The following is a 57,671-nucleotide window of genomic DNA, read 5'->3' on the forward strand; positions in this document are numbered from 1 at the left end:
GGGGCGCACCCGCGCGAACGAGGAGACCCGCGACCCCGATTAGGAGACGGGCCGGGTTTCGTCCTAGACTTCACGAGCGCCCCACGGGGCGCGGTGGCCTGCGGGTCCACCCAGCCGCAGGGTTGGGGTGGCACCCACGGATCCACGGGGCTGTGGCGCAGCTGGTAGCGCACCTGCATGGCATGCAGGGGGTCAGGGGTTCGAGTCCCCTCAGCTCCACCCCGCACGAAGGGCGCCGACCGGTGGTCGGCGCCCTTCGTCGTGCACGGGGCGGGAGCGGGACCCGGCCGGCCCAGCTCCCGCCGGGCCGGCCGGCCTCGTCGGTGGGCCTAGAGGAACCCGACGAGGTGCCCGACGCCGAACAGCGCGACGAGTAGCGCCACTGCGCCGATGGCCACGTACACGGCCCAGTTGGAGGCGGTGCGGGGGACCGGCGGCTGCCGGTCGGAGACGCCTGTCGTGCTGGACTCGCCCGGCGGGGTCTCGCCCGGGGGCACCCCGCCGCCCGGCTCGAGACCGGTGGTGGTGTCGGGGTTCGGGTCGGGCGCCACGGCGTCACGGGCGCGCTGGGGACCGGGGTCGAAGGACTCGCGTCCGTACCCGGGGTCGGAGGTGGTCATGGTGCTCCCGTCGTCGGCGTCCCGACCACCCTCACCGCGCGTGCGGACGGCGGCAACCGGGGGAGGCGCCCCGGCGACGGAGGACGCTCAGTCGCACCAGCTCGTGCCACCCGAGACCAGCACCACGGGGGCCGTCGGGGCACCGGACTCCGCCCACCACCGGGCGCCGCCGTCGCCGATCGTCCACACGTCGTACTCCTCCCACAGCGCGGCCGAGGCGCCGAGGCGGTCCTCCACGACGCCGAGCGGCGTGCCGACCGGCAGCCCGAGCGGCAGCGCGACGGGCACGGGCGTCGTCGCGCCGCGCACGGACCAGCCGATGAGCGTCCCGTCCCCGAGGAAGGCGGTGAGGTCGTCCCAGCCGTAGGTCGCGTCGATGCCCGAGCCGCAGGCGTCGCCGCCCTCGTCGCGGTCGTCCGGCTCGCCGAGCAGCGCGACGAGGGCGTCCAGCGCCTGGGGTGCGCCGACCGCCACGCCGCCGAGCGAGGACCCGGTGAGGACGAGCGTGCCCGGCCCGTCGGGGTCTGCCGGGTCCGGCGGGGCGGGGGTGGACGGGGGGTCGGTGGGCGAGGGGTCGGCAGGGGCGGACGGGGCGGGTCCCGACGGGGCCGGGGCCGGCGTGGCGGTCCCGGGCGCCGGGGTCGGCGGGGTCGTCGGACCGGGCGTCGGGGCCGCAGGGGCGGGAGCCGGTGCAGCGGGTGCGGTCGACGGCGCGGTGCCGGGGCGGGTGGACGGCGTCGTCGTCGGCCTCGGTGCCATGGACGAGGCGGTGGTCGGGGCGGTGCTCGGGCCGGCCGTCGGGGCCGCCGGCGAGGGCGAGGTGGTGGCGGCAGGGTCGCCCGTGGCGCCGGTGGCGCCCGTGGACGGCGTGCCGGGAACGGCAGGGACGGTGGCCGAGGGCTGGTCCAGGGCACCCACCGCACCGCCCGAGGCGCTCGGCGAGGCGGCGGCGCGGTCCTGCCCGTCGGCGGTGCACGCCGTCACCAGCAGCAGGGGCAGCACCAGCGCGGCGACGGGCAGCAGCCGGCGTGCGTCGCGAACCGGGTGGCCACGAGGTGGGCCACCAGACGGGCCGCCGGCGGGGCCACCGGTGCGGGGCGTGGGCAGGTGCACGGCGCACAGCCTATTCTCCGGCGCGTGACCAACCTCGAGGCACGGCCGACGGAGACCGTGAGCCGTGCCGGCGGCCCGTCGGGGGACGTCCAGCTCCTCGAGCCGCGCGACGTGCCGCTCGGCGGGGTGCGCGCCATGACCGTGCGCCGCACCCTGCCCTCACGGGCCCGGTCGCTCGTCGGCGCCTTCTGCTTCCTCGACCACTACGGGCCGGACGACGTCGCCGCGACGGGCGGCATGGACGTCCCGCCGCACCCGCACACGGGCCTGCAGACGGTGACGTGGCTGTTCGAGGGCGAGGTGCTGCACCAGGACGCGACCGGCGCCGTGCAGGCCGTGCGGCCCGGCCAGCTCAACCTCATGACCGCCGGGCACGGGGTCTGCCACTCCGAGGAGTCGCTCCGCGGCGGGGGACTGGAGCCCGACGGTGGAGCCACCGCCGGTGCCCCCTCGGGACGGCTGCACGGTGTGCAGCTCTGGACGGCGCTGCCCGACGGCGCCCGCGCGGGGGCGCCCGCGTTCCAGCACGTCGCCGACCCGCCGCTCGTCGAGCACGACGGGGCGCGCGTCCGGGTGGTCATGGGCAGCCTGCTGGGCGTCACCTCGCCGGCCCACGCCGCGACGCCGCTCGTCGCCGCGCAGCTCGACGTCCCCGCCGGCGCGCGCGTGGTGCTGCCCGTCGACCCCGCCTTCGAGCACGCCGTGCTGGTCGACGACGGGGACGTGCGCCTGCAGGGGACGGACGTGCCGCGCGCCTGGCTGGCCTACGTCGCGCCGGGTCGGGAGAGGCTCGTCCTCGAGGTGGGGGACGCCCCTGCGCGACTCGTCCTGCTCGGCGGGGTGCCCTTCGTCGAGCCGGTGCTCATGTGGTGGAACTTCGTCGGGCGCACGCACGAGGAGGTCGTGCGGGCGCGCGAGCAGTGGCAGGCCGCCCTGGCCGGCGACCCCGAGGGGCTGGCGCGGTTCGGCCGCGTCCCGGGCTACCCGGGTCCCGCGCTGCCGGCGCCCGTGCTCCCCGCCGTCCGGCTGCGGCCCCGCGAGCGGCCGCGCGCCTGAGCCCCGGCCGGAGGGTCGGTACGGCTCAGGCCGGCCGCGCCTCCCCGAGGAGCTGCTCGCGCACGACGCGCCGCAGCACCTTGCCGATGAGCGAGCGCGGCAGCTCGGGCAGCACCACGAGGTCGCGGGGGACGGCGTACCGCGCGAGCCGCTCCCCGCACCAGGCGCGCACCGCGGCGAGGTCCACGGCCGGCGCCCCGGGCTCGAGCACCAGCGCCGCGACCACCTTCTCGCCCAGGTCGCCCGCCGGCAGGCCGACGACGGCCACGTCCCGCACCCCGGGCATGCCCCGCAGGTGGTCCTCCACCTGGGAGGGGTACACCTTGAAGCCGCCGGTGACGATCATCTCCTTCAGGCGGTCGACGAGGACGACGAACCCGTCCTCCTCGACGCGGACGAGGTCGCCGGTCCGCAGCCAGCCACCGGGCAGGAGCTGGTGGGCCGTCTCCTCCGGCCGCCGCCAGTACCCGGCGAACACCTGCGGCCCGCGCACGAGCAGCTCGCCCTGAGTGCCGGGCGGAACGTCGACGTCCGGGTCCTCGGGGTCGACCACGCGGACGTCCGTCGACGGGAACGGCAGCCCGAGCGCCCCGGGCCGGCGGGCGGGGGACAGGGGGTTGCCCAGCGCGACGGGACCGGTCTCCGTCATGCCATACCCCTCGACGACGAGCCCGCCCGTGAGCCGCTCCCAGCGCGCCGCGGTCGCCGCCGGCAGCGCCATGGCGCCCGAGAACGCGTACCGGAAGGACGTGAGGTCGGCGCCGGACTCCTCGGCCGCGGCGGCGACGCGGTCCAGCATCGGCGGGACGGCCGGCAGGAAGGTCCCCGGGCGGCGGCGCTGCGCGGCGAGGAACATCGCGGGGTCGAACCGCGGCAGCAGCACGAGCGTCGCGCCGGTGCGGACCCCGTAGAACAGGCACAGCGTCAGCCCGAAGGCGTGGAAGAACGGCAGGACGGCGTAGAGCGTCTCGGTGCCCTGCGGGTCGCCCGTCCAGGCCGCGCACTGCACGGCGTTGGCGACGAGGTGCCGGTGGTGCAGGACGGCCGCCTTCGGGGTGCCCGTGGTGCCGCCGGTGTACTGCAGGAGCGCCACGTCGTCGGGCGCGGGACCGGGGTGGTCCGCGGGGAGGGGTGCGGCCGCGGCGACGAGCGCGTGCCAGGACGGGATCCCGGCGGGGACGGGGGCCCGCAGCTCGTCGCGCCGGCGACGGGCGGCCGGCACGGGCAGGCGCAGCGCGAGCCGGGCGCGCCGCGGCAGGTCCGTGGTGAGATCCACGGCCACGACGGTCCGCAGCTCCGGCGCGCCCTCGCCGCCGTCGCGGGCCGCCAGCACCGCCGCGAGGGTCCGCTCCCACACGATCGCCACCTGCGCCCCCGAGTCGCGCAGCCCGTGCCGGAGCTCGGCCGCGGTGTGCAAGGGGTTCTGCTCGACGAGCACCGCCCCGAGCCGGAGCACCGCGTAGGCGGCGACGACGTGCGCCGGGCAGCTCGGCAGCGCCACGGCGACGCGGTCCCCGGGCCGCACCCCGAGGGCGTGCAGCGCACCCGCCGCCCGCTCGACCTGCCGTGCCAGCTCCGCGTACGTGGTGGTCGCGCCGAGCAGGTCCAGCGCGACGCGGTCCGGCCACCGGGCGGCGGCCCTCGCCAGCCCGGCGGGCAGCGCCTCGTCGGGCACCTCGACGGTGCGGGGGCCGTGCGTCGGGGAGGCAGGGGCGTCGTCGGCGAGCACGGGCCCACCTTACCTACGCATGCGTAGGTAAGCCGGGAGACCCCAACCCGGACGAGTTGCCCGGGGACCTGTGCGTTGGTTTCATGGCGGAGGCGTCCAGCGTGCGCCGGGCAGGGGGCCCGGTCGCAGCGGCGGCCCCCAGGTCGAAGCAGCGGCCTCGCCGGGCCGGTGGCGTCGGACAGGGGACCGATGCAGGCGCACGACGACGACGGGGTCGACATCGGACCCTCGGGCGTCGTCCCGGCGGGCACCACCGCGCGGGGCGCCCCTGACGCGCCCGGCGCGCCGACGGGCCAGGGCGACCCCGCCTCCGGCCACGACGGCGGCGCCCCGACGGCGCTCCTCGAGAGGCTGGCGGTGGCCGTCCTCGTCGTCGACGACGAGCTCGTCGTCCGCTTCGCCAACCCCGCCGCGGGGCGGCTGCACGGCGTCGACGCGGCGGAGCGGCTCGTCGGGCGCGCGGCCCTCGCCCTCGTGCCGCCCGACGAGCACGACGTCCTGCGCACGGCGGTCGGCGAGGTGCTGGCGCGGGGGGTGCGGCAGGGCCGACGCCGCGTGCTGAGCGCCGCCGGCCGCCCCGACGAGTCGGTGCGCCTCGTCGACGAGCACGCGACCGCTATCGTGTGGGAGGGCCGGCCCGCCGTCCTCAGCACTCTGTCGGACGTGACGGAGGACGACGAGCGGCGGTCCCGCGCGCTGGCGGCCCGGCGTCCCGTGGCGCAGCTCGCGCGGGCCGCCGTCGGGTTCGTGCAGGTCCTGCCCAGCGGGGTCGTCGCGGAGGCGAACCCGGCCGCCGCGGCGCTCGCGGGACGTCCCTCCCTCACGGGCGTCCGCGTGCTGGAGCTCGTCGCACCCGGGGACCGGCCGGCGGTCGACCACCTGCTGCGCACGTTGCTGGCCCCGGGGGACCCGGCCCTCGCGTCCGTCCCGCCGGTGTCGGACGTCCGGCTCCGGGTTCCCGACGGCACCACCCGGCCCTGCCGCCTCAGCGGGTTCCGGCTGGGCGAGCCCGGGACGGCGGGCGGCGGCGCGGGGACCGGTGGTCCCCTGGCCGCCCTCGTGCTCGTCGACGACGCCGACCGGTCGGCCGCGCTGCAGGAGGCGGGCGCCCGTGCGGAGCGGACGGCGGCGCTGCTGCGCGCCGTCCCCGACGCGCTCGTCGTGTGCGGACGCGACGGCACGGTGCTGCAGGTCAACGACCAGGCCGAGCACCTGTTCGGCTGGGCCGCGGACGAGCTCGTCGGGCAGCCGATCGAGGTCCTCGTCCCGGGCGCCCGCCAGCCCGGTCACCGTCGGCTGCGCGACCAGTACGTGGGCACGCCGCACGCCCGGCCCATGTTCACGGGCGCGGGCATCGCCGCGCTGCGCAAGGACGGCACGGAGGTCCCCGTCGAGGTCAACCTCGCCGCAGCGGTGCTCGACGGCGAGAGCGTGGTCGTCGCCTCCGTGCGCGACACGAGCGAGCAGCGCCGCGTGCAGGAGGCGCTGCAGGCCTCGCACGACCTCGTCACCGGGGTGCTCGGCGCGGCGACGGAGCAGGCGATCCTCGCCATGGACCTCGAGGGGCGCCTCGAGCTGTTCAGCCGCGGCGCCGAGCGGCTGCTCGGCTACCGCGCGGAGGAGGTCCTCGGCGGCCCGGCGTCGCGGTTCGACCACCCGGACGCAGACCTGCGGGCGACCTGGGGCCTCGCGCCCGGCGAGCCGCTGCACGAGCGCATCCAGGCCCTCGTCGGCACCGGCGTGTCCTCCACCCGGCCCTGGGCCTACCGGACGAAGGACGGCGGCCGGCGGGAGGTCCTCCTGTCGGTGACCGTGCGGCCGGGGCCGACCGGCCCCAACGGGCTCATCGTCGTCGCCACGGACATCACGGCCCAGCTCGTGCAGGAGGAGGAGCTGGCCGCCAGCCGGCAGCGGTTCGAGGCCGCCTTCACGCACGCGCCGGTCGGCGTCGCGCTCGTGGACGTCCGGTCGGGCAGCGCCGGCCGCTTCCTGCAGGTCAACGAGGCCATGACGCGGATGCTCGGCTACACGGAGGCGGAGCTGCTCGACGCCTCCCTCGCCGCGCTGGCCCACCCCGACGACGCCGGCCTGGCCGAGGCCGGGTTCGCGGGGCTCGCCGCCACGGTGCGGTCCGACGTCGTCGAGCACCGGTTCCTGCACGCGGACGGGCACGACGTCTGGGTGGAGGTGTCCTTCGCCGCCGTCCAGGACGGCCACGGCAGCCCCGACTACGCCGTGTGCATGATGAACGACGTCACCGACCGCAAGCGCGCGGAGGCCGAGCTCGTGCACAACGCGCTGCACGACGCGCTCACGGGCCTGCCCAACCGGGCCCTGCTCACCGAGCACCTGCACCAGGCGCTCGCGCGCTCGCGGAGCGTGGGCGCCGGTGCCGGGGTGCTGTACATCGACCTCGACAACTTCAAGGACGTCAACGACTCCCTGGGCCACGCCGCGGGTGACCAGTTGCTGGCCGCGGTGGCCGAGCGGCTGCTGGGTGCGGTGCGCGAGCGGACGTGGCCGGCCGGCTCGGCGGTGACGAGTTCGTCGTCGTCTGCGAGAACGTCGTGGACGCCGACGGCATCGCCGCCGTCGCCGAGCGGGTGGCGCGCGCGCTGTCGGTCCAGGTCCCCGTGGGAGACCGGACCGTGCAGGTCTCGGCGAGCATCGGGGTGGCCTACGCCTCCGGGCCGGACGCCCGGCCGGAGGAGCTGCTGCGCGAGGCCGACATCGCCATGTACCGGGCCAAGGCCAACGGGCGCGGGCGCTTCGAGTTCTCGGACCCCGGTCTGCAGGCGCGGGCGCTGCGCCAGCTCGAGCTCGAGGCGGACCTGCGGGCGGCGCTCGAGCTCGGCGTCGCGCCGTCCGTGCCGGGCCCCCGCCGGCGGGCCGACGCCGAGCCGGAGGGACAGCTCTTCCTCGACTACCAGCCGTGCTTCGACCCCCAGGACGGCCGCATGGTCGCCTGCGAGGCCCTGCTGCGCTGGCGGCACCCCACGCGTGGGCTGCTGTCGCCCGGGGCGTTCCTCGACGTGGCCGAGGAGCGGGCGCTCATGGTGCCGCTCGGCGCCTGGGTGCTGCGGGCGGCGTGCGCGCAGGCCGCGCGCTGGTGGCACGCCTTCGGCGACGAGGCGCCGGAGGTCTGGGTCAACGTCTCCGCGGGCCAGATGGGCCGCGACCGCTTCCCGCAGCGCGTCCGCGAGGTCCTCGACGAGACGGGCCTGCCGGCGCGGCTGCTGGTCGTGGAGCTCACCGAGCGGCAGGCGCTGACCCTCTCCGACGGCGTGCTGGCGGACCTGCGGGCGCTGGAGGGGATGGGCGTGCGGCTGGCCATCGACGACTTCGGCACGGGGTACGCCGGCCTGGACTACCTGCGCAAGCTGCCCGTGCACGTGCTCAAGCTCGACGGCTCCTACGTGGCGGCCATCGGCCGGGACAGCTCGGGGACGGCGCTCGCGGCGACGGTCGTCGCGCTCGGGCGCGCGCTCGACCTCACGGTGGTGGCCGAGGGCATCGAGACGGCCGAGCAGCGGGCGGCCGTGCAGGACTTCGGCGTGGACCTGCTGCAGGGGTACCTGCTGGCCCGGCCCGGGCCGGTGGAGCAGGTCGAGCGGCTCGTGGCCCGGCAGGCCGCCACGGGCTGAGCCGGGTGGCCCCGGTGGAGGCCGAGGTCGCAGGGCGCGGGGCGCTAGCGTGTGCGCGACCTGTCGAGCACCCCGGGGGACCACCGTGAGGACCGCACGCGCCCTGCACCTCGTCGTCGCGCTGGTCGCGCTGACCGGGGTGGCGATCGAGCTCGTCACCGCCCTCGTCGAGGGCCCGGGCACGGCTCCCACGCACCCGGAGCGCGTGGTCCGCCTCTTCAGCTACTTCACGATCCTGTCCAACGTGCTCACCGGCCTCGTGCACACACGGCTCGCGGTGCGTCCCGACCACGACGGCCGGGTGTTCCGGGTGCTGCACCTGGACGCGCTGCTGTGCATCGCGGTGACCGGGATCGTGTACCACGCGGTCCTGGCGGGGCTGCGCGAGCTCACGCCGTCCGGCGCGCTGGCGGACCTCCTGCTGCACACCGTGGCGCCCGTGGGGGCGGTGCTGACGTGGGCCCTCGTCGGGCCGCGGCCCCGCACCTCCACCCGGACGGTCCCGCTGGCGGTCGTGCCGCCCCTGCTCTGGATCGGCTGGACGTTCCTGCACGGGACCTGGGACGGCTGGTACCCGTACCCGTTCCTCGACGTCGCCGAGCTCGGGCTCGGGCGCGCGCTGCTCAACACCGGGGCCGTGGCCGTCGTGTTCCTGCTGCTCGCGGGTGGCGTGCGCCTGCTCGAGCGCGTGCTGCCGGCCGCCCCGCGCGGCGGTCGCGGCCCGCACGACGCCCCCCGGCCCGTGGGGGCGTCGGCGGGTCCCCCGCGCATGTGACCGTCCTCTCGCGGCCAGGGGGCGGGACGGGCGCGTCCCGGTGGGCCGCGGTGGCTACGGTGACCCCCGTGTCTGCTACCACCCCCGACGAGGACGACCTCCGCGACCTGGCCCGGCACGAGGTGCCGGAGCCGCTGCGCAACGACGTCCGCGTGCTCGGCGAGCACCTGGGCCGCGTCCTGCGCGAGGCGGGCGGCGAGGAGCTGTACCGCGACGTCGAGCGCCTGCGGGAGCTGGCCATCCGCGCGCACGACGGGAGCGACCCCGAGGCCTTCGCCGAGGCCGAGCGGCTCGTCGCGGAGATGGACCTCGACCGTGCCGAGCAGGTGGCCCGCGCGTTCACGTGCTACTTCCACCTGGCCAACGTCGCCGAGGAGAACCACCGCATCCGGATCCTGCACGAGCGGGAGTCGGCGCTGCCGCCCCGCCAGCTGACGGCCGACGACTCCCTGCCGGCGGCGCTGCAGCAGCTCGAGGAGGAGGTCGGCGCCGAGGAGGCGCGCCGGCGGCTGCAGGAGCTGGAGTTCCGGCCCGTCCTCACGGCGCACCCCACGGAGGCCCGGCGTCCGGCGGTCGCGCGCGCCATCCGCCGCATCGCCGAGCTCGTCGCGGAGCGGGACCGCCTGCACATCGGCGGCACGTCGTTGGCGGAGAACGACCGCCGCCTCCTGTTCGAGATCGACATCCTCTGGCGCACCTCGCCGCTGCGCACGGACAAGCCCACCGTGCTCGACGAGGTCCAGACCGTGCTGGGCGTCTTCGAGAGCACCTTCGTCGACGTCTTCACCGCGGTGTACCGCCGGCTCGACGACTGGCTGCTGGGGGAGCGGGCCGGCGTGACGGCACCCGTCGTGCGCCCCTTCGGCCGCCTCGGCACGTGGATCGGCGGGGACCGCGACGGCAACCCCAACGTCACCGCGCGCATCACCCGCGAGGCGGCGACCCTGGCGTCCTCGGCCGTGCTCACCGCGCTCGAGGCGTCGGCGCGGCGCGTCGCCGAGCGCCTCACCCTCGAGGCGACCGGCACCCCGCCGTCGCCGGCGCTGGCCACCCTCTGGCGGCGCCAGCGGATGCTGTCCGAGGCGCTGGCCGACGCCACGGCCGGCGAGGCGCCGGGCGAGGTGCACCGCCGCGTGCTGCTCGTCGTCGCCGGACGCATCGCCGCGACCCGCAGCCGCGACGCGGACCTTGCCTACGCGAACCCGGCCGAGCTCGAGGCCGACCTCGCCGTGGTGCAGGCCTCCCTGCTCGAGGCGGGCGCGCCACGCGTGGCCTACGGCGCCCTGCAGAAGCTCATCTGGCAGGTGCAGACCTTCGGCTTCCACCTGGCCGAGCTCGAGGTCCGCCAGCACTCCCAGGTGCACGCCGCCGCGCTGGCCGACATCGCCGAGCACGGCGTCGACGGCCCGCTGGCCGAGCGGACCGTCGAGGTGCTGGACACCTTCCGGGCGCTGGGGGCGGTGCAGCGGCGCTTCGGCCAGGCCGCCGCGCGGCGCTACATCGTCTCCTTCACGCAGTCGGCCGAGCACCTCGCGGCGGTCCACGAGCTGGCGGCGCACGCCTTCACCGGCTCCGACGAGCTGCCGGTCGTCGACGCGATCCCGCTGTTCGAGACCTTCGCCGACCTAGAGGCGTCCGTGGACATCCTGGAGGCGTCGCTGGAGGTCCCGGCCGTGCGCCGGCGCCTGGCGGAGAACGGCGGCCGCATCGAGGTCATGCTCGGCTACTCCGACTCCTCCAAGGACGTCGGGCCGCTGGCGGCCACGCTGGCCCTCGACGACGCACAGGCGCGGATCGCGGCCTGGGCGCAGGGACACGGCCTCGTCCTGACCCTCTTCCACGGCCGCGGCGGCGCGCTCGGCCGCGGCGGCGGCCCCGCCAACCGCGCGGTGCTCGCGCAGCCCCCGGGCTCGGTCGACGGGCGGTTCAAGCTCACCGAGCAGGGCGAGGTGATCTTCGCCCGCTACGGCGACCCGACGATCGCGGCCCGCCACATCGAGCAGGTCGCGGCGGCGACGCTGCTCGCGGCCGCGCCGTCGGTCGAGCGGCAGAACGCCGAGGCCAAGGAGCGCTACGCGGACCTCGCCGCGCGCCTCGAGGGCACCTCGCGCCGCCGGTTCCACGAGCTCGTGCGCGCCGACGGCTTCCCGCAGTGGTTCGCGGAGGTGACGCCGCTGGAGGAGCTCGGGCTGCTGCCCATCGGGTCGCGCCCGGCCCGCCGCGGGCTGTCGGTGTCCTCCCTGGACGACCTGCGCGCCATCCCCTGGGTGTTCTCCTGGTCCCAGGCGCGCATCAACCTCGCCGGCTGGTACGGCCTGGGCAGCGCGCTGGCCGAGGTGGGCGACGAGGACCTCCTGCGTGAGGCGTACGCCACCTGGCCGCTGCTGGCGACGTTCGTCGACAACGTCGAGATGTCGCTCGCCAAGACCGACGAGCGCATCGCGGAGGCCTACCTGGCCCTCGGCGACCGGGACGACCTCGCCGCGCTCGTCCTCGGCGAGCTGCGGCTCACGCGCGAGTGGGTCAACCGGGTCACGGGCAGCACGAGCCTGCTGTCGCGGCGCCGCATCCTCGGGCGCGCCGTGGCCCTGCGCTCGCCGTACGTCGACGCGCTCTCGCTGCTGCAGCTGCGCGCGCTGCGGGCGCTGCGGACGGGGGACGCGCCCGAGAGCACGGACGACCTGCGCCGGCTGCTGCTGCTCACGGTCAACGGCGTGTCCGCGGGCCTGCAGAACACGGGCTGACCGTCGCCGGCGCCCGCCGCCGGCCTGACGACGACGGCCCCCGTCACCTCCCGAGGGAGGCGACGGGGGCCGTCCGTCGTGCTGGGGGCGTCGACGCCGTGCCGGCGCGCCAGGGTCAGGCCTGGGCGGAGGACCCGCGGCCGCGACCGCCGCGCCGCCGGCGACGACCGGTCCCGTCGGCCGCACCGGCCGTCCCGCCGCCGGCGGCACCCGTGCCGGGGCCGCCCCCGGTGCGCGCGCCGCCGCCGGCGGCCGCCCGGCCGCCGGACGTGGCCGGCACGGGGAAGTGGTTGAGGGCCGTGCGGCGCCGCGCGCCGCCGCCGGCCGCCGCACCCGTGGCGCCGGAGCCGCCGCGGGCGGCCCGGCCGGTGGGGGCACCGGCGGACGCGGTCGTCGTCGTCGTGCCGCCCGCGGCCCGGGCGGCCCGCGGGGCGCGTGCGCGCTGGACCGGCGCCGGGGCGGCCGGCGCGGGCTCGACGTAGGGCGCCGCCTCGCCCGCGAGGGCCTCGACGACCGCGTCGCCCGGGCGCACGCTCTGCGGGCGGGCCGTGATCTTCGCGGCGCGGGTCAGGACCCGCACGTCCGAGCGCTCCTCCGGCAGCACGAGCGTGACGACGTCGCCGCCGGCACCGGCGCGGGCCGTGCGGCCCGAGCGGTGCAGGTAGGCCTTGTGCTCGGCCGGCGGGTCGACGTGCACGACGAGCTCGACCTCGTCGACGTGGATGCCGCGTGCGGCGATGTCGGTGGCGACGAGCACCTTGACCGCGCCGGTGGAGAACGCCTCGAGGTTGCGCTCGCGGGCACCCTGGCCCAGGTTGCCGTGCAGGTCCACCGCGGGGATGCCCGAGGCCGTGAGCTGCTTGGCCAGCTTCTTCGCGCCGTGCTTGGTCCGCGTGAACAGGACCCGTCGGCCGGTGCCGCCGGCGAGGCGGTGGACGACCTGGCGCTTGGCCTCCGGGTCCGCCAGCTCGAGCACGTGGTGGGTCATCGCGACGACGGGCGAGGAGGCCGTGTCGACGCTGTGCTCGACCGGGTTGCGCAGGTAGCGCTTGACGATGATGTCCACGCCGTTGTCGAGCGTGGCCGAGAACAGCAGGCGCTGGGTGCCCGCGGGGGTGCGGTCGAGGATGCGCTTGACGCCTGGCAGGAAGCCGAGGTCGGCCATGTGGTCGGCCTCGTCGAGCACGGTGACCTCGATGCCGTCGAGCGTCAGCAGGCGCTGGCCCAGCAGGTCCTCGAGGCGGCCGGGGCAGGCGACGACGACGTCGACGCCGGCATCCAGCGCGACGACCTGCCGGTGCTGGGACACGCCGCCGTAGATCGTCGTGGTGCGCAGGCCGTACGCCTGCGCCAGCGGCGCGAGCGTGGCCTCGATCTGGTTGGCGAGCTCGCGCGTCGGGCACAGCACGAGGGCACGCGGCCGCCGGGCCCGGCGGGCCGGCTGCGGCGACGCGCCGGCGAGCCGGGCGACGAGGGGGAGCGCGAACGCGATGGTCTTGCCCGAGCCCGTCCGCCCGCGGCCGAGCACGTCCCGGCCCGCGAGGGAGTCCGGGAGCGTGGCGGTCTGGATGGGGAACGGGGTCTCGATGCCGCTGTCCGCGAGCGAGCGGACGAGGGGTGCGGGCACGCCGAGGTCGGCGAAGGAGGTCATGGGAACCTTCCGGGTCGTGGGCCGTGGGTCGCCGCCAGAGCACCGACCTGCGGCGCCCGGGAGGGGCGCGGGCAGGGGCCGGGGGGATCTCCACGACGCGGGGCGCGCGGAGTCGCGCAGCCCATGTCGTCCCATGATCGCACACGAGTCCTGTCCTGCCCAGGGGCGCGGCGCCGACGCCACGCCCGGCGCGTCCCGGGGTGCGCGGCCCGTGCGTCCTACGCTCGGGGCGTGAGCGACGGCGGGAACGGCGACTTCGAGTTCGAGCGCCGGTTCTTCGTCCGCGAGCTGCCCCTCGACCTGCTCGACGGGTCGCCGGCGCTCGTCGTGCAGAGCTACCTGCTGGCGGACGAGGGGTGGGCCGTCCGCGTGCGCGTCCAGGTGCCGGCCGTGGACGTCGGCGCGCTGGGCGGGGGCCCCGGCGGCCCCACGGACGTGGACCCGCGGACGCTGCTGGAGCGGTGGGCCGGGGCCGTCGACTTCGCCGCGGTGACCGTCAAGGGGCCCATGGTGGAGGGCACCCGCTACGAGGCCGAGCGGGAGCTCGACCCGCTCGTGGGCGTCGAGCTCGTCCGGCGCGGTGGCGCGGTGGTGGGCAAGTGGCGGCACGCGGCCTGGCTGGGTGACGACGGCTGGGTCGTCGACGTCTTCGTCGGGGCGGACGCCCCGCTCGTCGTCGCCGAGGTGGAGCGCGGCGGGCCCGTCACGGACCTCACCGTGCCCGCCTTCTGCACGACGGAGGTGACCACGGACGGACGGTTCGCCAACGACGCCCTCGCGCACCAGCCGTACGGCGGCTGGGCGGGCCGCTTCGAGGCGGAGCTCGCCGCGCGCGGACCCGTGTTCCTCGAGGGGCTGGGGCACAACCACCTCGACGGGGGCGCGCGGGGCTGAGGCGGGAACACCCGGGGCGGCGACTTGGTTGACGCGACAAACAACCGCGCGTCACCCGGAGGCCCTCGTGAGCAGCACCAGCAGCACCGGTACCACCAGCAGCATCCCCCCGGCGTCGGCGTCGGCGCCGGCGTCGGCGTCGGAGCCGGCACGGCGTCGCGACGCCATCGCCGCGGGGACGGGGATGGACGCGGTGACGCTCCTCGTCGGGGACCTCGACCGGCAGCTCTGGTACTACCGCGACGTCCTCGGGCTGGAGGTGCTGTCCGGCACCCCTGGTGCGGGGTCGGCGACCGGGCGCGTGGCCGGCGACGACCGGCCGGACGTCGTCGTCCTCGGCCGGCGCGCGGTGCCGCTGGTCGTGCTGCGGCACGCGCCCGGGTTGCCGCCGGTGCCCCGGCACGGCGCCGGGCTCTTCCACACGGCCCTGCTGTTCGACGACCGTGCCGGGCTCGCCGCCGCGCTGGCCTCCGTCGCGCGGCTGGCCCCGCAGACCTACGTCGGGGCGGCGGACCACCTCGTCTCGCTGGCCTTCTACCTGACGGACCCCGAGGGCAACGGCGTCGAGCTGTACTGGGACCGCGGGCGCGAGCAGTGGCGGCGCACGCCCGACGGCGGCGTCGTCATGGACTCGCTGCGCCTGGACCCGAGCGCCTTCCTCGACGAGCACCTCGACGAGGCCGCCCCGACGTCGGGGGCCGTCGTCGGGCACGTGCACCTGCAGGTCGGCGACGTGCCGAGCGCGCGCCGCTTCTACGTGGACGCCCTCGGCTTCGACGTGACCGCGCAGTGGCACGGCGCCCTCTTCGTCTCGGCCGGCGGGTACCACCACCACCTGGCGATGAACACCTGGAACAGCGCCGGGGCCGGCCCGCGCGCGTCGACCCTCGGCCTCGGGGAGGTCCGCATCGTCGTGCCGGCGGCGGACGACCTCGGCGCCCTCGCCGACCGCGTCGCCCACGCCGGCGTCGTCGCCACGCCGGACGGCCCGAGCCTGCGGTTCGAGGACCCGTGGCGCAACGTCGTGCGGGTGAGCGCCGCGGCCTGAGCCCACCGGTGCCGTCGTGCCGCCGGTGGCCGGCGCGCCGGTAGCGTGCGGGGCGTGACCGACGCGCCCGACCCCGCGGACCCGGACGCCCCCGGCTGGTCGCGGCCCCGCCCCTCCGGGGGCGAGCTGCGCGCCGACGCCGCGCTGGCCGGCGTCCTGCTGGTCGCCGCGGTCCTCACGATGGTCCTGTACCGGTCGGCGGGGTTCTACCCGGAACCGGCGTCGGGCGCCGTGTCCGTGGCGGCGCTCGTCGGGGTGACGCTGCCGCTGGCCGTGCGGCGCCGGTGGCCCTCGGCGGTGGCGGCGGTCGTGGCCGCCGCGTTCCTCGTCGGGGGGCTGCTGCACGTCCCCGAGCAGGTCATCAGCAACATCGCGCTGTTCATGGCGCTGTACACCGTCGGCGCGTGGGAGCCGTCGCGGGCGCGGGCGTCCTGGACCCGCGGCCTGGTGGTGCTGGGGATGTTCGTCTGGCTCGTCGTCGCGCTGTACTCGGCGTCCGCCGACGCGGCGGACGAGGACGCCCCACCGGGTGCGTCCGGACCGTTCTCGCCCTTCGTCGCGCTCTCGCTGGTCCAGCTCGTCACGAACGCGCTGTTCTTCGCCGGGGCCTGGTGGTTCGGGGACCACGCCTGGCGGTCCGCGCGGGAGCGGGCCCGCACGGCGCTGCGCACGCGGCTGCTGCAGGCCGAGCGCGTGCGGGCCGAGGCGCAGGCGGTGACCATCGAGCGCCTGCGGCTGGCCCGGGAGCTGCACGACGCGGTCGCCCACCACGTCTCCCTCATGGGCGTGGGCGCGGCGGCGGCGCGGACCCTGCTGCCCGTCGACCCGCCGCGCGCCGCCGAGGCCCTCGAGGGCGTGGAGGGCGCCGCGCGCGAGGCGCTCACCGAGCTGCACGGGCTCGTGCGGACGTTGCGCCAGGACGAGGGTGCGCCGGACGCGACGCCGCACGCCGCCGGCGGCGGCCCGTCGGACGGCTCGTCGGACGGCGCGTCGGACGGCTCGTCGTCTGCGGACGGCAGCTTCGGCCGGCGCGAGGCGCTCGGCTCCCTCGGCGTCGACCGGCTGCCGGCCCTCGTCGCCGAGACGACGGCGGGGGGCGTGGAGGCGACCCTCGCGGTCGTCGGGCAGCCGCGGCCGCTGCCGCCGACCGTCTCGCTGAACCTGTACCGGATCGCGCAGGAGGCGCTGACGAACGTGCGCAAGCACGCGGGGCCCGGCGCGCACGCCGACGTGCGGCTGCGCTGGCTCGACGACGCGGTGGAGCTCGAGGTGTCCGACGACGGGCGGGGCCCGCGGCGCGGCCGGGAGGCGGCGTGGTCGTCGCCGGGGTGGGGCGCCGGCGGGCTCGGGCTCGTCGGCATGCGCGAGCGGGTCGCGGCGGACGGAGGCGAGCTGCACGTGGGACCGCGCCGCGGCGGCGGCTTCCTCGTGCGCGCGTCGGTGCCGCGTCGTCGCGTCGAGGTCGGGGCGTCCGTCGGCGGTGGGGCGTGAGCGCACCGGGCACGACCGCGCCGGGCACGACCGCGCGGGGCACCACCGCCCCGGTGCGCGTCGTCCTCGTCGACGACCAGGCGCTGCTGCGCGCGGGCATCGCCGTCATCCTCGGGACGGAGCCCGGGATCGAGGTGGTCGGCGAGGCCTCGACGGGCGCGGAGGCGCTCGACGTCGTGCGCGCGACGCGTCCCGACGTCGTGTGCATGGACGTGCAGATGCCGGACATGGACGGTCTCGAGGCCACCCGCCGGCTGCTCGCCGACCCCGAGGTGCACGCTCACGTCCTGGTCCTGACGACCTTCGCGCGCGAGGACTACCTGGTCGAGGCGCTCGCGGCCGGGGCCAGCGGGTTCCTGCTGAAGAACTCGCGGCCCGAGCAGCTCGTCGCGGGTGTGCGGGCCGTCGCCGCCGGCGACGCGCTGCTGGCCCCCGAGCTCACGCGCGCCGTCATCGCGCGCGCCGTCGCGGCGGGGGCGCTCGCGTCGCGGTCGGCTCCGGCACCGGTCCCACCACCCGCTCCTGCACCTGTCCCCCCACCGGCCCCCTCACCGGCCCCCGCGCCGGCCCCCGCGCCGGCACCGGTACCGACCGGTCGGCTCGCCACGCTCACCGAGCGGGAGCTCGAGGTCCTCGGCCTCGTCGCGCGCGGCATGTCGAACGACGAGATCGCGGCGGCCCTGGTCCTCGGCCGGGCCACCGTGAAGACGCACGTGTCCAACGTCCTCATGAAGCTCGGCGTCCGCGACCGGGTCCAGGCCGTCGTGCTCGCGCACGAGCAGGGGCTCGTCGGGCGCTGAGACCCGTCCCGCCTCCGCCACGGGACGGAGGGCCCCGTCCGGCGACGACCGCGCGAGGGCTCGCCGGGCCGTCAGGATCCGTCCGCGGCCGGAGGACGCGCCGCCCCCGGCGGACCTAGCGTCGGAGCGAGGCGAGAGCCCGACGACGAGAGGGGTGCACCGTGCTGGTGCTGGAGGGGATCGAGCGCAGCTTCGGCGGGCGCCGCGTCCTGCAGGACGTGGGCTTCACCGTGCAGCGCGGCCGGCTGACGGGCTTCGTCGGCGGCAACGGGGCCGGCAAGACGACGACGATGCGGATCGTCCTGGGGGTGCTGGCCGCCGACGCCGGCACCGTGACGCTCGACGGCACGCCGCTCGACGCGGGCCGGCGCCGCCGGTTCGGGTACATGCCCGAGGAGCGCGGCCTGTACCCGAAGATGAAGGTCGCGGAGCAGCTCACCTACCTCGCGCGGCTGCACGGCTGGGACGCCGAGGCCGCGGCGCGCCGGGCCGGGGACCTGCTCGAGCGGCTCGGGCTCGCGGAGCGCGCCGGCGACCCCGTCGAGACGCTGTCGCTGGGCAACCAGCAGCGCGCCCAGATCGCGGCCGCGCTCGTGCACGGGCCGGAGGTGCTCGTGCTCGACGAGCCGTTCTCCGGTCTCGACCCGCTCGCGGTCGACGTGGTCCTCGGCGTGCTGAGCGACACGGCGGCGTCCGGGGTGCCGGTGCTGTTCTCGTCCCACCAGCTCGACCTCGTCGAGCGCCTGTGCGACGACATGGTCATCATCGCCGGCGGCCGCATCCGCGCCGCCGGTGCCCGCGAGGAGCTGCGGGAGCGCTACGGCACGCGCCGGCACGAGCTCGTCGCGGCCGGGGACGTCGGCTGGCTGCGCCAGGTGCCCGGCGTGCGCGTCGAGTCCTTCTCCGGCGGGTCCGCGCTCTTCGAGGCCGACGAGGCCACCGCGCAGGAGGTGCTGCGCACGGCGCTGGCGCGTGGTCCGGTCACCACCTTCGCCCCCGTGGTGCCCACCCTGGGGGAGATCTTCCGCGAGGTCGTCGCCGGCCCGCAGGACGCCGGGTCCGACCTCGGGACCGGTCCCGCGCCCGACGGCACCGCCGCTCCCGTCCGCCCGTCCCTGCAGGAGGTGTCCCGATGAGCACGGACGTCCGCCCCACCCCCGCCCACGGCGGTCCCGGCCGCACCGCGCCCGAGGTCCCGCCGCCCCCGCGCACCGGGCCGCTGGTGGCCCTCGTCGCCGGGCGGGAGGTCCTGGCTCAGGTCCGGACGCGGTCCTTCCAGGTCTCGACCGTCATCCTGCTGCTCGTCGTGCTGGCGGGCGTCGTGCTGCCGTCGCTGCTCGGCGGCCGGTTCGGCGGGGACACGCGCGTGGCGGTCGTCGCCGGTGCCGGCGCGGCCCTCGAGGGGCGCGAGGGCTTCGAGACCGTGCCGGCCGACGACGCCGACGAGGCCCGGCAGCTCGTGCGCGACGAGGGCGTCGACGCAGCCGTCCTGCCCGCGCCGGCGGCCTCGTCGGGGGAGGGGACGGGCGCCGACGTGCTCGTCGTCGCCCGCACCGAGGCGCCGACCGCGCTGGTCGAGGCGCTGTCGGTGACGCCGGAGGTGGAGCTCACGGACCCCGACGCCACGCCGGAGGCGCTGCGCTTCCTCGTGCCGTTCGCGTTCGGCCTCGTGTTCTTCATGGCCGCGCTCGGCTCGGGCACGATGATCGCCCAGAACACCGTGCAGGAGAAGCAGACGCGGGTCGTCGAGATCCTCCTGGCGGCGGTGCCGGCGCGGGTGCTCATGGCCGGCAAGATCCTCGGCAACGCCGCGCTGGCCATCGGGCAGGTGGCGGCGATCGCCGCCGTGGCCGTCGTCGGGCTCGTCGTCACGGGGCAGGACGACCTGCTCACCCTCGTCGGCGCGCCGGTGGCCTGGTTCGTGGGCTTCTTCGTCCTGGGGTTCGCGCTGCTCGCGGCGATCTACGCCGCGTCCGCCTCGCTCGTGTCCCGGCTCGAGGACGTGGGCTCGGTGCTGCAGCCGGTGACGTGGCTGGTCATGCTCCCGTACTTCGGCGTCGTGTTCTTCTCCTCGAACGCCACGGTCATGACGGTGCTGTCCTACATCCCCTTCAGCGCGCCGGTCGCGATGCCGGTGCGGCTGTTCTTCGGCGACGCCGCCTGGTGGGAGCCCCTGCTGGCCCTCGTGCTGCTCGCGGCCTCGACGGTGGTCGTCGTGCTCGTCGCCGCGCGGATCTACACGCGGTCCCTGCTGCGGACGGGGACGCGGGTGCGGCTGCGCTCGGCGCTGCGCGAGCGGGACTGACGCCCCCTCCCTGGATCGCGCGGGGGGCCGCGGCGGCGGTCGGCCGGGCCGGCCGCCGCCGCGTGCGTCGCGTGAGGTCGTCGCGTCGGGTCGTCGCGTCAGGTCGTCGCGTCAGGTCGTCGTCAGGCGGCCTCGGCGCCGTGCCCCGCCGGCACCCGCTCGCCGTCGCGGACGGGACCGGGGGGCGTGCCGTCGCCGAAGGGACGGCCGCCCAGGGCCTGCCGGCCGTGCGGCGTCAGCCACCCGGACAGGTCCGGCCCGGCGGGCACGATCCCCGAGGGGTTCACGTCCCGGTGGACGACGTAGTAGTGCCGCTTGATGTCGTGGAAGTCGACCGTGTCGCCGAAGCCGGGGGTCTGGAACAGGTCGCGCGCGTAGGCCCACAGGACCGGCAGCTCCGTCAGCTTCGAGCGGTTGCACTTGAAGTGCCCGTGGTAGACGGGGTCGAAGCGCACGAGCGTGGTGAACAGGCGCACGTCCGCCTCGGTGATCGTGTCGCCGACGAGGTAGCGCCGCGTGGACAGGTGCTCGGACAGCGTGTCCAGCCGCGCGAAGAGCTGCGCGTACGCCTTCTCGTACGACTCCTGGTCGCCCGCGAAGCCCGCGCGGTACACGCCGTTGTTGACGTCCCGGTAGACGTGCTCGGCCAGCTCGTCGATCTCGGCCCGCAGGTGCTCGGGGTACAGGGCCGGCGCGCCGGGCCGGTGGAAGGCGGTCCACTCCGTCGACAGGTCCAGCGTGATCCGCGCGAAGTCGTTCGTCACGACCTGGCCGGACGGCACGTCGACGATGGCCGGCACCGTGATGCCCCGCGGGTACTCCGGGTCGCGCGCGAGGTAGGCGTCGCGGATGCGCGGGATGCGCAGCACCGGGTCGAGCCCGTCGGGGTCGAGGTCGAAGGTCCAGGACCGCTCGTCGTGCGTGGGCCCGCACACGCCCATGGAGAGGGCGTCCTCCAGGCCCAGCAGCCGCCGGACGATGATGGCCCGGTTGGCCCAGGGGCAGGCGCGCGCGACGACGAGCCGGTAGCGCCCGGCCTCCACGGGCCAGCCCTCGGCGCCGTCCGCGGTGATCCGCGTCGTGAGGTAGCGGGTGTCCCGGCGGAACTCCTGGCCGGGGGTGGAGTAGACGCCCGGGGTGCTGTGGGCGTCGGTCGTGCTGCCGGGCGTGCTGCCGGTCGTGCTGCCGCTCGTGCTGCCGGTCGTGCTGCCGGTCGGGGTCGTGGTCGGGGTGCCCGTGGTCATGCCCCGATCCTCGCCGCGCCGCGGCGGGCCCGCACGCCCCGTCGGCCCGTCGCCCCTTCCGGGTGACGGGTGTCGGTGCCCGCTCGTAGGGTGCGGGCATGGCCTTCCCCGTGCGCATCGGTGTCCAGCTCCATCCGCAGCACGCCGAGTACGGCCAGATCCGCGACGCGGTGCTCCGCGCGGAGGACCTGGGCGTGGACGTGATCTTCAACTGGGACCACTTCTACCCGCTCTACGGGGACCCCGACGGCAAGCACTTCGAGTGCTGGACCATGCTGGGCGCCTGGGCGGAGCAGACCGAGCGCGTGGAGATCGGCGCCCTCGTGACCTGCAACTCCTACCGCAACCCCGACCTGCTGGCCGACATGGCGCGCACGGTGGACCACGTGAGCGGCGGCCGTCTCATCCTCGGCATCGGCGCCGGCTGGTTCGAGAAGGACTACGACAGGTTCGGCTACGAGTTCGGGACGGCCGGGTCGCGCATCGCCGACCTGGCGGCCGCGATGCCGCGGATCACCGCGCGGCTCGCCGCCGGCAACCCGGCCCCCACGCGGCACATCCCCGTCATGATCGGCGGCGGCGGGGAGCGCAAGACGCTGCGTGTCGTGGCCGAGCACGCGGACATCTGGCACGGCTTCGGGGACGCGGAGACGGTGGCGCGCAAGAGCGCGATCCTCGACGAGCACGGCTCGGCCGTCGGGCGGGAGACGTCGACGCTCGTGGAGCGCTCGGCCGGCGTGCAGGAGCCGCCGTCGGAGTCGGGGGACGCGCTGCTGGCCGCGGGCGTCACGCTCTTCACCGTCGGGACGGGCGGTCCGGACTACGACCTGTCGCTGGTGGAGCAGTGGGTCCGCTGGCGGGACGAGCGCCGCTGACCCCCACCCCGCGGCGGCCGTTCCTGCGCCTCGGTCCCGCCGACGCCGCCTGGAACCAGCCGCTGCGCCTGCGCCGGCCGGACCGGCGCACGCTGCTGCGCCGCTCCGCGCTCGTCGTGGTCGCGGTCCTGGCCGCCCTGCTCGTCGGCGTGACCACCGCGCGGACCGAGGCGGGCTTCGGCCCGCACGCCGCGCGGTACGCCGTGACGCTCGACGGCACGGCGACGCTCGACCTCGGGCCGCTGGGCACGGTGCAGCTCGACTCGCCGGTGCCCGTGCTCGGGCTGCGCGTCACCGTGCGGGAGATCCCCGCGGAGCTGTCCGAGGTCGACCCCGCGACGACCCTCGCCTCGCTCAGCGAGGACGCGCAGAGCTACGTGCAGTTCTTCACCGCCCCGGGGGCGGCGGTCGAGGACGTGGTGCGCGGGCTCGTGCAGGACGCGGTGCAGCGGGCCACGGTGGTGCTGCTGCTGGGCGCGCTCGCGATGGCCGGGGTGCGCGTCCTGCTCGGGGCGGCGCGCCGGCGCGAGCTGGCGGTGCTCGTGCGCCGGCGGCGGCACGCCCTCGTCGGCGCCGGGCTCGTCACGGTGCTCGTGCTGGCGCTGGTGCCGGCCAGCACCCGGGCGGGGGCGGCGCGTCCCGCCGGCCGTGCCGTGTCGGCGTCCGTCTTCGCCGGCACGCCGCTGGAGGGCGCACGCGTCACCGGTCGTCTGGGCGGCGTCGTGGACACGCTGGGACGCGTCGTCGTCGGCGCCATCCGGGACAACCAGGAGTTCTACGCCCGTGCCGACGACGCGCTCGTCGCCGCCTGGGAGGAGCGGCCCGACCCGGAGGGCGACGCGACGCTCCCGTCGACCGAGGGGGGCCAGGACGACGAGGGCCAGGACGACGAGGGCCAGGACGACGAGGGCCAGGTCGGCGAGGCACCGGCCGGCGAGGGTCCGGTCGGCGAGGGTCCGGTGGGCGAGGCGCCGGCCGACGAGGGTCCGGTCGCCGAGGGTCCGGTGGGCGAGGCACCGACCGACGAGGCGCCGGCGGACGAGGGTCAGGTCGGTGGGGGGGAGGCCGACGAGGGCGGGCTCTCCGGCGGGGTGGGCGACCTCGCGCCCCCGGGCGTCCCCGGGGCGAGCGGCAGCCCGAGGAGCAGCCCGAGCGCGACGGCTGAGCAGGCGGAGGAGCCGGTCACGGTCGTCGTGGTCTCGGACCTGCACTGCAACGTCGGGATGGCCCCCCTCATCACGACGCTCGTGCGGCTGGCCGGGGCCGACCTCGTGGTCGACGCCGGCGACACCACCGTCGACGGCACGGCGGTCGAGGACTACTGCGTGCGCACCTTCGCGCGGGCCGTCCCCGACGCCGTCCCCGTGGTGACGTCGCCGGGGAACCACGACTCGGTCACGACGAGCGCGACGTACGCCCGCGCGGGGGCGACGGTGCTCGACGGGGGCGTCGTCGAGGTGGCGGGCCTGCGGATCCTCGGCGACCACGACCCGGCCGAGACGCGGGTGGGCGCCGGCGGCACGCGCAGCCGGGAGCCGGCCGTCGAGGTGGCGGCCCGGCTGGCGGAGGCCGCGTGCGCCGACGAGGCGGGGGTCGACCTGCTCCTCGTGCACACGCCCGACGTCGGGACCGACGTGCTCGACGAGGGCTGCGCGCCGGCCCAGATCAGCGGGCACCTGCACCAGCGGGTCGGGCCCGAGGTCGTCGGGCAGGGCGTGCGCTACGTGTCCTCGTCGACCGCCGGCGCGACGCTCGGCCAGCCGACGATCGGGCCGTTGCGGGGCACCGCCGAGCTGACCGTGCTGCGGTGGGACCCGGTGACGCGGCTGTTCGTCGACCTGCGCGTCGTCTCCGTCGGCACGGATGCGGGCGCCTCGGTGTCGGAGCGCCTGCCCTGGCCGGCGCTCCCGCCGGTGGACACCGTGCCGGGCGGTGGGGGCGCACCGCCGGAGCCCGCGTAGGGACGGTCACATGCCCCAGCCGCCCTCGGGCACGGCCATGTGCATGATCTCCCAGACGTGCCCGTCCGGGTCCGCCACGGCGCGGCCGTACATCTCGCCGGCGTCCATGGGTGCCCGGTACTCCTTGCCGCCGTGCGTGATGGCGGCGTCCACGAAGGCGTCGACCTCCTCGCGCGAGCCGGCCGACAGGCAGTTGAGCACCTGCGTGACCTGACGCGCGTCGGCGATCGGGCCGGTGACGAAGTCGGCGAACCGCTCGTGGTCGAGCAGCATGACGACGATGGTGTCCGAGACGATCACCGACAGGCAGTGCTCGTCGGAGAACACCTCGTTGATGCCGAACCCGAGCCCCGTGTAGAAGGTGCGGGAGGTCGCGATGTCGGCGACGGGCAGGTTGACGAAGATCATGCGCTGCACGGGGTGCCTCGTTCCGGTCGGTCGTGCGCTGCTGCTGGCACCCGGCTGGACCGGTGACCGCGGACTCATCGGGCCGCCGGTCGTCGCGACCCCTGTTCCGTGTCGGAGGGCGTTGCTAGGTTCGGCGACGTGACCCTCACCACGCCCCCCGGCACCGTCACCGCCACCGTGAAGACGACCGCGCCGGCCCTGCCGGACCCCCCGACGGAGGACGCGTTCCGCGCCGCCACCGACCCGATGCGCCGGGAGATCCTGGCGCACTGCTACCGCATGACCGGGTCGGTGCACGACGCGGAGGACCTGCTGCAGGAGACCTACCTGCGCGCCTGGCGCGCGCTGCACGGCTTCGAGCAGCGGTCCTCGCTGCGTACCTGGATGTTCCGCATCGCGACCAACGCCTGCCTCACCCACCTCGAGGGTCGCGCCCGCCGCCCGTTGCCCACCGGCATCGGCGCCCCGGCGGACCCCGCGCACCAGCCGCTCGTCGACGAGGCGGTGCCCTGGCTCGAGCCGATGCCCGACCGCCTCGTGCTCGTCGAGACGCCCGTCGACCCCGCGGAGCAGGCGGTCGAGCGGGACAGCATCCGCCTCGCCTTCGTGGCCGCCCTGCAGCACCTCACCGCCCAGCAGCGCGCGGTCCTGCTCCTGCGCGAGGTGCTGGCGTGGAGCGCGGCCGAGGTGGCGGAGGCGCTCGGGCTGACGGTCGCGGGCGTGAACTCCACGCTCCAGCGCGCCCGCGCCCAGGTCGCGCGCCTCGACGCGGACGCGCCACCCGCGCCGCTGGACGAGCGGGGGCAGGCGCTCGTCGAGCGCTACGTCGAGGCGTTCGAGCGCTACGACGTGGCCGGCATCGTCGAGCTGCTCGCGGCGGACGTCGTCTGGGAGATGCCTCCCTACCCCGCCTGGTACCGCGGCGCCGAGCAGGTCGGCCGGCTCATCTCCACGTGGTGCCCGGCCACCGGCCCGGACAGCCAGCGTCTCGTGCGGACCTCGGCCAACGGCCTGCCCGCGCTCGCGCTCTACATGCAGGACGAGGACGGGGTGCACCGCGCCTTCCACGTCCAGCAGCTGACGCTGGGGCCGGACGGGGTGCGGCACGTCGTCGCCTTCTTCGGCGGTGCGGAGCTGTTCGCCCGGTTCGGGCTGCCGTCGGTCCTCCCGACGACGGCGGGACCGACCCGCACGGGAGCGGGCACGGCGGCGAGCGCCGGGTCGGGCGCGGGCGCGGGGGCCGGCACGGCGGCCGGGTGAGCACCCCGCCCGTCCTGACGGCCGTCGCCGAGGACTACCTCAAGGTCGTCTGGTCGGCCCAGGAGTGGTCGCAGCAGCAGGTGACGACGACCATGCTCGCGCGGCGCCTCGGGGTCGCGCCGTCGACCGTGTCGGAGACGGTCCGGCGGCTGGCGGACGCCGGCCTGCTCGAGCACGCGCCCTACGGCGCCGTCGGGCTGACGGCGGAGGGTCGGCGGCACGCCGTCGCGGTCGTCCGCCGCCACCGGCTCATCGAGACCTTCCTCGTCCAGGTGCTCGGCTACGGGTGGGACGAGGTGCACGACGAGGCCGAGGTGCTCGAGCACGCGGTCTCGGCGCGTTTCGTCGAGGCGCTGGCGGAGCACCTGGGCCACCCGCGGCGCGACCCGCACGGCGACCCCATCCCGGACGCGGACGGGACGGAGCACCTGCCCGTCGCCGTGACCGCCGACGTGGCGGCGCCGGGGGAGGGCCAGGTCGTGCGCATCTCCGACGCGGACCCGGCGCTGCTGCGCTACCTCGAGGGCGTGGGCGTCGTGCTGGACGCCCGGGTCCGCGTGCTCGACCGGCCGGCGGCGGCCGGCGTCGTGGGGCTCGCGGTGCTGGGGCCGGACGGCCCGGGCCGGGAGGTGGACCTCGGCCCGGCGGCCGCGGCGGCGATCTGGCTGGCAGCCCCCGGGGAGGGCTCGCCGCCCGAGCCGCTGCCCTAGGCTGGGCGCGTCCCCGCGGGTTGTCGACGGCGCTCCCGCCCCGTTCTCGAATCGTTTCGACGCTCGGCGTCGAACGATCGGTCCCGCCCCGGAGCAGCCGTGCAGCCGTCCGCCCCCGTCGTCGACCCCTCTCCCGCGCCCACTCCCGCGCCCGGTCCCGCGCCCCTGCACGAGCGGCTGACGCCTGGCCGCGCGCGGGCCGCGCTGCTCGCCCTGGCCCTCGGCGGCTTCAGCATCGGCACCACGGAGTTCGCGACCATGGGCCTGCTGCCCGAGATCGCCGACGACCTGGGTGCCAGCATCCCGGGCGCCGGGCACGCCATCACCGCGTACGCCCTGGGCGTCGTCGTCGGCGCGCCCGTCATCACCGCGCTGGCGGCCCGGGTGGACCGCCGGCCGCTGCTCGTCGCGCTCATGGTCGCCTTCACGCTGGGCAACGCGGCCTCGGCGTTCGCCGCCGACCTGGGCTGGCTCGTGCTCGCGCGGTTCGTCGCCGGGCTGCCGCACGGCGCCTTCTTCGGGGTGGGTGCGGTGCTCGGCACGGCCGTCGTCGGGCCGGCGCGGCGGGGGCGGGCCGTCGCGGCGATGATGACCGGGCTCACCCTGGCCTGCGCGGTCGGCGTCCCCCTGACGGCCGTCGTCGGGACGGCGGTGGGCTGGCGCTGGTCGTTCACGGGCGTCGGGCTCCTGGGCCTGGCGACGGTGCTGGCCCTCCTCCTGCGGGCCCCGTCCCTGCCCGTGCCGGCGGGGTCGAGCGTCGCCGGCGAGCTCGGGGCGCTCCGGAGCGGCCCGTTGTGGGTCGCCGTCGGCGGCGGCGCGGTCGGCTTCGGCGGCATGTTCGCCGTCTACTCCTACGTCAAGCCGCTGCTCACCGACGTCACGGGCCTCGGCGTCGGCACCGTCCCGCTCGTGCTCGGGCTGTTCGGGGTCGGGATGACCGTCGGGACGCTCCTGGGCGGGCGGCTGGCCGACCGGTCGGTGCTGGGCACGGTGCTGGGCGGCATGGTCGCCACGGCAGCGGTGCTCGTCGTCGTCGGTCTCGTGGCGCCCTTCCCCGTGCCGGCCGTGCTGGCGCTCGTCGCACTCGGGGTCGTCACGCAGGTGCTCGGGCTCGCCCTGCAGACCCGGCTCATGGACCTGGCCCCCGCGGCCCCGTCGCTCGGGGCGGCGCTGTGCCACTCGGCGCTGAACGTGGGCAACGCCGGCGGGGCGTGGCTCGGCGGGCTGGTCATCGCCGCCGGGTACGGGTACGTGGCGCCGGCCTGGGCCGGTGCCGCCGTGACGGTCGTCGGCCTCGTCGTCCTCCTGGTCGCGGGGCGCCAGCCGGCGCCGCACGCCGTGGCCACCCCCGCGGTCGCGTCCGCGGCGGCGTCCGCGGCCGCGTCGGCGGCCACCCCGGCCGCTGGGTCGGCCGCCGCGTCGGCGGGTGTGTCGGCGGGCGTCGGTACGATCGCCCGGTGAGTGCTGAGACCGCTGCGAGCCCCGGTGCCCCCGTCGGCACCTCCTCCGAGACGCCGTTCCGCTACACGGCCGCGCTCGCGGAGCGGATCGAGCTCGCGTGGCAGGACGAGTGGGCCCGCCGCGGCACCTTCTTCACCCCCAACCCCTCGGGCCACCTGACGGACGGCGAGGGCAGGCACGCCGACCCGACCGCGCCGGCGTTCATGGTGATGGACATGTTCCCGTACCCCTCGGGCGCGGGCCTGCACGTCGGGCACCCGCTGGGGTACATCGCCACGGACGTCGTCGGGCGGTTCCGCCGCATGCAGGGGGACAACGTCCTGCACGCGCTGGGTTTCGACGCCTTCGGCCTGCCGGCGGAGCAGTACGCGGTGCAGACGGGCCAGCACCCCCGCACGACGACCGAGGCCAACATCGCCATCATGCAGCGCCAGCTGCGCCGCCTGGGCCTGGCGCACGACGCGCGGCGCTCCTTCGCGACCATCGACCCGGACTACGTGCGCTGGACCCAGTGGATCTTCCTGCAGGTCTTCGGCTCCTGGTACGACGAGGACGCGCCGCGCCCCGACGGCGGCCGCGGCCGCGCGCGGCCGATCGCGGAGCTCGAGGCGGAGTACGCGGCGGGCACCCGTCCCGTCCCGGCCCTCGACGGGGTGCCCGCGGGCGTGGCCTGGTCCGCGCTGGACGCCGTGGCGCGCCGCCGCGTGCTCGACGCGAGCCGCCTGGCGTACGTGTCCGAGACCCCGGTCAACTGGTGCCCGGGCCTGGGGACCGTGCTGGCCAACGAGGAGGTCACGGCCGACGGCCGCTCCGAGCGCGGCAACTTCCCCGTGTTCCAGCGCAGCCTGCGGCAGTGGAACATGCGCATCACGGCGTACGCGGACCGCCTGACGGACGACCTGGAGCACATCGACTGGCCGGAGAAGGTCAAGGCGATGCAGCGCAACTGGATCGGGCGCTCGTCGGGGGCGCGGATCCGGTTCGAGGTCGTCGGCGGAGCCGAGGTGGAGGTCTTCACGACCCGCCCGGACACGCTGTTCGGCGCGACCTTCATGGTGGTCTCGCCCGAGCACCCGCTGCTCGACGAGGTGCCGGCGGCGTGGCCGGACGGCACGCAGGACGTCTGGACGGACGGCCACGGCAGCCCCGCGGCGGCGGTCGCGGCGTACCGGGCGTTCGCCGCCGGCCGCAGTGCGGTCGAGCGCCAGGCGGACGCGGGCCGCAAGACCGGGGTCTTCACCGGGCACCTCGCGCGCAACCCGCTGACCGACGACCTGCTGCCGGTCTTCACCGCCGACTACGTCCTCATGGGCTACGGCACGGGCGCGATCATGGCCGTCCCGGGCGGCGACGAGCGCGACTTCGCCTTCGCGCAGGCCTACCACCTGCCGGTCGTGCACACGCTGGAGGGCGAGGGCGAGGGCCCCCGCACCGGCGACGGCGTGGTGACGGCCTCGTCGAACGAGCACCTCCAGCTCGACGGGATGCGCGTCACCGAGGCCAAGGAGGCCGTCGGGGCGTGGCTGGAGGAGCGGGGCGTCGGCGAGCGGACGATCACCTACCGGCTGCGCGACTGGCTGTTCAGCCGGCAGCGCTACTGGGGCGAGCCGTTCCCGATCGTCTACGACGAGCACGACCTGCCGATCGCGCTGCCGCTGGAGAGCCTGCCGGTCGACCTGCCCGACGTGCCCGACTACGCGCCGCGCACGTTCGACCCGCAGGACGCGCAGTCGTCCCCGGAGCCGCCGCTGGGCCGCGACGACGCATGGGTCCACGTGACCCTGGACCTGGGCGACGGGCCGAGGGTGTACCGGCGGGACACCAACACGATGCCCAACTGGGCGGGGTCGTGCTGGTACCACCTGCGCTACCTGGACCCGCGGTCGCAGGACGCGGTGGTCGACCCCGAGCTCGAGCGGTACTGGCTCGGCCCGGGGCACGGGCACCAGCCGCCCGGCGGCGTGGGCGGCGTGGATCTGTACGTCGGCGGCGTGGAGCACGCGGTGCTGCACCTGCTGTACGCGCGGTTCTGGCACAAGGTCCTGCACGACCTGGGCCACGTCTCGTCGGGCGAGCCGTTCCAGCGCCTGTTCAACCAGGGGTACATCCAGGCGTACGCCTACACGGACGCGCGCGGCGTGCACGTGCCGGCCGAGGAGGTCGTCGAGGACGCCGCGTCGGCCACGGGCTACAGCTGGCAGGGCCAGGCCGTCGACCGGCAGTACGGCAAGATGGGCAAGTCCCTGAAGAACGTCGTCACGCCCGACGAGATGTACGCCCAGTACGGCGCGGACACGCTGCGCGTGTACGAGATGTCCATGGGTCCGCTGGACCTGTCGCGCCCGTGGGAGACCCGGACCGTCGTGGGGGCGCAGCGGTTCCTCCAGCGGCTGTGGCGCAACGTCGTCGACGAGGCGACGGGGAGGCTCGTCGTGGGGGAGGACGCACCGGCGCCGGAGACGCTGCGCCTGCTGCACCGCACGGTGGCCGACGTCACCGAGGACATGGCGGCGATGCGGGTCAACACCGCCATCGCCAAGCTCATCGTCCTCAACAACCACCTGACGACGCTGGACCCGGCGCCGCGGGCGGCCGTGGAGCCGCTGGTCCTCATGCTGGCGCCCGTCGCGCCGCACGTGGCGGAGGAGCTGTGGCAGCGGCTGGGCCACGAGGGGTCGCTGGCGCACGAGCCCTACCCCGTGGCGGACCCGGCGCTGCTGGTCGAGGAGACGGAGACCTGCGTCCTGCAGGTGCAGGGCAAGGTCCGCGGGCGGGTCGAGGTCCCGCCCTCGGTCTCCGACGACGAGCTGCGCGCCCTCGCGCTGGCCGACCCGGCCGTCCAGCGGGCGCTCGACGGCCGCGAGGTGCGCACGGTCGTCGTGCGGGCGCCGAAGCTCGTCAACGTCGTGCCCGCCTGACCGTCGGGCCCTGACCGTCGGGCCCTGACCGTCGCGGCGGCCGGCTGCTCGTCGAGCCGTCCCCAGCCCCGGCCCGCGTCGCGGGCTCGCGTCCCGCCCCGGCTCCTCCCGCCGGGGCGGGGGCACCGCTCTAGCGTCGCGGCGTGCCCTCTCCCGACGCGCCCCGGCCCTCCGGCGGGCCGCCGGCCGACCGGCTGGCGGCGCTCCTGGCGGAACGGCGCGGCACGCTCGGCGCGTCGGCGTCGGGGGCGGAGCGGACGGGGGAGCGGACGGGGGAGGTGCGGGCGCCGTCCTCCGGGCCGTCCCGGGCGGCAGGGGTGTCGTCCGAGGGTCCCGCCGGCATCCCCGCCCCCGGGGACGACCCCCCGCGTCGGGCCGCACGCCGGCCGGCGGCGGAGCGCGGGCCGCTCGTGCGGTGGCACGTGACCCCGCGGGCGGCGGCTGCCGCCGCGGTGGCGGTCCTGCTCGTCGCCGGGGCGGTGGTGCTGCGGCTGACGGGGCTGCGCGTCGGGGAGCCGGTCGCGTTCCCCGAGCCGCAGCCGGCCGTCGTGGCGGTGGACGGCTCCCCGGGCGGAGGGGCTGGTGGCACGGATGCCTCGGTGGCACCGACGGCGGCCGGCACGTCCGACGGTGGAGGTGTCCCGACGGGCGCACCCACCGTCGGGACGACCGGTTCCGCGCCGGCGCCGCTCGCCACCGCCGCCGCGACGGTCGTGCACGTGGTGGGGCAGGTGGCGGTACCGGGCCTGGTGCGGCTACCGGACGGGTCGCGCGTGGCCGATGCCGTCGCGGCGGCGGGGGGCGCCCTGCCGACGGCCGACCTGGCCGCGCTGAACCTCGCCCGCGTCCTCGTCGACGGCGAGCAGGTCGTCGTGCCGCGGCCGGGGGAGGCGACCCCGCCCGCGTCCGCACCCACGGGTGGCGGCGCGTCGACCGGTGACGCCGCCACGGGGTCGGCGACCACGGGCGGGACGGGCGGCGACGGCCCGGGCGCCGGCCCGCTCGACCTCGGGACCGCGACCCTCGCGCAGCTCGACGCGCTGCCGGGGATCGGGCCCGTGCTGGCCCAGCGCATCCTGGACCACCGCGCGACGACGCCCTTCACCGCCGTGGCGCAGCTCGGCGACGTCGAGGGGATCGGGCCGACGCTGCTGGAGCGGCTCGAGCCGCTGGTGACGGTGCGGTCGTGAGACGGGCGCGGGGCGTCGCCCCGGTGCACCGCCGCTCGGGCCCGGCCCTCCGCGGACGGCCGGAGCCCGACGGCCCGCTGCCCGAGGTCCTGGACCTGCGGCTCGTGCCGGCCGCGCTCACCGCGTGGGCGGCGGCCTGGTCGGTGGTGCTGCTCCCGGTCGCCATGGCGGCGGCTGCGGCCGTCGCGGCGCTGCTGGCGGCGGTCCTCGTGGCCCTGCCCGCTGCACGCCCACCGGTCCCACCCGCGGCGCGACGCCGGGCAGGGGCAGCGGCCGGGACGGGCACGAGGACGGGGGCGACGAGGAGGGCGACGAGGAGGGCGACGAGGAGGGCGACGAGGAGGGCGACGAGGAGGGCGGGGAGGAGGGCGAGGGCGGAGGGAGGACCGGGGACGGGGGTGAGGCCGGCGGTCGGGCTCGCCCTTCTCGTGGCGGCGGCGGTGCTCGCGGCGGGGTCGGCACAGGTGCTCGCACGGGACCCGGTGCGTGCTGCGGCGCGGGAGGGGGCCGTGGTGACGGTCGACGGCCGGGTGGCGGGCGACCCGTCGCCGCTCCCCGCGCCGTGGCCGGGTGCCCCCGCCCGCCTGCGGGTGGTCGTCGCCGTCGACGCGCTCGCCGTCGGGGACGGGCCCGCCGTCCGGGCGGCCGCGCCGGTCGTCGTCCTCGCCCCCGCCGGCGCCCCGCCGGCGGGTCAAGGCGACCGGGTCCGCGTGACGGGCCGGGCCGTGCCGACCGCCGCCGGCGAGGACGCGGCCGCCCTCGTCCTCGCCGGCGGACCCGTGCTGAGCTCCGCCGGCCCGGCTGCGCTCGACCGCTGGTCGCAGCGGCTGCGGGACGGGGTGCGGCGGCAGGCCGGCGGGGTCGGCGGCGACGCGGGTGCCCTGCTGCCGGGCGTCGCCGTCGGCAGCACCGCCGGGGTTCCCGATGACCTGCGGGCGGCGTTGCGGACGAGCGGCCTCACGCACCTGACCGCCGTCAGCGGCGCGCACTTCTCCACCGTGGCGGGGCTGGTGCTCGCGCTGGCCGGCGCGGCGCGCGTGCCGGCACGGGCTCGCGCCGCCGTCGCCCTCGTCGCCGGGGCCGCGCTCCTGCTCGTCGTGCACCCCGTCCCGAGCGTCGTGCGCGCCGCCGCCATGGGGGCGGTCGGCGTGCTGGGCATGCTCGTGGGGCGGCCGTCGCGGGCGCCCGCCGCCCTCGCCGCCGCCGTCGTCGTGCTGCTGGTCGCGGACCCGTGGCGGGCGCGGGACCTGGGGACGGCGCTGTCCGTGACGGCCACCGCGGCGGTCGTCCTGCTGGCACCGGCGCTCGTGCGGCGGTGGGAGGGTCGCCTGGGCCGCGCCGCGGCGACCGCGCTGGCGGTGCCCGTGGCCGCGCAGCTCGCCTGCGGGCCGCTCGTCGTCGTCGTCGGCGGCGGGGCGGGGCTGTGGGCGGTCCCGGCGAACCTGCTGGCGGCGCCGGCCGTCGTGCCCGCCACGGTCCTCGGCCTCCTCACGGCCCTGCTGGACCCGGTCGCACCCGGCGTGGCGGCCGTCTGCGCCCACGTGGCCGGGGCGGCGTGCTGGTGGGTGGCGGCCGTCGCGCGGACGCTGGCGGGGCTGCCCGGTGCCGACGTGCCGTGGGTGCCGGGGACCGCCGGCGCGGTGCTCCTGGCGGCGGCCGGAGCGGGCCTGGCCGGGCTCCTGCTGCGCCGGCGGTGAGCCGGCGACGGGTCGCGGTGAGCCCGGGGACGGGACTGTCGGTGCCGTCTGGCACCCTGGGCGCGTGCCCCCCGCTGCCCCGTCCCGGTCCTCCTCCGGGTCGTCCTCGAGGCCCGCCCGGTCCGGCGCCCGCGGTCGCGCCGCGGCCCCCGGGCTCTCGTGGGAGGACGCGGCCCCGGCGCCGGTCGTGCTCGTCACGGGGCCGGAGGAGCTCCTCGCGGAGCGGGCTGTCGCCCGGGTCGTGGCGCTGGCGCGGGAGACGGACGCGGACGTCGAGGTGACCCGGCTCGACGCCGGTACGTACGTCGGCGGCCAGCTCGCGGTGACCACCAGCCCGTCGCTGTTCGCGGAGGACAAGGTCGTCGTGCTGCAGGGTCTCGAGCACGGCAGCGACGACGCCGTCGCGGACGCCCTGGCGTACCTGTCGGCCCCGGTCGCCGGCGTCGTCGTCGTGCTCGTGCACGGCGGCGGGACCCGGGGCAAGAAGCTGCTCGACGCGGCGCGTGCCGCAGCGCCCACGGTGGTGTGCGAGCGGCTCAAGACCCCGGCCGACAAGGAGGCGTTCGTGTCGGCCGAGCTGCGCCGCGCGGGTCGCCGCGCGGAGCGGCAGGCCGTCACCGCGCTGGTGGAGGCCCTGGGCAGCGACCTGCGCGAGCTGGCGGCCGGCGTCGCCCAGCTCGTCGCGGACACCACCGGCGTCATCGGCGTCGAGGCCGTGCACCGCTACCACGGGGGACGCATCGAGGCCTCCGGCTTCCAGGTGGCCGACGCCGCCCTCGCCGGGGACGCCGGCCGTGCGGTGGCGCTGCTGCGGCACGCGCTGGCGACCGGTCTGGACCCGGTGCCCTTCGTGGCGGCGCTGGCCGCGCGCCTGCGGACGCTGGCGAAGGTGGGCGCGCTGCGGGGCCGCGGCGGCTCGGCAGCCGCGGCGCTCGGCATGGCGCCCTGGCAGGTGGACCGCGCGCTGGCCGAGCTGCGCCGGTGGACGCCCGAGGGTCTGGCGGAGGCGATCGGCGCCGTCGCCCAGGCGGACGCGGAGGTCAAGGGCGAGGGCCGGGACCGGGAGTTCGCCGTGGAGCGTGCGGTGCTGCGGGTCGCTGCGGCGACGGGTCGCTGACGGGCTCCCGACCCCGCGCGGGGTGACGGCGTCGTCGGACCGGGGAACGGCGTCATCGGACCCGGGGACGGCCTCGTCGACGGGAGGAGCGGTCGGTCAGACCGGGTCGGCGAGCGGGGGGCCCGCGCGCTCGACGACCGTGGGCAGCTGCAGGAGGTTCCCCTGCAGCAGGGGGAAACCCATGTCCCGGGCCAGCCCCAGCAGGTGCGGCGTCTCGACGAACTCGGCGACGAGGAGCGCGCCGCACGACTGCGCGGCCTGCACGACGGGGCGGCCCTCCACGTCGAGGTCGCGGACGTCGAGGCGGACGAAGTCGGCGTGGGGGAGCAGGTCCTGCTGCGCGCGCGTCCCGACGAAGGACCGGATGGAGATGCGGTAGCCCTCGTCGCGCAGCCGCCTGATGCCCTCGGTCGTCGCCCGGTCCAGGTCGAGGTCGGGCACCTCGACGACGAGCCGGTCCGTCCGCGGCGGCAGGGAGAGCTCCCCGACGAGGAAGGGGCGCGGGCAGCGCACGAACAGCAGCCGGCCCTCCGCGACGTCCTCCAGCTCGGGCCGTGCGAAGGCCGCGTCCAGGACGTGCCGGGTGGCGTGCTCGTGCTGCAGCGGGCCCCAGCCCGCCGGGTCCCCGAGCTCGCCGACCGAGGAGCGGAACGACAGCTGGTACCCGAACGGGCGCCCGTCCGCACGGAAGATGCCCTGCCGCCCGACGAGCGACGTCGACCGGCGGACGTGGGCGTCCCACTGCGCGAGCAGCGACGCGGGCACGGCCGCGTCGACCGCAGCACGCAGGTCGGCGTGCGCGCGCGCGGGGAGGGCCATGGGTGCATCACACCACACGGGCGCGGGTGCGACGGCACCGCGACCCGGGTGGATTCGTCCGGGTGCGGGTCCGCCCCCGTCCAGGGTCGGTCGGTCCGCCCGTCGGTCCGCCCGTCGATCCGCCCGTCGACGCTCTCGTCCCCGCGCACGTCGACACTCCCGTCCCCGCGGACGTCGCCCTCACCGGATCCGGTGCCCGGGATGACTCAAGGAGGGGCTCGCACCTGCCGATCCCCCCCGTGGGCGCCGACCGTGCGGCGGCGCCCGGCACCACGGGGGAGGGCGCGATGAGGGACGAGGACACCGGCGGCGACACCGCCGCACTCGCGGGGCGCCTGCGGGCGGCCCGCCGCGCGGCGGGCCTGACGCAGACGGCGCTGGCGGGCGAGGAGCTGTCCCCGAGCTACGTCTCGCTGCTCGAGGCGGGCAAGCGCGAGCCGTCGGAGGCCGCGCTGGCCGTGCTCGCGGCACGGCTCGGCACGACGGTCGCGCACCTGCGCGACGGCGAGGACGGCGCCGAGGAGACCCGCGTCCGGCTGGAGGTGTCCCGCGCACGGCTCGCGCTGCGCGACGGGGACCCGCAGGCGGCCCTGGACCGCCTCGGGCGCGTCGACCTCGACGCGGTCGGCCCGGGGGTGCGGCGGCAGGCGCTGGCCACGCTCGCGGCCGCGCACGAGGCGGTGGACGACGTGGCGCACGCCGTCCAGGTGCTGGAGCCGCTCCTCGAGTCCGCCCGGTCGCAGGGCCGCCCGCTGGAGGCCGCGCGCCTCGCCGCCACGCTGTCGGCGGTGTACCTGCGCGCCGGCGACACGTACCGCAGCGTCGACGTGGGGGAGCGCGCGCTGCTCGACCTCGAGGACGCCTCGCTCGCCGGGGGCGACGAGCACCTGCGGCTCGTCGCGACCGTCGTCGAGGCCTACGTCGAGCGGGGCGACGTCGCCTACGCCACGCACCGCGTCACCCAGCTCGTCCGCGTCGTGGAGGACCAGGAGTGCCCGCGCGGCCGTGGGCGCGTCTACGAGGTGGCGGCGGCGGTGGCGGAGGAGCGCGGCGACCTCACGGCGGCATCCGCCTACCTCCAGCGCGCCCTGCAGGTGCTGCAGGAGGGTGAGCTCAACGCGGACCTCGCGGCGCTGCGCACGACGCACGCCCGCCTGCTGCTGCGCAGCGACCCGCCGGACCCGCGGGCCGCGCTCGACCAGGTCGAGCGGGTCTGGCCCGTCCTGGCCGCCCGGAGCGAGCAGAGCGCGCTCGCGGCGCTCGACGTCGACCGGTCGACGGCGTGCCTGCTGCTGCTCGACGCGGCCGCCGCGGCGCGCTGGGCGGCCTCCGCGCTGGCGCGGCTCGACGGCGAGCGGCACGTGGGCGTGGCGGCCGCGCACCTCGCGCTGGGCGACGCGCTGCGGGCGTCCGGCGACGGCCCCGGGGCGACGCGCGCCTACGACGCCGCCGCGGAGGTGCTCGCGGCGCTGCCGCCGAGCCGGCGCACCGCGGCCGCCTGGCGGGAGGTCGGCGACCGGTACCGCCGCGACGGCGACGCCGCGGCGACGATCCGGGCGTGGGACCGCGCCCTCGGCGACGCCGGGTTCCGCCGCTCGGTCGTGCCGCCGGGCGTCCCGCGCGCCCGCACCCGCTGAGGGTCCACCGTCGCCGTCGCCGTCGCCGTCGCCGTCGCCGTCGACGTCACCGTCGACGTCACCGTCCGCGTGACCGTCCGCGTGACCGTCCGCGTCACCACCCTCCGGCGGGGACGACGGGAGGGGCGCCACCAGCAGGTGGCGCCCCTCCGGGTGCTGCGTGCCGCCGACGGCGACGGTGCTCGGCCGGCACAGGTGCCGGCCGAGCGACGGCTCAGAGGCCGTTGACCGCCTTGGCGAGCGCGGACTTCTTGTTGGCGGCCTGGTTGGCGTGGATGACGCCCTTGGAGACCGCCTTGTCGAGCTTCTTCGACGCGACGACGAGCGCGGAGCCCGCCGCCTCCTTGTCGCCGCCCGCGACGGCCTCGCGGACCTTGCGCACGTACGTCTTCAGCTCGGACTTGACGGCCTTGTTGCGCAGGCGCGCCTTCTCCGCCGTCTTGATGCGCTTGATCTGGGACTTGATGTTCGCCACGTGTGGACTTCCTCGTTGTGCGCCGGTGCGCTGGGCACCAGGGAGCTCGGACAGGTCGAGAGGGCGCGCGCAGCGCCGGGACTGGGGCGTGGGGACACCCTCGGGAGGCGCTGGACGAGTGCCCGCCGACCCGGGCGGACACACGAGGGGTCAGACTAGCAGCGACCGACCCGCCCCGGCGACACCCACGGCGAGCACGGCCTGGCCGTCACAGCGCCGCGACCACGCGGTCGAACACGGCACGCGGCAGGGCGGCGCCCTCCCGGCGCACCGCCGCCGGGTCGAGCCGCAGCACGCGGTCGAGCCGGACCTCGCTCGGGCGCCCGCGCGCGTCCCACCCGCCGGTGCCCACGTCCATCCAGCGCCGCCCGTGCCGCGCCTCGTCGGCGGCGTCGCGGTCGTGGTCCTTGCTCGTCATCGGCAGCCCGAGCAGCGCGCCGCCCTCGCGCCCGACGAGGAGCACCGGGCGGTCCTTGCCGCGCGCCGGGTCGTCCTCGAACGGCACCCACGCCCACACGACCTCGCCCGGGTCGGGCCGGCCGTCGGCGCGCGGGGCGTACCGGGTGGCGGTGCCGGCGGGCGGGCGGCGGCGAGCGGCGGCGGGGGTGCCGGTAGAGGTGCCCGCAGAGGTGCCCGCAGGGGTGCCGGCGGGGGTCCGGGCACGCGTGCGGGCGGCGTCGCCGGTGAGCCGCAGGACGGCCCGCAGCGCTCCGGCCAGGACGCGTCGGGTGATCACGCGGGCAGCCTACGGCGCCGCCGGCGACCCACGTCGGCGCGCCGCCGCGCTCGTCACGCGACGGACACACGCGGCGGTTATCGTCCGGCGCATGGCCGACCTGTTCGACGACTACCCCACGGGGGCCGCCTGGGACGAGATGATCGACCCGGAGGGCGGGCCGACGGCCGCCTACCGCCACGTGCACGCCGCCCTCGCGCGCCTGTCCACCGGCGAGGTGCGGGGGCGTGCCGACACGCTGGCCCGGTCCTACCTCACGCAGGGCGTCACCTTCGACCTCGCGGGGGAGGAGCGGCCGTTCCCCATCGACGTCGTCCCCCGCGTCCTCGCCGGGGAGGAGTGGGAGGTCCTGGCGCCCGGGGTGTCCCAGCGGGTGCGCGCCCTGGAGGCGTTCCTCGCCGACGTGTACGGCCCCCAGCGCGCGGTCGAGGACGGCGTCGTGCCCCGCGCGCTCATCGTCTCCTCCACGAACTTCGCCCGGCAGGCCATCGGCATCGAGCCGCCCAACGGGGTGCGCGTGCACGTGTCGGGCATCGACCTCGTGCGCGACTCCCTCGGCGACTGGCGGGTCCTGGAGGACAACGTCCGCGTCCCTTCCGGCGTGTCCTACGTCCTGTCCAACCGCCGCGCCATGGCGCAGACGTTCCCGGAGCTGTTCGCGTCCCTGCGGATCCGCCCGGTCGCGGACTACTCGCGCCGCCTGCTCGCGGCCCTCGTCGCGGCGGCGCCGAGCGGCGTCGACGAGCCGAACGTCGTCGTGCTCACCCCCGGCGTCTTCAACTCCGCCTACTTCGAGCACTCCCTGCTGGCCCGCACGATGGGTGTCGAGCTCGTCGAGGGCAGCGACCTGTTCTGCGCCGGCGGGCGCGTGTGGATGCGCACCACGCACGGCCGCCGCCGGGTCGACGTCATCTACCGCCGCGTCGACGACGACTTCCTCGACCCCGTCGCGTTCCGCTCGGACTCCCTGCTCGGCAGCCCCGGCCTCCTGGCGGCGGCGCGCAACGGCACGGTCACCCTCGCCAACGCCGTGGGCAACGGCGTGGCCGACGACAAGCTCCTCTACACCTACGTGCCGGACCTCATCCGCTACTACCTGTCCGAGGAGCCGATCATCCGCAACGTCGACACGTGGCGGCTCGAGGAGCCCGCGGCTCTGGCGGAGGTGCTCGACCGGCTCGACGAGCTCGTCGTCAAGCCCGTGGACGGCTCCGGCGGCAAGGGCCTCGTCGTCGGGCCCAAGGCGTCCCGCGCCGAGCTCGACGCCCTGCGGGTGCGCCTCCAGGAGGACCCGCGCGGCTGGATCGCGCAGCCCGTCGTGCAGCTCTCCACCGTGCCGACCCTCGTCGAGGACGGGCTGCGGCCCCGGCACGTGGACCTGCGGCCGTTCGCCGTCAACGACGGCGACTCCGTGTGGGTCCTGCCGGGCGGGCTCACGCGCGTGGCCCTGCCCGAGGGGCAGCTCGTCGTGAACTCCTCGCAGGGCGGCGGCTCGAAGGACACCTGGGTGCTCGGCGGCCAGGTGCCCAAGCGGTCCGCCGTGCGGGCGGGCCTCGTCGCCCCCGCGGCCGCGCACCCCGGCGTGCCCATCGACGCGAGCCCGCACGACGGCGCGCCCGCCCTCGTCCAGATGCAGCAGCAGCAGCAACAGCAGCAGCAGCAGGGCCAGCGCCCGACGACGTCCGGGGGTGGTGCGCCGTGCTGAGCCGGATCGCCGAGTCGCTGTTCTGGATCGGCCGGTACGTGGAGCGCGCCGACGACACCGCGCGCCTCCTCGACGTCCACCTCCAGATCATCCTCGAGGACCCCTGGGCCTCGGAGGACCTGGCCTGCCGCTCGCTGCTCACCGTCATGGACCGGCCCGTGCCCGACGAGGGCCTCGTCGGGCGCGAGACGGTGCTGGACCTGCTGGCCTACGACCGGTTCGTCCCGTCCTCCATCGCCGGCTCGCTGACCGCCGCCCGGGAGAACGCGCGACGGGCGCGCGAGATCCTGTCCACCGACCTGTGGGAGAGCCTCAACGCGACGTGGAACCAGCTGCCGACGCGGGTACGGCCGGCGCGGGCCCACGACTACTTCACCTGGGTGCGCGAGCGCGCGGCGATGGTCAACGGCCTCGTCGACTCCGTGACACCGCGCGACGACACGTGGCGCTTCCTCGTGCTCGGCCGGTCCATCGAGCGGGCGGACATGACGGCCCGCCTGCTGACCACGCGCGCGCTCGCCGGCGCCGCGGGCCCCGGCTGGACGACGCTGCTGCGCTCCTGCGGCGCGTACGAGTCGTTCCTGCGGCTGCACAAGGCGTCGGTGTCCGAGGAGCGGGCGGCGGGGTACCTCCTGCTGGACCGGCTCTTCCCGCGCTCGGTGCTCTTCGCGCTCAACACGGCGGAGGCGATGCTCCTCGAGCTCGACCCCGTGCTCGAGCGCTCGCGGGTGGAGGACGCGCGCCGGCACATCGGGCTCGTGCGCTCGTCCCTGGAGTACCGCCCGCTGCTGGAGGTCCTGGACCACCTGCCGGAGGAGATGGAGAAGGTGCAGCGCGCGTGCTCGGCGGCCAGCGACGCCATCCGGTCCCGGTACTTCCCGGCGGACCTGACGACGCAGTGGATCGGGGAGGCGTTGTGAGCCGGCTGCGCGTGGTGCACACCTCGGCGTTCCGGTACGCCGGGCCCGTGCTGGCCTCCTACAACGAGGCCCGGATGAGCCCGCGCTCCGACGCGCGGCAGACCGTCGTCGCCTCGCGCCTGGACGTCATGCCGCAGACCTGGACCTCCGGCTGGACGGACTACTGGGGCACGTCGGTGACGGCCTTCGAGGTGCTGGCGCCGCACGAGGGCCTGCTGCTGACGGCGGAGCACGTCGTCGAGGTCGCCGGGCAGCCGGACCCCGTGCACGTGCTCGGGTGGGAGGAGCTGCGCGGCGCCGGCGTGCGCGACCGGTGGGCGGAGTTCCTCAGCCCCACGCGCACCACGGCGGTGCCCGACGAGGTCGTCGACCTCGCCCGGGACGCCGCGGCCGGGCTGGACCCGCACGAGGCGGGCCAAGCCGTGAGCCTCGCGCTGCGCGCCGAGCTGGAGTACGTGCCGGGCGTGACGACCGTGCACACGCCGGCCGTCGACGCCTGGCGCGCGCGCACCGGCGTCTGCCAGGACGTCTCGCACCTGACGGTCGGCGCCCTGCAGGCCCTCGGCCTGCCCGCGCGGTACGTCTCGGGCTACCTGCACCCCACCGGCGGGACGGGCGACGAGGCCTCGACCGGCGAGTCGCACGCCTGGGTGGAGTGGTGGACCGGCGCCTGGTACGGCTACGACCCGACGAACCGCATGGCCGCGGGCGAGCACCACGTCGCGATCGGGCGGGGCCGCTCCTACGACGACGTGCCGCCGCTGCGGGGCATCTACGCCGGCACCGCGACCCAGGACCTGACGGTGACGGTCCGCATCACGCGGGAGGACGAGGCGGCCGTGGGACGATAGGGCCGTGCCCCCCATCCCCGGTCCTGACGCCGCCGGCCGCATCCGCCCGGCCGCCACGGCGCCCGAGCTGCTCCGCAACTTCTGCATCATCGCGCACATCGACCACGGCAAGTCGACGCTGGCCGACCGCATGCTCCAGGCCACCGGCGTGGTCGACGCCCGGGTCATGCGCGCGCAGTACCTCGACCGCATGGACATCGAGCGCGAGCGCGGTATCACCATCAAGTCGCAGGCCGTGCGGATGCCGTGGGAGGTCGACGGCACGCCGTACGCCCTGAACATGATCGACACCCCGGGGCACGTGGACTTCACGTACGAGGTGTCGCGGTCCCTGGCGGCGTGCGAGGGGGCGGTGCTGCTCGTCGACGCCGCGCAGGGCATCGAGGCGCAGACGCTGGCCAACCTGTACCTGGCCATGGAGAACGACCTCGCGATCATCCCCGTGCTCAACAAGATCGACCTGCCCGCGGCGCAGCCCGAGAAGTACGCGGAGGAGCTGGCCACGCTCGTGGGGGGCGACCCGGAGGACTGCCTGCGCGTGTCCGGCAAGACCGGCGTGGGCGTCGAGGCGCTGCTGGACCGGATCGTCGAGCTCGTGCCCGCCCCGGTGGGCGACCCCGCCGCACCCTCCCGCGCGATGATCTTCGACTCCGTCTACGACACCTACCGCGGCGTCGTGACGTACGTGCGCGTCGTCGACGGCAACCTCAACCCGCGCGAGCGCATCGCCATGATGTCGACGAAGGCCTCGCACGAGCTGCTCGAGATCGGCGTCATCTCCCCGGAGCCGCAGCCGACCCCGGGCCTCGGCGTCGGCGAGGTCGGTTACCTCATCACCGGCGTGAAGGACGTGCGCCAGAGCAAGGTCGGCGACACGGTCACGAACCAGAGCAAGCCCGCCACGGAGGCGCTGGGCGGCTACCACGACCCGCTGCCGATGGTGTTCTCGGGCCTGTACCCCATCGACGGGTCCGACTACCCGGTGCTGCGCGACGCGCTCGACAAGCTCAAGCTCAACGACGCCGCGCTGAACTACGAGCCGGAGACGTCCGTGGCCCTCGGCTTCGGGTTCCGCGTCGGGTTCCTCGGCCTGCTGCACCTGGAGATCGTGCGCGAGCGGCTCGAGCGCGAGTTCAACCTCGACCTCATCTCGACCGCGCCGAACGTCGTCTACGAGGTCACGCTCGAGGACCGCACGGTCGTCACGGTGACGAACCCCAGCGAGTTCCCCAGCGGCAAGATCCGCGAGGTCCGCGAGCCCGTCGTCAAGGCGACGATCCTGGCGCCGTCGGAGTTCGTCGGGGCGATCATGGAGCTGTGCCAGACCCGGCGCGGGGACCTGCAGGGCATGGACTACCTGTCCGAGGAGCGCGTGGAGATGCGCTACCTGCTGCCCATGGCGGAGATCGTCTTCGACTTCTTCGACGCGCTGAAGTCCCGCACGCGCGGCTACGCGAGCCTCGACTACGAGCCCGTCGGCGACCAGGTGGCCGACCTCGTCAAGGTCGACATCCTGCTGCAGGGGGAGCAGGTCGACGCCTTCAGCGCCATCGTGCACAAGGACAAGGCCTACGCCTACGGCGTCATGATGGCCGGCAAGCTCAAGGACCTCATCCCGCGCCAGCAGTTCGAGGTGCCGATCCAGGCGGCCATCGGCGCCCGCGTCATCGCGCGCGAGACCATCCGCGCCATCCGCAAGGACGTCCTGGCCAAGTGCTACGGCGGTGACATCACCCGCAAGCGCAAGCTCCTGGAGAAGCAGAAGGAGGGCAAGAAGCGCATGAAGACCATCGGCCGGGTCGACGTGCCGCAGGAGGCCTTCATCGCCGCGCTCTCCTCCGAGCCCGCCGGGTCTGCCGGCAAGGACAAGGACGCGAAGAAGCGGTGAGCCCGGCCCTCCCCGAGGGGGACGCGGCCCCCGCCGACGGCGCCCTACCCGCGTCCGTGCTGGCGGGCGCGCCGTCCCGCGACCTCGGCGTCTACGTGCACGTGCCGTTCTGCCGCGTGCGCTGCGGGTACTGCGACTTCAACACCTACACCGCGCCCGAGCTCGGGGGCGGCGCCAGCCAGGCGGCCTACGCCGCGACCGCCCAGGCCGAGATCGCGCTGGCGGCGGACGTCCTGGCCCGCTCCGGGCTGCCGGAGCGACCCGTGAGCACCGTCTTCGTCGGCGGCGGCACGCCCACGCTCCTGCCCGTCGCCGACCTCGCGGCGCTGCTCGGTGGCGTCCGCGACGCCTGGGGGCTGGCTCCCGGCGCCGAGGTGACGACCGAGGCCAACCCGGACTCGGTGACGCCGGCGTCCCTGGCGGCGCTCGCGGCGGCGGGCTTCACGCGCGTCTCCTTCGGCATGCAGTCCGCGGTCCCGCACGTGCTCGCCACGCTCGAGCGCACGCACGACCCCGCGCGCATCCCGGACGTGGTGCGCTGGGCGCGCGAGGCCGGCCTCCGCGTGTCCCTCGACCTCATCTACGGCACGCCGGGGGAGTCCCTCGACGACTGGCGGGCCAGCCTCGAGGCGGCGCTCGCCACCGGCGTCGACCACGTCAGCGCGTACGCGCTCGTCGTCGAGCCGGGCACCCGCATGGCCGTGTCCGTCCGCCGCGGGGAGCTGACGCTGCCCGACGAGGACGACCAGGCCGCGAAGTACGAGCTGGCCGACGAGCTGCTCACCGCCGCCGGCCTGCACTGGTACGAGGTGAGCAACTGGGCCCGCACGCCCGGCGACGCGTGCCGGCACAACCTCGCCTACTGGCGCGGCGACGACTGGTGGGGCGTCGGCCCCGGCGCGCACAGCCACGTCGGCGGGGTGCGCTGGTGGAACGTCAAGCACCCGCGGGCGTACGCCGACCGGCTGGCGGCCGGGCTGAGCCCCGCGGCCGGCCGGGAGGTGCTCGACGAGGAGGCCGCCCGTCTGGAGCACCTGCTGCTCGGCGTGCGGCTCGCCGAGGGTCTGCCGCTGGCCGACCTCGGGGCGGACGGGCGCCGGCGCGTGGCCGGTCTCGTCGCCGACGGGCTCGTCGACCCCGCCGGGGCGCTGACGGGCGACGCGGGGGGGCGCGTGCTGCGGCTCACCCGGCGGGGACGCCTGCTCGCCGACGCCGTCGTGCGCACCCTCGCCGCCTGAGCCGGGTCCCCGGCCGGGTCCCCCCGCCCGGGGGTCGGGGCGCGCCCTCCACCCGCGCGTGCGCTTCACAGCGCCACCTGCGTGTCGGTTCGCTCACCAGGTCCGACGCCGACGGCCGCCGCCGTCGTCGACCCCCGCGCCAGGAGCACCCATGAGCGAGAACCCGGGGCACCGCCCCGACCCCGACGGCACGAGGCCGTCGGACGACCCGAGCACGCCCGACCCCGCCGCCGGCGGCTACCCGCCGCCGCCCCCGGCCGGCGGGTCGAGCGCGTACCCGCCGCCCCCGTCGTCGGGCGGGTCGAGCGCCTACCCGCCGCCGCCGGGAGGCGGGTACGGGCAGGGGTACGGGCAGGGGAGCGGGCAGGGGTACGACCAGGGCGCGCAGGGGTACGGGCAGCCCGGTGGGCAGGGGTACGGGCAGGGCTACGGCCAGCCCGGCTACGGCGCGGGCGGCTACGGCCAGCCCGGGGGCTTCCCCGGGGCCATGCCGCCGGTCGGCGCGGGCGGCTACGGCCAGGCGCCGGGCACGAGCATCGGCGACGCGCTGTCGTACGGGTGGCGCAAGTTCGCCCAGAACGCCGGCGTCTTCATCGGCGCGCTCCTCGTCTACTTCGTCATCCTCGCCGTGCTGGGTGCCATTCTGTCCGCGCCCCTCATCAGCGTCTTCGCGGCCAGCTCCACGACGGACGCGTCGGGCACCCTGGCGTTCGACCCGGCGGTCGGCCTCGGGCTCGGCTTCGGCTGGACGCTGCTCTTCGCGCTCGTGTTCGGGATCGTCGGGGCGCTCTTCCAGGCCGGTCTCCTGCGGGCCTCCCTGCAGGCGACCTACGGGCAGCCGGTGTCGTTCGGGTCGTTCTTCTCGACGGACCGCTTCGGTCCCGTGGTGCTCACGGCGATCCTCGTCGGGCTCGTGGGCGGCCTCGCGAACTCGATCCCGTACATCGGGTGGGTCCTGTACATCGGCGTGACGGTGTTCACGCAGTTCGCGCTGCTGTTCGTCCTCGACAAGCAGCTGGGCACGCTCGACGCCATCCGCGCGAGCATCGACCTCGCGCGCGCGAACGTCTCGACGGCGGTGATCCTGGCGCTCGTCGTGCTCGTGCTCCTCGTCATCGGCACGTTCGCGTGCTTCGTCGGGCTGCTCGTCGCCGTCCCCGTGACGTCCCTGGCGACGACCGTGACGTACCGGCGGCTGCTCGGCGAGCCCGTCGCCGCCTGACCGCCGACCGTCCCGGGACGCGCGACGGGCCGCCCCCTCCTGCCGAGGGGGCGGCCCGTCGTCGTCGGGGAGGACCCGCTCAGTCCGCCGTGACGAAGTCGATGAGCTCCTCGACGCGGGCCAGCAGGGCCGGGTCCAGGTCGGCGTAGGTGCGCACGCTGCCGAGGATGCGCGCCCAGGCGCGGGCGGTGGCGTGCGGGGAGTCGGCGTCCCAGCCGATCCGCCGGAGCACGCCCGTCTTCCACTCGGTGCCCCGCTCGACGACGGGCCACGCGGCCAGGCCGAGCCGCTGGGGCCGGACGGCCTGCCACACGTCGACGTACGGGTGGCCCAGGACCTTGACCGTGCCCGCGGGCACCGCGCGCAGCGCCTCGGCGGCGATCCGGCTCTCCTTGGACCCCGGGACGAGGTGGTCGACGAGCACGCCGACACGGCGGCCCGGCCCCGGGCGGAAGGCGCGCAGCTCGTCGACGAGGTGGTCGGCGCCCTGCAGCGGCTCGACGACGACGCCCTCCACGCGCAGGTCGTCGCCCCACACCTTCTCCACGAGCTCCGCGTCGTGCTTGCCCTCGACCCAGATGCGGCTGGCCCGCGCGACGCGGGCGGGGGCGTCGGGCACGGCCAGCGAGCCGGAGGCGGTGCGCGTCGGCCGGGCGGGCGCGGCCGCGCGGACGGGCGGCGTCAGCAGGACGGGCTCGCCCTCGACCCAGAACCCCGGGCCGAGCGTGAAGGTGCGCGTGCGACCGCGGCGGTCCTCGAGCACGACGACGTGCTGGCCGCCCGACTTCTCCACGCGCACGACCGCCCCGACGAAGCCCGTGCTCACGTCCTCGACCACGAGGCCGGGCTCGGCCGGCTGGGGGCGGGAGGTGCGGGCCGGGCGGTGGTGCGCCGGGCGGGGGCCCGCGCGGCCGCCGGCGAGGACGTCGCTGCCGTAACGGTCGGTGCTCACGGCCCGTCACGCTAGGTCACGCCCGTGCCTGTGCCCGGCAGGTCGTCGTGTGGACACGCCGCGTAGGATTGGCACTCAGCACGGGCGAGTGCTACCCGGGACCCGCCCGGTGAGGCCCCCGCACGAACGGACGACGGCAGGAGGACGGCATGGGCAGCGGCGACGAGCGGCGCGTGGACGTCCTGCGCGCCATCGTGGAGGACTACGTCGCGACGCGGGAGCCCGTGGGGTCGCGGGCCCTCGTCGAGCGCCACAGCCTGGGCGTGTCCCCGGCGACGATCCGCAACGACATGGCGGCCCTCGAGGAGGGCGGCTACATCGTCCAGCCGCACACCTCGGCCGGGCGCGTGCCGACGGACAAGGGCTACCGGCTCTTCGTCGACCGCCTGTCGGAGGTCAAGCCGCTCTCGTCGCCGGAGCGGCGGGCGATCGCGTCCTTCCTCGAGGACGCCGTCGACCTCGACGACGTCGTGGACCGGTCCGTGCGGCTGCTCGCGCAGCTGACGCACCAGGTGGCCGTCGTGCAGTACCCGTCCCTGCGGCGCTCGGCGCTGCGGCACGTCGAGCTCGTGCCCGTCGGCCCGCGCCACCTGCTCGTCGTGCTCATCACGCGCACGGGCCGCGTCGAGCAGCGGACGGTCGAGCTGGACCACGACCTCGACGAGCTCGTCGTCGCCCAGCTGCGGACCCGGCTCAACGTGGCCGTCGCGGGGCGGGTGCTGGCCGACCTGGCCCGCGTGCGCGAGGAGCTGCGCGAGGCGTTCCCGCCCGCGGACCGGTCCCTGCTCGACGCGGTGCTCGCGGTCGTGGAGGAGACGCTCGCGCTGGAGGGCGAGGAGCGGATCGTCATGGCCGGCACGGCCAACCTCGCGCGCGGCGGGCCCGCCGACTTCGTGCGCACGCTCGGGCCCGTGCTCGAGGCGCTCGAGGAGCAGGTCGTCCTCCTGCGCCTGCTGTCCGACATGGCCGAGGACGAGACGGCGGTCAGCGTCCGCATCGGCCGGGAGAACCGGCACGAGGGCCTGGTGGAGACGAGCTTCGTCACCACGGGCTACGGCGACGGCGCGTCCGTCGCCCGCATCGGGTCCGTCGGCCCGCTGCGGATGGACTACCCGGGCACGATGGCCGCCGTGCGCGCCGTCGCCCGTTACCTCAGCCGGATCCTCGCGGGGTAGGCCCGCCCGGCCCCGACCCGACCCAGCCCCTCCCCGCACCACCCGCCCGCGAAGAGAGCGACGTGACCGACTACTACGCGATCCTCGGCGTCCAGCGCGACGCCACGCCCGAGCAGATCAAGAAGGCGTACCGCAAGCTCGCCCGAGAGCTGCACCCCGACGTGGCCGGGGCCGACGCGGGCTCGGAGGAGCGGTTCAAGGACGTCAGCCGCGCCTACGACGTGCTGGGCAACCCGGACAAGCGCCGGGCCTACGACATGGGCGCCGACCCCGCCTCCCCCGGGGGCATGGGCGGCGCGGGCGCCGGCTTCGGTTTCCAGGACATCTTCGAGACGTTCTTCGGCGCGGCCGCCGGCGCCTCGCAGGCCGCCCGCGGCCCCGTGCCGCGTGCCCGCCGCGGGCAGGACGCCCTCGTCCGGCTGGACATCGACCTCGCGGAGGCGGCGTTCGGCGTCCACCGGGAGATCCCGGTCGACACCGCGGTCGTCTGCCCGACGTGCTCGGGCACGTGCTGCCGCCCGGGGACGTCGCCGCGCACGTGCGAGGTCTGCGGCGGGCGCGGTTCGGTCCAGCGCGTGGCGCGCTCGTTCCTCGGTCAGGTCATGACGACGCAGCCCTGCGCGGCCTGCCAGGGCTTCGGCTCCGTCATCGCCGAGCCGTGCACGGACTGCTCCGGCGAGGGCCGGGTGCGCTCGCGCCGGACCCTGTCCGTCGACGTGCCCGCCGGCGTCGACACCGGCACGCGCATCAAGCTCACCGGTCAGGGCGAGGTGGGCCCCGCGGGCGGGCCCGCCGGCGACGTCTACCTCGAGGTGCGCGAGCGCCGGCACGAGACGTTCGTCCGGGAGGGCGACGACCTGCACGCCACGCTCGCGGTGCCCATGACGGCGGCGGCGCTGGGCACGGTCGTCCAGCTCGAGACGCTCGACGGCCCGCGCGACGTGGACCTGCGGCCGGGCACGCAGCCCGCGCAGGTCGTCACGCTCAAGGGCCTCGGCGTCGGCCACCTGCACGGCCAGGGCCGCGGCGACCTGCACGTGCACGTCGACGTCCAGGTGCCGACCGCGCTCGACGACGAGCAGGCCGACCTGCTGCGGCGGCTGGCGTCCCTGCGTGGCGAGGAGCGCCCCGACGCGCGCCTCGCGGCCCACGGCGGCGTGTTCTCCAAGCTGCGCGACAGGCTCGCAGGCCGGTGAGCCCGCGCCGCCGGTGGGCGGGCCGGCCGTGAGCGCGCCGGTCTTCCTCACGGAGCCGGGCGAGCTGGACGGCGTGACCGCCGGCGGCACGTTCCTGCTCGGCGGCGCCGAGGGCCGGCACGCGGGTGTCGTGCAGCGCCGCGCGCCGGGCGAGCGCGTGGACGTCGTGGACGGGCGGGGGGTCCGGCTCGTCGCGCGCGTCGCCGCGGCCACGGCCGACGGCGTGGTCCTGGACGTCGAGGACAGGGTCGAGGAGCCGGGACCGCGCGTCCGGCTGGTGCTCGTTCAGGCGCTGGCCAAGGGCGACCGCGACGAGCTGGCGGTCGAGGCCGCCACGGAGCTCGGGGCCGACGTCGTGGTCCCCTGGCAGGCCGAGCGGTCCGTCGTCGTCTGGCGCGGGGAGCGCGCCGCGAAGAGCCGCGCGCGCTGGCTCGGCACCGTCCGGGCCGCGGCCAAGCAGTCCCGGCGGGCGCGGGTGCCGGACGTCGAGGCGGCGCTCGACACGGCCGGTCTCGCGCGGCGGGCGGCGGAGGTCGTGGGGGCCGGGGGTGCGGTCGTGGTCCTGCACGAGGAGGCGACGACCCCGCTGGCGGCGGTGCCGCTGCCGGGTGCGCCCGACGTGCCGGTGGACGAGCCGGTCGACGTGCTCGTCGTCGTCGGGCCGGAGGGCGGGATCGCCGAGCGGGAGACCGAGCGGCTCCTCGCCGCCGGGGCGGTGGCCGCGCGGCTGGCGCCGCACGTGCTGCGCACCTCGACGGCCGGTCCGGTGGCGCTCGCGCTGCTCGCCCAGCGGCTGGGCCGCTGGGGCTGAGAGGCGGTCCCGCGGTCCGGACGGGGTCCGCGCACGGGCCGTCCCCCGCGGCCGCTGTGACCCCGGGCAGGTGCGTGCCGGGGGCCGTGGCTACGCTGGTGCGACGTGACCACCCGCGTCGCCGCCCCGGGCGGCGGCGCCCCGACGAAGGAGCGCACGGCGACCGCCGAGCACATGACCTCACCGACGCAGTCCAGCGCCCGCCGCGAGCGGGGCGAGCCCGGGGGCCACGGCGCCCCCGCCCGGGTCGAGCACCGGATCACGGTGCCGCCCGAGATCCCCATGGTCGAGCTGCTCGGCCTCCGCGACGAGGTGCTGACGGAGATCGAGCGCGGGTTCTCGACCGTCTCCGTGCACGTGCGCGGCAACGAGGTGTCGCTGGCCGGTCCGGCCGGGGACGTCGCGCTCGTCGCGCGCCTCGTCGACGAGCTGGTCGAGATGACCGCCGGCGGCACGCCGCTGACCCCCGACGTCGTGCGCCGCACGGTCGGCATGCTGACCGAGGGGGCGCACGCGCGCCCCGCGGACGTGCTGACCTTCAACATCCTCACCGCCCGCGGCCGGACGATCCGGCCCAAGACCGCGGGCCAGAAGGAGTACGTCGACGCCATCGACCGCCACACGGTCACCTTCGGCATCGGCCCGGCCGGCACGGGCAAGACGTACCTCGCCATGGCCAAGGCGGTGCAGGCGCTGCAGTCCCGGCGCGTGAACCGCATCGTCCTCACCCGGCCCGCGGTCGAGGCGGGGGAGCGGCTGGGGTTCCTGCCCGGGACGCTGACGGAGAAGATCGACCCCTACCTGCGGCCGCTGTACGACGCGCTGCACGACATGGTGGACCCCGAGTCGATCCCGCGGCTCATGGAGGCCGGCACCATCGAGGTGGCGCCCCTGGCCTTCATGCGCGGCCGGACGCTCAACGACGCCTTCGTCATCCTCGACGAGGCGCAGAACACCACCACCGAGCAGATGAAGATGTTCCTCACCCGGCTCGGGTTCGGCTCCACCATCGTCGTCACGGGCGACGTCACGCAGACCGACCTGCCGGGCGGCAGCGTCTCCGGTCTGCGGGCGGTGCAGGACGTGCTGGCCGACGTCGAGGACGTGGTGTTCTGCCGCCTCACCTCGCAGGACGTGGTCCGCCACCGGCTCGTCGGGCAGATCATCGACGCCTGGGCGCGCTGGGACCGGCGCTAGCCTCTCCCGCGGGCACCCGTCGTGGTGCCCGGCCCGCCCGACGAGCCGACGAGACGACGACAGGACGTGCACGCCACCGTGAGCATCGAGGTCACCAACGAGACCGGCCACGCGGTCGACGAGGCGGAGTTCGCCGCGCTCGCCCGGCACGTGCTGGACGCGATGCACGTGCACCCGCAGACCGACCTGTCGATCACGCTCGTCGGCACGGAGGTCATGTCCGACCTGCACGTGCGCTGGATGGACGAGCCGGGCCCCACGGACGTGCTGTCCTTCCCCATGGACGAGCTGCGACCCGGCCGCGAGGACGCCGTGACGCCCGCGGGGCTGCTCGGCGACGTCGTGCTGTGCCCGGAGGTCGCGGCCGTCCAGGCGCGCGCCGCCGGGCACAGCACCGTGGAGGAGCTCCTCCTGCTGACGACGCACGGGATCCTGCACCTGCTCGGGTACGACCACGCCGAGCCCGAGGAGGAGAAGGAGATGTTCGCGCTGCAGCGGCGGCTCCTGCTGACGTTCCTCGCCGGCCGCGGTGCGGACGGCTCCCTCGAGCGGACCCTCCCGTGACCGACGTCCCGGTGGCGCTGCTCGTCACCGTCGCGGTCCTGGCGATCGCGCTGGCGGCGACCCTGTCCGCGGGCGAGGTGGCCGTCGGGCGGGTCACGCGGGCCGCGGTCGCGGAGCTCGGGGCCGCCGGGCACCCCGCCGCCGCCCGCGTCGAGGCGCTGTCCCTGCACCACGGGCGCGTGCAGTCCGCGGCCTCGTTCGTGCGGATCGTGGCCGAGATGACCGCGACCGTCTGCCTCACGCTGGCGGTCGCGGACGCCACCGCCCTGCCGTGGTGGGGCGTCCTGCTCGTGTCCGTCGCGGTGTGCGCGCTCGTGGCGTTCCTCCTCGTGCGCCTGAGCCCCCGCCGCCTCGGCCGGCGCCACCCGGCGGCGACGCTCGCGCGGACGTGGCCGCTGCTCGTCGGCGTCACCGCGCTGGCCGGCGGCGTCGGGCGCCCCGAGAGCGTCGGGGAGCACGCGGAGGAGGAGCAGGAGGAGGAGCTGCGCGACATGGTCCAGCGCGTGGCCGAGTCCGAGGCCATCGAGGACGAGGAGCGCGAGCTGTTCCGCTCGGTGCTCGAGCTCGGGGACCGGCTCACGCGCGAGGTCATGGTGCCGCGGCCCGACATGATCACCGTGCACGCGGCGTCCCCCCTGCCCAAGGCGCTGTCGCTGCTGCTGCGCTCCGGGTTCTCGCGGGCGCCCGTCACCGGGGACTCCGTCGACGACCTGCGCGGGGTGCTCTACCTCAAGGACCTCGTGCGGCACCTGCAGGACGCGGGCGACGACGGGCGCACGCTCGTGGCCGACCTGGCGCGCCCGCCGGTCTTCGTGCCCGAGTCCAAGCCCGTGGACGCGCTGCTGCGCGAGCTCCAGTCGGGCTCCTCGCACCTCGCGCTCGTCGTCGACGAGTACGGCGGCATCGCCGGGCTGGTGACCATCGAGGACGCGCTGGAGGAGCTCGTCGGGGAGCTGACGGACGAGCACGACCCCGACGCACCGGTCGTCGAGGAGGTCGAGCCGGGCGTGTACCGCGTCCCGGCGCGGCTGGGTCGCGACGAGGTCGGCGAGCTGTTCGGCCTCGAGGTGGACGACGAGGACGTGGACAGCGCGGGCGGCCTGCTGGCCAAGGCGCTCGGCAAGGTGCCGCTGCCGGGCTCCGAGGGGGAGATCCACGGGCTGCACCTGCGCGCCGAGCGGGTCGAGGGACGCCGCAAGCGCCTGGCGACGGTGCTCGTCAGCCGCGCCCACGAGCCCGAGGCCGAGGACGGGTCCGGCGGGGACGAGGACGGGCGTGAGCACGGACGCGAGCACGGTCGTGAGCACGGTCGTGACGACGAGCGCGTGCGCGCGCAGGACGGGGCCTCGCGGTGACCGGCGGGCGGCCCTTCCGCGCCGGGTTCGCGTGCCTCGTCGGGCGCCCGAACGCCGGCAAGTCGACCCTGACCAACGCCCTCGTCGGGCAGAAGGTCGCCATCACCTCGGACCGGCCGCAGACCACCCGGCACACCGTGCGCGGGATCGTGCACCGCGCCGACGGGCAGGTCGTGCTCGTCGACACCCCCGGGCTGCACCGCCCGCGCACGCTGCTGGGCGAGCGGCTCAACGACCTCGTGCGCGGCACGCTGGCCGAGGTCGACGTCGTCGGTTTCTGCCTGCCCGCGGACCAGCGCGTCGGGCCCGGGGACCGGTTCATCGCCGAGCAGCTCGCGGCGCTGCGACCGCCGGAGGGCACGGCGGGGGCGTCCGCAGGTGCGGGGACACCGGTCGTCGCGGTCGTGACGAAGGCGGACCTCGTCGGGAAGGGGCGCCTGGCCGAGCACCTCCTGGCCGTGCAGGAGCTGGGCGCCTGGACGGACATCGTGCCGGTGTCGGCGCGGTCCGGCTACCAGGTGGACGTGCTCGTCGACGTCCTGCTGGGCCTCCTGCCGGAGGGGCCGCCGCTCTACCCGGAGGGCGAGCTGACGGACGAGCCGGAGGCGGTCATGGTCGCCGAGCTCGTCCGGGAGGCCGCCCTCGAGGGCGTGCGCGACGAGCTGCCGCACTCCCTGGCGGTCGTCGTCGAGGAGATCGTCGCCCGCGAGCCGCGCGAGGGCCAGGCCGGGCGGCCCCCGGTCGGGCCGCCGCTGCTCGACGTCCGGGTGGAGCTCTTCGTCGAGCGCGACAGCCAGAAGGCCATCGTCATCGGCAAGGGCGGGGCGCGGTTGCGCGACGTCGGCACGCGCGCCCGCCGCGAGATCGAGGCCCTGCTGGGCGCGAAGGTGTTCCTCGACCTGCACGTGCGGGTCGCCAAGGACTGGCAGCGCGACCCCAAGCAGCTCGGCCGGCTCGGCTTCTAGTGGCCCCCGCCCGGGCCGCCGCCACCGGGCCCCGGTGGTGGCGGCGGCTGCGTCGCGTGGACCCGCACCGCGGCCTGCCCGCGACGGTCGGCGGCACCGCCGTGGCGCTCGTCGTGCTCGCCGTCGTCGGGTCCCTGCTCGGCCCGCAGTGGGCGCCGACGCCGCTGACCGACCCGCTGGAGGTCGCGGCGACCGGCACGACGGTGACGGGGGCGCCCCCGACGGCGGGGTACGCGACGACGCAGCGCGTGGTGGACGTGGTGCTCGACGGGGCGACCGTGCGGGCGCAGGTCACGGCGCCGGTCGGGGCCGGCGACGACCTGCCCGGCGTCGTGTTCGTGCACGGCGCGGGGACGGGCCGGTTCGTCCAGGCGTTCCGCGCGCAGGCCGAGGCGATGGCGCGCGCCGGGGTCGTCGCGATGGTCCCGGACAAGCGGCTGGACACCTACACGCTCCGGCACCGCGACTACGAGGCGATGGCCGCCGACTACGCACGGTCCGTCGCGGTGCTGCGGGACCAGCCGGAGGTCGACCCGGCGCGGGTCGGCGTCTACGGGGAGAGCGAGGGCGCGTGGATCGCGCCCGTGATGGCCGCACGGGACCCGGGCCTGGCGTTCGTCGCGCTGGTGTCCGCGCCGGTCGTGCCGCCGCTGCAGCAGGCGGCCTTCGCGGCGGACTCCTACCTGCGCAACACCGGCGTGCCGCAGCAGGTGTTCCGCGCCATCCCGCGCGCCGTCGGGCTGTCGCTGCCGGGCGGCGGCTTCGAGTACGCGCGCTTCGACGTGACGCCCTTCCAGCGCCGCACGACCCAACCGCTGTTCGTCGCCTACGGCACCGGGGACGCGTCCATGCCGCTGGTCCAGGGCGCGCAGCGGATCATCGCCGACGCCGCCGTGGCCGGGAACGTCGACGTCACCGTCCGCTACTACGCCGGCGCGAGCCACGGCCTGCGGGTGCACGGCGAGGTGTCGGCGGACTTCCTGCGCGACCTCACGGGCTGGGTCGCCGGCCTGCCCGCGACGGCCGGCAGCGCCCCCCGCATCGCCGGTGCGCAGCCCGTGCAGACCTACCTGGCCGGACCGGTGCCGCAGCCGCGGTGGCTGCGCGACGGGACGGTCGTGCTGGGGACGGTCGCCGCCGGCGCCGTGCTGCTGCTGCTCGCGCCCGCGGCGGTCGGCGTCGACCGGGCCCTGGACCCGTGGCGGCGCCGACGGGCCGCGCGGCACGGCACCGCGCCGGTGCTGCGGCGGTTCGCCGCCGGCATCCGCGACCCGCTGCTGGTCCTGGCGCTGGCCACGGTCCTGACGGTCGCCGCGCTCGTCTGGTACCTGACGTCCGTGGCGCAGCTGGCGCTGGACTACGAGCGCAACGCGCTGGTCGTGCAGGGCGGGTGGGTGCTGGTGCGCGTCGTGGGGCTCGTCGCGGTGGTCGCGGGCGTGCTGCTGGTGCGGCGCGTGCGGGCACTGCGGCGCGCGGGGCAGCGGGCGGCCCCCGGGGCGGTCCGGGCGGGGGCGCTCTCGCTCGTGGTGGTCGCGGCGGCGGTCCTGCTCGTCGTGCTCGCCTACTGGGGCGTGTTCCAGCTGGGCATCTGAGGTCCCGCCGCCACCGCCCGTCGCCGGCCGCCGCCGGCCGGCCGCGGTGCCCGGGATCCGGTGATCGTTTTCCCTCACGGCCTCGGCCCCCCGACCGATGGGTGGGCGACGGCTGCCGGGCGGGAGGGGTGCGATGCGGACGCAGTGGGGTTCGGCCACCGACCGCGGCGCGGTGCGGGAGGTCAACGAGGACGCCCTGCTGGCGCACCCCCCGGTGTTCCTCGTCGCCGACGGCATGGGCGGGCACGACGCGGGTGACGTCGCCAGCCGCATCGCGGTCGAGGAGTTCGCCGACCTCGCGGGCCGCGGGGCCACGCCCGACGACGTGCACGCCTGCTTCCTGCGGGCCGCGCACCGCATCCGCACGGAGTTCACCGGCGGCCGCCAGGGCGGCACGACCGTCGCCGGCGTCGTCCTCACCCACGACGGCGGCCGTCCGCTGTGGCTGGTCCTCAACGTCGGCGACTCCCGCGTGTACCGGGTGACGGCCGACGGGCTGGTGCAGGTGAGCGTCGACCACTCCGTCGTCGGCGAGCTCGTCGCCGCCGGCGGCCTCGACGCCGCCGGAGCCCGGACGCACCCCGACCGGCACGTGCTCACGCGCGTGCTCGGCAGCACGGAGGTCGTCGAGCCGGACTACTGGCTGCTGCCGGCCGCCGAGGGCGACCGGCTGCTCGTGTGCTCCGACGGGCTCACGCGCGAGCTGCACGACGAGGACGTCGCCGCCCTCCTGGCGCACCCGGACCCCCAGGCCGCCGCGGCGGCGCTCGTGGACGCGGCGGTCGGGCGCGGGGCGCGGGACAACGTCACGACGGTGGTCGTGGACGCCGTCCCGGCCGGGCGCACGGCGACGGGCGTCCTGGTCGGCTCGGTCGGCGCGGCCCGGGCGGGGACCGGCCCGGTCGTCGGCCCGGCCGGTCCCGGCGTCCCCCCGGCCGACGGGTGGGACGACGCGCGGGACGGCGTCACCGTCCCCCGGACCCCTCGTCCCCGCCCGTCCCTCGAACCCGGCGCGGTGGCCCGTCCGGACGTCGTCCCGTCCTCGCCGCCCGTCCCGACCGTCCCGCCCGTCCCACCGCCCGGAGGTGCCGCATGACCGCCTCGTACCTGCCCGGTCCCTGGTGGGCCGTCGTCGGGCGCGGCGCGGTGGTCGTCGTCGAGCCGGCGGCGCCCGTCGCGCTCGTGCAGCGGCTCTGGGCGGCGGTCGAGCACCGTGGGCCCGTCGGGGTGGAGGCGGGCGACGAGCCGACCGGCGACGTGCCGGCCGGCGCGCAGGGCCTGCTCCGGGTCCTCGAGGTGCTCGCCCGCGACGGCCTGGGCGCGGTGCCCGCGTTCGCGGCCGTCGAGCTGCGCGACGGCATGGCCCACGTGGCCGCGCGCGGCGTGCTCGTGCACGTCGCCGGGGACCGGACGACCGGCGACGTGGACCCGGACGATCGCCGGGCCGCCCACGCGCACGACGCCGGGCTGCCGGTCGTCGTCGTCGACGGGCGCGGCGCGCTCACCTGGTCCGAGCGGTCGGTGCCCGGTGCGGGGTCGGTCGAGCTGCGCCCCGACGGCGTCGCCACGGGGACGGACCACGCGGCGGGCGACGGCGCGGCGGTCCTCTGGCCCGTGCACGCCGGCGTGGTGCGTGCGGCGACGCTCCGGCTGGGGCCGGTG

General features: G+C 76.7%; 46 protein-coding genes, 1 tRNA gene and 2 pseudogenes (2 of these 49 running past the window's edge). 39 read left to right on the forward strand and 10 right to left on the reverse strand.

Annotated features, from left to right (window positions below; translation table 11 throughout):
- Together BM048_RS10225 and BM048_RS10230 are read left to right on the forward strand one after the other, a co-directional pair.
- Window positions 1-43, forward strand: the 3' end of a protein-coding gene (locus BM048_RS10225; RefSeq protein ID WP_090032889.1) for a histidine phosphatase family protein. The gene continues 653 nt to the left of window position 1, outside the view; 43 of the gene's 696 nt are visible here — the last part of the coding sequence; the start codon falls outside the window, past its left edge; its stop codon occupies window positions 41-43.
- Window positions 44-146: 103 nt separating this feature from the next.
- Window positions 147-219: transfer RNA gene (locus BM048_RS10230), tRNA-Ala, on the forward strand.
- Between the two features lie 110 nt (window positions 220-329).
- Here BM048_RS10230 and BM048_RS10235 read toward each other — a convergent pair.
- Together BM048_RS10235 and BM048_RS17855 are read right to left on the reverse strand one after the other, a co-directional pair.
- Entirely contained in the window at window positions 330-620 is a 291-nt protein-coding gene (locus BM048_RS10235; protein WP_239078581.1) for a DUF6480 family protein, read from the reverse strand.
- An 87-nt stretch (window positions 621-707) separates the two neighbouring features.
- Window positions 708-1,733, reverse strand: coding sequence for a hypothetical protein (locus BM048_RS17855; protein ID WP_139224411.1), 1,026 nt, complete (start codon window positions 1,731-1,733; stop codon window positions 708-710).
- 24 nt (window positions 1,734-1,757) lie between these two features.
- On the opposite strand from BM048_RS17855, the gene BM048_RS10245 reads away from it, so the two are divergent.
- Window positions 1,758-2,789: a pirin family protein gene (locus BM048_RS10245; protein WP_090032891.1), complete on the forward strand. Its 1,032-nt coding sequence runs from the start codon at window positions 1,758-1,760 to the stop codon at window positions 2,787-2,789.
- 25 nt (window positions 2,790-2,814) lie between these two features.
- Here the strand turns inward: BM048_RS10245 and BM048_RS10250 are convergent, their stop codons facing one another.
- A complete protein-coding gene (locus BM048_RS10250; protein WP_090032893.1) occupies window positions 2,815-4,518 on the reverse strand; it encodes an AMP-binding protein in 1,704 nt (567 codons plus the stop codon).
- A 189-nt stretch (window positions 4,519-4,707) separates the two neighbouring features.
- Between BM048_RS10250 and BM048_RS19160 the strand changes: the two are divergent.
- The 4 genes and pseudogenes from BM048_RS19160 to BM048_RS10285 all read left to right on the forward strand — a co-directional run.
- Window positions 4,708-5,193 (forward strand): annotated as a pseudogene (locus tag BM048_RS19160) (PAS domain S-box protein); the annotation flags it as partial.
- 302 nt (window positions 5,194-5,495) lie between these two features.
- Window positions 5,496-8,162, forward strand: a pseudogene (locus BM048_RS19165) (putative bifunctional diguanylate cyclase/phosphodiesterase).
- Between the two features lie 85 nt (window positions 8,163-8,247).
- Window positions 8,248-8,937, forward strand: a complete 690-nt coding sequence (locus BM048_RS10280; RefSeq protein WP_203708659.1) for a Pr6Pr family membrane protein — start codon at window positions 8,248-8,250, stop codon at window positions 8,935-8,937.
- 68 nt (window positions 8,938-9,005) lie between these two features.
- Entirely contained in the window at window positions 9,006-11,681 is a 2,676-nt protein-coding gene (locus BM048_RS10285) for a phosphoenolpyruvate carboxylase (RefSeq protein WP_239078579.1), read from the forward strand.
- 115 nt (window positions 11,682-11,796) lie between these two features.
- On the opposite strand, the gene BM048_RS10290 is transcribed toward BM048_RS10285, so the two are convergent.
- Complete coding sequence (locus BM048_RS10290; RefSeq protein ID WP_090032897.1) at window positions 11,797-13,332, reverse strand: DEAD/DEAH box helicase; 1,536 nt, start codon at window positions 13,330-13,332, stop codon at window positions 11,797-11,799.
- A 231-nt stretch (window positions 13,333-13,563) separates the two neighbouring features.
- On the opposite strand from BM048_RS10290, the gene BM048_RS10295 reads away from it, so the two are divergent.
- The 6 genes from BM048_RS10295 to BM048_RS10320 all read left to right on the forward strand — a co-directional run bounded on the left by BM048_RS10295 (window position 13,564) and on the right by BM048_RS10320 (window position 19,870).
- The gene (locus BM048_RS10295) at window positions 13,564-14,226 is read left to right on the forward strand and encodes a CYTH domain-containing protein (RefSeq protein WP_090032899.1); all 663 of its coding nucleotides are present in this window, start codon (window positions 13,564-13,566) and stop codon (window positions 14,224-14,226) included.
- Between the two features lie 184 nt (window positions 14,227-14,410).
- On the forward strand, window positions 14,411-15,274 hold the full coding sequence (locus tag BM048_RS10300) for a VOC family protein (protein WP_090032901.1): 864 nt from the start codon (window positions 14,411-14,413) through the stop codon (window positions 15,272-15,274).
- Between the two features lie 54 nt (window positions 15,275-15,328).
- Entirely contained in the window at window positions 15,329-16,765 is a 1,437-nt protein-coding gene (locus BM048_RS10305) for a sensor histidine kinase (RefSeq protein WP_239078578.1), read from the forward strand.
- Complete coding sequence (locus tag BM048_RS10310; protein WP_090032902.1) at window positions 16,762-17,565, forward strand: response regulator; 804 nt, start codon at window positions 16,762-16,764, stop codon at window positions 17,563-17,565. Before BM048_RS10305 ends, BM048_RS10310 begins: the two co-directional genes overlap by 4 nt.
- 161 nt (window positions 17,566-17,726) lie before the next feature.
- Window positions 17,727-18,701, forward strand: coding sequence for an ABC transporter ATP-binding protein (locus tag BM048_RS10315; protein ID WP_090032903.1), 975 nt, complete (start codon window positions 17,727-17,729; stop codon window positions 18,699-18,701).
- Window positions 18,698-19,870, forward strand: coding sequence for an ABC transporter permease (locus tag BM048_RS10320; RefSeq protein WP_090032905.1), 1,173 nt, complete (start codon window positions 18,698-18,700; stop codon window positions 19,868-19,870). The genes BM048_RS10315 and BM048_RS10320 overlap by 4 nt, the downstream gene beginning before the upstream one ends.
- A 122-nt stretch (window positions 19,871-19,992) precedes the next feature.
- On the opposite strand, the gene BM048_RS10325 is transcribed toward BM048_RS10320, so the two are convergent.
- On the reverse strand, window positions 19,993-21,114 hold the full coding sequence (locus tag BM048_RS10325) for a glutathione S-transferase family protein (RefSeq protein WP_090032907.1): 1,122 nt from the start codon (window positions 21,112-21,114) through the stop codon (window positions 19,993-19,995).
- Between the two features lie 98 nt (window positions 21,115-21,212).
- Between BM048_RS10325 and BM048_RS10330 the strand changes: the two genes are divergently transcribed.
- Together BM048_RS10330 and BM048_RS18770 are read left to right on the forward strand one after the other, a co-directional pair.
- Complete coding sequence (locus BM048_RS10330) at window positions 21,213-21,989, forward strand: LLM class F420-dependent oxidoreductase (protein WP_090032908.1); 777 nt, start codon at window positions 21,213-21,215, stop codon at window positions 21,987-21,989.
- On the forward strand, window positions 21,959-23,950 hold the full coding sequence (locus tag BM048_RS18770; protein ID WP_239078577.1) for a metallophosphoesterase: 1,992 nt from the start codon (window positions 21,959-21,961) through the stop codon (window positions 23,948-23,950). The genes BM048_RS10330 and BM048_RS18770 overlap by 31 nt, the downstream gene beginning before the upstream one ends.
- A gap of 6 nt (window positions 23,951-23,956) precedes the next feature.
- Here BM048_RS18770 and BM048_RS10340 read toward each other — a convergent pair whose 3' ends face one another.
- Complete coding sequence (locus BM048_RS10340; RefSeq protein WP_090032993.1) at window positions 23,957-24,358, reverse strand: VOC family protein; 402 nt, start codon at window positions 24,356-24,358, stop codon at window positions 23,957-23,959.
- Window positions 24,359-24,496: 138 nt separating this feature from the next.
- On the opposite strand from BM048_RS10340, the gene BM048_RS10345 reads away from it, so the two are divergent.
- From BM048_RS10345 to holA, 7 genes are all read left to right on the forward strand, one after another.
- A complete protein-coding gene (locus BM048_RS10345; RefSeq protein ID WP_239078576.1) occupies window positions 24,497-25,618 on the forward strand; it encodes a sigma-70 family RNA polymerase sigma factor in 1,122 nt (373 codons plus the stop codon).
- A complete protein-coding gene (locus tag BM048_RS10350; RefSeq protein WP_090032909.1) occupies window positions 25,615-26,328 on the forward strand; it encodes a metal-dependent transcriptional regulator in 714 nt (237 codons plus the stop codon). Before BM048_RS10345 ends, BM048_RS10350 begins: the two co-directional genes overlap by 4 nt.
- 99 nt (window positions 26,329-26,427) lie before the next feature.
- Window positions 26,428-27,789, forward strand: coding sequence for an MFS transporter (locus BM048_RS10355; RefSeq protein WP_373308379.1), 1,362 nt, complete (start codon window positions 26,428-26,430; stop codon window positions 27,787-27,789).
- Window positions 27,786-30,707, forward strand: a complete 2,922-nt coding sequence (gene leuS, locus BM048_RS10360; protein WP_090032910.1) for a leucine--tRNA ligase — start codon at window positions 27,786-27,788, stop codon at window positions 30,705-30,707. The genes BM048_RS10355 and leuS overlap by 4 nt, the downstream gene beginning before the upstream one ends.
- A 143-nt stretch (window positions 30,708-30,850) precedes the next feature.
- Window positions 30,851-31,897: a ComEA family DNA-binding protein gene (locus BM048_RS10365; protein WP_203708654.1), complete on the forward strand. Its 1,047-nt coding sequence runs from the start codon at window positions 30,851-30,853 to the stop codon at window positions 31,895-31,897.
- 398 nt (window positions 31,898-32,295) lie between these two features.
- Complete coding sequence (locus BM048_RS10370; protein WP_090032912.1) at window positions 32,296-33,594, forward strand: ComEC/Rec2 family competence protein; 1,299 nt, start codon at window positions 32,296-32,298, stop codon at window positions 33,592-33,594.
- A 187-nt stretch (window positions 33,595-33,781) separates the two neighbouring features.
- Window positions 33,782-34,711 (forward strand): DNA polymerase III subunit delta, encoded by a 930-nt coding sequence (gene holA / locus BM048_RS10375; protein ID WP_090032913.1) that lies wholly within the window; start codon window positions 33,782-33,784, stop codon window positions 34,709-34,711.
- A 96-nt stretch (window positions 34,712-34,807) separates the two neighbouring features.
- Here the strand turns inward: holA and BM048_RS10380 are convergent, their stop codons facing one another.
- Window positions 34,808-35,530 carry an EAL domain-containing protein gene (locus tag BM048_RS10380; protein ID WP_090032915.1) on the reverse strand — a complete coding sequence of 241 codons (723 nt, stop codon included), beginning with the start codon at window positions 35,528-35,530 and terminating at the stop codon, window positions 34,808-34,810.
- A 287-nt stretch (window positions 35,531-35,817) separates the two neighbouring features.
- On the opposite strand from BM048_RS10380, the gene BM048_RS10385 reads away from it, so the two are divergent.
- Entirely contained in the window at window positions 35,818-37,167 is a 1,350-nt protein-coding gene (locus tag BM048_RS10385; protein WP_090032998.1) for a helix-turn-helix domain-containing protein, read from the forward strand.
- Window positions 37,168-37,381: 214 nt separating this feature from the next.
- On the opposite strand, the gene rpsT is transcribed toward BM048_RS10385, so the two are convergent.
- Complete coding sequence (gene rpsT, locus BM048_RS10390; protein ID WP_090032916.1) at window positions 37,382-37,642, reverse strand: 30S ribosomal protein S20; 261 nt, start codon at window positions 37,640-37,642, stop codon at window positions 37,382-37,384.
- A gap of 208 nt (window positions 37,643-37,850) precedes the next feature.
- Window positions 37,851-38,375 (reverse strand): type II toxin-antitoxin system PemK/MazF family toxin, encoded by a 525-nt coding sequence (locus BM048_RS17865; protein WP_373308381.1) that lies wholly within the window; start codon window positions 38,373-38,375, stop codon window positions 37,851-37,853.
- Window positions 38,376-38,469: 94 nt separating this feature from the next.
- Between BM048_RS17865 and BM048_RS10400 the strand changes: the two genes are divergently transcribed.
- The 6 genes from BM048_RS10400 to BM048_RS10425 all read left to right on the forward strand — a co-directional run bounded on the left by BM048_RS10400 (window position 38,470) and on the right by BM048_RS10425 (window position 46,202).
- On the forward strand, window positions 38,470-40,083 hold the full coding sequence (locus tag BM048_RS10400) for a circularly permuted type 2 ATP-grasp protein (protein ID WP_090033000.1): 1,614 nt from the start codon (window positions 38,470-38,472) through the stop codon (window positions 40,081-40,083).
- Window positions 40,077-41,003, forward strand: a complete 927-nt coding sequence (locus tag BM048_RS10405; protein ID WP_090032917.1) for an alpha-E domain-containing protein — start codon at window positions 40,077-40,079, stop codon at window positions 41,001-41,003. The genes BM048_RS10400 and BM048_RS10405 overlap by 7 nt, the downstream gene beginning before the upstream one ends.
- Window positions 41,000-41,854 (forward strand): transglutaminase family protein, encoded by an 855-nt coding sequence (locus BM048_RS10410; protein ID WP_090032919.1) that lies wholly within the window; start codon window positions 41,000-41,002, stop codon window positions 41,852-41,854. Before BM048_RS10405 ends, BM048_RS10410 begins: the two co-directional genes overlap by 4 nt.
- A 4-nt stretch (window positions 41,855-41,858) precedes the next feature.
- Window positions 41,859-43,742, forward strand: a complete 1,884-nt coding sequence (lepA, locus tag BM048_RS10415) for a translation elongation factor 4 (protein WP_090032920.1) — start codon at window positions 41,859-41,861, stop codon at window positions 43,740-43,742.
- Window positions 43,739-44,980, forward strand: a complete 1,242-nt coding sequence (gene hemW / locus BM048_RS10420) for a radical SAM family heme chaperone HemW (protein ID WP_090032921.1) — start codon at window positions 43,739-43,741, stop codon at window positions 44,978-44,980. The genes lepA and hemW overlap by 4 nt, the downstream gene beginning before the upstream one ends.
- Window positions 44,981-45,131: 151 nt before the next feature.
- Entirely contained in the window at window positions 45,132-46,202 is a 1,071-nt protein-coding gene (locus tag BM048_RS10425; protein ID WP_090032923.1) for a DUF2189 domain-containing protein, read from the forward strand.
- Between the two features lie 79 nt (window positions 46,203-46,281).
- On the opposite strand, the gene BM048_RS10430 is transcribed toward BM048_RS10425, so the two are convergent.
- The gene (locus BM048_RS10430; protein WP_090032924.1) at window positions 46,282-47,154 is read right to left on the reverse strand and encodes a DUF3097 domain-containing protein; all 873 of its coding nucleotides are present in this window, start codon (window positions 47,152-47,154) and stop codon (window positions 46,282-46,284) included.
- Between the two features lie 149 nt (window positions 47,155-47,303).
- Between BM048_RS10430 and hrcA the strand changes: the two genes are divergently transcribed.
- The 10 genes from hrcA to BM048_RS10480 all read left to right on the forward strand — a co-directional run.
- On the forward strand, window positions 47,304-48,329 hold the full coding sequence (gene hrcA, locus BM048_RS10435) for a heat-inducible transcriptional repressor HrcA (protein ID WP_090032926.1): 1,026 nt from the start codon (window positions 47,304-47,306) through the stop codon (window positions 48,327-48,329).
- A gap of 62 nt (window positions 48,330-48,391) precedes the next feature.
- On the forward strand, window positions 48,392-49,525 hold the full coding sequence (dnaJ, locus tag BM048_RS10440; RefSeq protein WP_090032927.1) for a molecular chaperone DnaJ: 1,134 nt from the start codon (window positions 48,392-48,394) through the stop codon (window positions 49,523-49,525).
- Between the two features lie 28 nt (window positions 49,526-49,553).
- Entirely contained in the window at window positions 49,554-50,336 is a 783-nt protein-coding gene (locus tag BM048_RS10445) for a 16S rRNA (uracil(1498)-N(3))-methyltransferase (protein WP_090033002.1), read from the forward strand.
- Window positions 50,337-50,510: 174 nt separating this feature from the next.
- Window positions 50,511-51,533 carry a PhoH family protein gene (locus tag BM048_RS10450; RefSeq protein WP_090033004.1) on the forward strand — a complete coding sequence of 341 codons (1,023 nt, stop codon included), beginning with the start codon at window positions 50,511-50,513 and terminating at the stop codon, window positions 51,531-51,533.
- A gap of 78 nt (window positions 51,534-51,611) precedes the next feature.
- Window positions 51,612-52,097: an rRNA maturation RNase YbeY gene (gene ybeY / locus BM048_RS10455; RefSeq protein ID WP_090033006.1), complete on the forward strand. Its 486-nt coding sequence runs from the start codon at window positions 51,612-51,614 to the stop codon at window positions 52,095-52,097.
- A complete protein-coding gene (locus tag BM048_RS10460; protein ID WP_090032929.1) occupies window positions 52,094-53,452 on the forward strand; it encodes a hemolysin family protein in 1,359 nt (452 codons plus the stop codon). Before ybeY ends, BM048_RS10460 begins: the two co-directional genes overlap by 4 nt.
- Window positions 53,449-54,417, forward strand: coding sequence for a GTPase Era (gene era / locus BM048_RS10465; protein WP_090032930.1), 969 nt, complete (start codon window positions 53,449-53,451; stop codon window positions 54,415-54,417). The genes BM048_RS10460 and era overlap by 4 nt, the downstream gene beginning before the upstream one ends.
- A 56-nt stretch (window positions 54,418-54,473) precedes the next feature.
- On the forward strand, window positions 54,474-56,009 hold the full coding sequence (locus tag BM048_RS10470) for an alpha/beta hydrolase family protein (protein WP_308439462.1): 1,536 nt from the start codon (window positions 54,474-54,476) through the stop codon (window positions 56,007-56,009).
- A gap of 133 nt (window positions 56,010-56,142) precedes the next feature.
- On the forward strand, window positions 56,143-57,105 hold the full coding sequence (locus tag BM048_RS10475) for a PP2C family protein-serine/threonine phosphatase (RefSeq protein WP_090032932.1): 963 nt from the start codon (window positions 56,143-56,145) through the stop codon (window positions 57,103-57,105).
- Window positions 57,102-57,671, forward strand: partial view of an FHA domain-containing protein gene (locus BM048_RS10480; protein WP_090032933.1) — the 5' portion only. The gene runs 876 nt beyond the window's last position; only the first 570 of its 1,446 coding nucleotides appear in the window; its start codon is at window positions 57,102-57,104; its stop codon lies off the right edge, out of view. Before BM048_RS10475 ends, BM048_RS10480 begins: the two co-directional genes overlap by 4 nt.

Source organism: Cellulomonas marina, from assembly GCF_900111925.1.
In the GTDB taxonomy this organism is placed as follows: Bacteria; Actinomycetota; Actinomycetes; order Actinomycetales; family Cellulomonadaceae; genus Cellulomonas; species Cellulomonas marina.

Excerpts from the sequence above, each read along its gene's own strand:
- BM048_RS10235 (WP_239078581.1), bottom strand. The coding sequence starts at position 620 with ATGACCACCTCCGACCCCGGGTACGGACGCGAGTCCTTCGACCCCGGT.
- BM048_RS10290 (WP_090032897.1), bottom strand. The coding sequence starts at position 13,332 with ATGACCTCCTTCGCCGACCTCGGCGTGCCCGCACCCCTCGTCCGCTCG.
- BM048_RS10300 (WP_090032901.1), top strand. The coding sequence starts at position 14,411 with ATGGACGCGGTGACGCTCCTCGTCGGGGACCTCGACCGGCAGCTCTGG.
- BM048_RS10320 (WP_090032905.1), top strand. The coding sequence starts at position 18,698 with ATGAGCACGGACGTCCGCCCCACCCCCGCCCACGGCGGTCCCGGCCGC.
- BM048_RS10325 (WP_090032907.1), bottom strand. The coding sequence starts at position 21,114 with ATGACCACGGGCACCCCGACCACGACCCCGACCGGCAGCACGACCGGC.
- BM048_RS10330 (WP_090032908.1), top strand. The coding sequence starts at position 21,213 with ATGGCCTTCCCCGTGCGCATCGGTGTCCAGCTCCATCCGCAGCACGCC.
- BM048_RS10340 (WP_090032993.1), bottom strand. The coding sequence starts at position 24,358 with ATGATCTTCGTCAACCTGCCCGTCGCCGACATCGCGACCTCCCGCACC.
- BM048_RS10380 (WP_090032915.1), bottom strand. The coding sequence starts at position 35,530 with ATGGCCCTCCCCGCGCGCGCGCACGCCGACCTGCGTGCTGCGGTCGAC.
- BM048_RS10385 (WP_090032998.1), top strand. The coding sequence starts at position 35,818 with ATGAGGGACGAGGACACCGGCGGCGACACCGCCGCACTCGCGGGGCGC.
- BM048_RS10400 (WP_090033000.1), top strand. The coding sequence starts at position 38,470 with ATGGCCGACCTGTTCGACGACTACCCCACGGGGGCCGCCTGGGACGAG.
- BM048_RS10425 (WP_090032923.1), top strand. The coding sequence starts at position 45,132 with ATGAGCGAGAACCCGGGGCACCGCCCCGACCCCGACGGCACGAGGCCG.
- hrcA (WP_090032926.1), top strand. The coding sequence starts at position 47,304 with ATGGGCAGCGGCGACGAGCGGCGCGTGGACGTCCTGCGCGCCATCGTG.
- BM048_RS10450 (WP_090033004.1), top strand. The coding sequence starts at position 50,511 with ATGACCTCACCGACGCAGTCCAGCGCCCGCCGCGAGCGGGGCGAGCCC.
- BM048_RS10475 (WP_090032932.1), top strand. The coding sequence starts at position 56,143 with ATGCGGACGCAGTGGGGTTCGGCCACCGACCGCGGCGCGGTGCGGGAG.